Origin of the sequence: Pseudomonas mercuritolerans, assembly GCF_025706525.1 — a bacterium.
Taxonomy (GTDB): domain Bacteria; phylum Pseudomonadota; class Gammaproteobacteria; order Pseudomonadales; family Pseudomonadaceae; genus Aquipseudomonas; species Aquipseudomonas mercuritolerans.
Map to the genome: position 1 here is coordinate 227694 of NZ_JAMSHA010000009.1, position 57139 is coordinate 284832.

General features: G+C 61.7%; 53 protein-coding genes (2 of these 53 only partly in view). 27 read left to right on the forward strand and 26 right to left on the reverse strand.

Features of this window, described 5'->3' with window-relative positions; genetic code table 11:
- The 4 genes in view from ND528_RS23990 to ND528_RS24005 are tightly spaced (at most 35 nt apart) and all read right to left on the reverse strand, a layout consistent with a single transcriptional unit that may run on beyond the window.
- Positions 1 to 3546 carry the 5' portion of an alpha-2-macroglobulin family protein gene (locus ND528_RS23990; protein ID WP_263471365.1) on the reverse strand. The gene continues 1029 nt to the left of window position 1, outside the view, so the window shows 3546 of its 4575 coding nt (coding positions 1-3546); its start codon is at positions 3544 to 3546; its stop codon lies off the left edge, out of view.
- Positions 3543 to 4193 (reverse strand): DUF1175 domain-containing protein, encoded by a 651-nt coding sequence (locus tag ND528_RS23995; protein WP_263471389.1) that lies wholly within the window; start codon positions 4191 to 4193, stop codon positions 3543 to 3545. The genes ND528_RS23990 and ND528_RS23995 overlap by 4 nt, the downstream gene beginning before the upstream one ends.
- Positions 4178 to 5890 carry a DUF2138 domain-containing protein gene (locus tag ND528_RS24000; RefSeq protein WP_263471366.1) on the reverse strand — a complete coding sequence of 571 codons (1713 nt, stop codon included), beginning with the start codon at positions 5888 to 5890 and terminating at the stop codon, positions 4178 to 4180. The genes ND528_RS23995 and ND528_RS24000 overlap by 16 nt, the downstream gene beginning before the upstream one ends.
- 35 nt (positions 5891 to 5925) lie before the next feature.
- Complete coding sequence (locus ND528_RS24005) at positions 5926 to 6717, reverse strand: YfaP family protein (protein ID WP_263471367.1); 792 nt, start codon at positions 6715 to 6717, stop codon at positions 5926 to 5928.
- A 278-nt stretch (positions 6718 to 6995) separates the two neighbouring features.
- Here ND528_RS24005 and ND528_RS24010 point away from each other — a divergent pair, with 278 nt between their 5' ends.
- The 5 genes from ND528_RS24010 (at position 6996) to ND528_RS24030 (ending at position 13377) form a co-directional block, all read left to right on the forward strand.
- Positions 6996 to 8129 carry a Fic family protein gene (locus ND528_RS24010; protein ID WP_263471368.1) on the forward strand — a complete coding sequence of 378 codons (1134 nt, stop codon included), beginning with the start codon at positions 6996 to 6998 and terminating at the stop codon, positions 8127 to 8129.
- A gap of 105 nt (positions 8130 to 8234) precedes the next feature.
- Positions 8235 to 8477: an exodeoxyribonuclease VII small subunit gene (locus tag ND528_RS24015; protein ID WP_016772991.1), complete on the forward strand. Its 243-nt coding sequence runs from the start codon at positions 8235 to 8237 to the stop codon at positions 8475 to 8477.
- Positions 8474 to 9361, forward strand: a complete 888-nt coding sequence (gene ispA / locus ND528_RS24020) for a (2E,6E)-farnesyl diphosphate synthase (protein WP_122705939.1) — start codon at positions 8474 to 8476, stop codon at positions 9359 to 9361. Before ND528_RS24015 ends, ispA begins: the two co-directional genes overlap by 4 nt.
- Before the next feature lie 91 nt (positions 9362 to 9452).
- Entirely contained in the window at positions 9453 to 11351 is a 1899-nt protein-coding gene (gene dxs, locus ND528_RS24025; protein WP_263471369.1) for a 1-deoxy-D-xylulose-5-phosphate synthase, read from the forward strand.
- 139 nt (positions 11352 to 11490) lie between these two features.
- Positions 11491 to 13377, forward strand: a complete 1887-nt coding sequence (locus ND528_RS24030; RefSeq protein ID WP_263471370.1) for a TonB-dependent receptor domain-containing protein — start codon at positions 11491 to 11493, stop codon at positions 13375 to 13377.
- Between the two features lie 114 nt (positions 13378 to 13491).
- On the opposite strand, the gene ND528_RS24035 is transcribed toward ND528_RS24030, so the two are convergent.
- The 12 genes from ND528_RS24035 to nrdR all read right to left on the reverse strand — a co-directional run bounded on the left by ND528_RS24035 (position 13492) and on the right by nrdR (position 22305).
- Complete coding sequence (locus tag ND528_RS24035) at positions 13492 to 14292, reverse strand: cobalamin-binding protein (RefSeq protein WP_263471371.1); 801 nt, start codon at positions 14290 to 14292, stop codon at positions 13492 to 13494.
- Entirely contained in the window at positions 14292 to 14711 is a 420-nt protein-coding gene (locus ND528_RS24040; RefSeq protein WP_212617235.1) for an MFS transporter, read from the reverse strand. The genes ND528_RS24035 and ND528_RS24040 overlap by 1 nt, the downstream gene beginning before the upstream one ends.
- Positions 14708 to 15325: a GTP cyclohydrolase II gene (ribA, locus tag ND528_RS24045; protein WP_024014485.1), complete on the reverse strand. Its 618-nt coding sequence runs from the start codon at positions 15323 to 15325 to the stop codon at positions 14708 to 14710. Before ribA ends, ND528_RS24040 begins: the two co-directional genes overlap by 4 nt.
- A 242-nt stretch (positions 15326 to 15567) precedes the next feature.
- The gene (locus ND528_RS24050) at positions 15568 to 16305 is read right to left on the reverse strand and encodes a substrate-binding periplasmic protein (RefSeq protein WP_263471372.1); all 738 of its coding nucleotides are present in this window, start codon (positions 16303 to 16305) and stop codon (positions 15568 to 15570) included.
- A 25-nt stretch (positions 16306 to 16330) separates the two neighbouring features.
- Positions 16331 to 16834 carry a phosphatidylglycerophosphatase A family protein gene (locus ND528_RS24055; protein ID WP_039761886.1) on the reverse strand — a complete coding sequence of 168 codons (504 nt, stop codon included), beginning with the start codon at positions 16832 to 16834 and terminating at the stop codon, positions 16331 to 16333.
- Positions 16831 to 17796, reverse strand: a complete 966-nt coding sequence (gene thiL / locus ND528_RS24060) for a thiamine-phosphate kinase (RefSeq protein WP_263471373.1) — start codon at positions 17794 to 17796, stop codon at positions 16831 to 16833. The genes ND528_RS24055 and thiL overlap by 4 nt, the downstream gene beginning before the upstream one ends.
- 27 nt (positions 17797 to 17823) lie before the next feature.
- Positions 17824 to 18324: a transcription antitermination factor NusB gene (gene nusB, locus ND528_RS24065; RefSeq protein ID WP_039761889.1), complete on the reverse strand. Its 501-nt coding sequence runs from the start codon at positions 18322 to 18324 to the stop codon at positions 17824 to 17826.
- Positions 18321 to 18797 carry a 6,7-dimethyl-8-ribityllumazine synthase gene (gene ribH / locus ND528_RS24070; RefSeq protein WP_003228649.1) on the reverse strand — a complete coding sequence of 159 codons (477 nt, stop codon included), beginning with the start codon at positions 18795 to 18797 and terminating at the stop codon, positions 18321 to 18323. The genes nusB and ribH overlap by 4 nt, the downstream gene beginning before the upstream one ends.
- A 90-nt stretch (positions 18798 to 18887) precedes the next feature.
- Positions 18888 to 19979: a bifunctional 3,4-dihydroxy-2-butanone-4-phosphate synthase/GTP cyclohydrolase II gene (gene ribBA, locus ND528_RS24075; RefSeq protein WP_039761895.1), complete on the reverse strand. Its 1092-nt coding sequence runs from the start codon at positions 19977 to 19979 to the stop codon at positions 18888 to 18890.
- A 21-nt stretch (positions 19980 to 20000) separates the two neighbouring features.
- Positions 20001 to 20663, reverse strand: coding sequence for a riboflavin synthase (locus ND528_RS24080; RefSeq protein WP_016772981.1), 663 nt, complete (start codon positions 20661 to 20663; stop codon positions 20001 to 20003).
- A 47-nt stretch (positions 20664 to 20710) separates the two neighbouring features.
- On the reverse strand, positions 20711 to 21844 hold the full coding sequence (ribD, locus tag ND528_RS24085) for a bifunctional diaminohydroxyphosphoribosylaminopyrimidine deaminase/5-amino-6-(5-phosphoribosylamino)uracil reductase RibD (protein ID WP_137215687.1): 1134 nt from the start codon (positions 21842 to 21844) through the stop codon (positions 20711 to 20713).
- Entirely contained in the window at positions 21841 to 22305 is a 465-nt protein-coding gene (nrdR, locus tag ND528_RS24090) for a transcriptional regulator NrdR (protein ID WP_007910946.1), read from the reverse strand. Before nrdR ends, ribD begins: the two co-directional genes overlap by 4 nt.
- Positions 22306 to 22433: 128 nt before the next feature.
- Between nrdR and ND528_RS24095 the strand changes: the two genes are divergently transcribed.
- From ND528_RS24095 to trxA, 3 genes are all read left to right on the forward strand, one after another.
- Positions 22434 to 22898 carry a YbaY family lipoprotein gene (locus ND528_RS24095; RefSeq protein WP_042610623.1) on the forward strand — a complete coding sequence of 155 codons (465 nt, stop codon included), beginning with the start codon at positions 22434 to 22436 and terminating at the stop codon, positions 22896 to 22898.
- Entirely contained in the window at positions 22895 to 23551 is a 657-nt protein-coding gene (locus tag ND528_RS24100; protein WP_263471374.1) for a class I SAM-dependent methyltransferase, read from the forward strand. The genes ND528_RS24095 and ND528_RS24100 overlap by 4 nt, the downstream gene beginning before the upstream one ends.
- A gap of 129 nt (positions 23552 to 23680) precedes the next feature.
- On the forward strand, positions 23681 to 24553 hold the full coding sequence (trxA, locus tag ND528_RS24105) for a thioredoxin (protein ID WP_016772977.1): 873 nt from the start codon (positions 23681 to 23683) through the stop codon (positions 24551 to 24553).
- Between the two features lie 113 nt (positions 24554 to 24666).
- Here the strand turns inward: trxA and ND528_RS24110 are convergent, their stop codons facing one another.
- On the reverse strand, positions 24667 to 25026 hold the full coding sequence (locus ND528_RS24110) for a hypothetical protein (protein ID WP_110603834.1): 360 nt from the start codon (positions 25024 to 25026) through the stop codon (positions 24667 to 24669).
- Positions 25027 to 25154: 128 nt separating this feature from the next.
- Here ND528_RS24110 and ND528_RS24115 point away from each other — a divergent pair, with 128 nt between their 5' ends.
- The 6 genes from ND528_RS24115 (at position 25155) to ND528_RS24140 (ending at position 30041) form a co-directional block, all read left to right on the forward strand.
- A complete protein-coding gene (locus tag ND528_RS24115) occupies positions 25155 to 25721 on the forward strand; it encodes a hypothetical protein (RefSeq protein WP_263471375.1) in 567 nt (188 codons plus the stop codon).
- Between the two features lie 155 nt (positions 25722 to 25876).
- Positions 25877 to 26470: a DUF2796 domain-containing protein gene (locus ND528_RS24120; RefSeq protein WP_263471376.1), complete on the forward strand. Its 594-nt coding sequence runs from the start codon at positions 25877 to 25879 to the stop codon at positions 26468 to 26470.
- A gap of 144 nt (positions 26471 to 26614) precedes the next feature.
- A complete protein-coding gene (locus ND528_RS24125; RefSeq protein ID WP_263471377.1) occupies positions 26615 to 27325 on the forward strand; it encodes an ABC transporter ATP-binding protein in 711 nt (236 codons plus the stop codon).
- Between the two features lies 1 nt (position 27326).
- Positions 27327 to 28592: an ABC transporter permease gene (locus ND528_RS24130; protein ID WP_212617245.1), complete on the forward strand. Its 1266-nt coding sequence runs from the start codon at positions 27327 to 27329 to the stop codon at positions 28590 to 28592.
- 11 nt (positions 28593 to 28603) lie between these two features.
- Entirely contained in the window at positions 28604 to 29122 is a 519-nt protein-coding gene (locus ND528_RS24135; RefSeq protein WP_263471378.1) for a DUF3299 domain-containing protein, read from the forward strand.
- Between the two features lie 220 nt (positions 29123 to 29342).
- A complete protein-coding gene (locus ND528_RS24140; protein WP_024014503.1) occupies positions 29343 to 30041 on the forward strand; it encodes an OmpW/AlkL family protein in 699 nt (232 codons plus the stop codon).
- A gap of 357 nt (positions 30042 to 30398) precedes the next feature.
- Here the strand turns inward: ND528_RS24140 and ND528_RS24145 are convergent, their stop codons facing one another.
- Complete coding sequence (locus ND528_RS24145) at positions 30399 to 31331, reverse strand: NAD-dependent epimerase/dehydratase family protein (protein WP_263471379.1); 933 nt, start codon at positions 31329 to 31331, stop codon at positions 30399 to 30401.
- Positions 31324 to 32208: an NAD(P)-dependent oxidoreductase gene (locus ND528_RS24150; RefSeq protein ID WP_263471380.1), complete on the reverse strand. Its 885-nt coding sequence runs from the start codon at positions 32206 to 32208 to the stop codon at positions 31324 to 31326. Before ND528_RS24150 ends, ND528_RS24145 begins: the two co-directional genes overlap by 8 nt.
- Positions 32209 to 32484: 276 nt before the next feature.
- Between ND528_RS24150 and ND528_RS24155 the strand changes: the two genes are divergently transcribed.
- Positions 32485 to 36771: a DEAD/DEAH box helicase gene (locus tag ND528_RS24155; RefSeq protein ID WP_263471381.1), complete on the forward strand. Its 4287-nt coding sequence runs from the start codon at positions 32485 to 32487 to the stop codon at positions 36769 to 36771.
- Between the two features lie 114 nt (positions 36772 to 36885).
- Here ND528_RS24155 and ND528_RS24160 read toward each other — a convergent pair whose 3' ends face one another.
- On the reverse strand, positions 36886 to 38988 hold the full coding sequence (locus ND528_RS24160) for a mechanosensitive ion channel domain-containing protein (RefSeq protein WP_263471382.1): 2103 nt from the start codon (positions 38986 to 38988) through the stop codon (positions 36886 to 36888).
- Positions 38989 to 39333: 345 nt separating this feature from the next.
- Here ND528_RS24160 and ND528_RS24165 point away from each other — a divergent pair, with 345 nt between their 5' ends.
- Genes ND528_RS24165 through ND528_RS24180 form a run of 4 tightly spaced genes read left to right on the forward strand, consistent with a single transcriptional unit; the run spans position 39334 to position 43308 of the window.
- Positions 39334 to 40260, forward strand: coding sequence for a DUF72 domain-containing protein (locus ND528_RS24165; protein ID WP_263471383.1), 927 nt, complete (start codon positions 39334 to 39336; stop codon positions 40258 to 40260).
- Positions 40257 to 41054 carry an endonuclease/exonuclease/phosphatase family protein gene (locus ND528_RS24170; RefSeq protein ID WP_263471384.1) on the forward strand — a complete coding sequence of 266 codons (798 nt, stop codon included), beginning with the start codon at positions 40257 to 40259 and terminating at the stop codon, positions 41052 to 41054. The genes ND528_RS24165 and ND528_RS24170 overlap by 4 nt, the downstream gene beginning before the upstream one ends.
- Positions 41051 to 42325 carry a cardiolipin synthase ClsB gene (clsB, locus tag ND528_RS24175; protein WP_016772961.1) on the forward strand — a complete coding sequence of 425 codons (1275 nt, stop codon included), beginning with the start codon at positions 41051 to 41053 and terminating at the stop codon, positions 42323 to 42325. Before ND528_RS24170 ends, clsB begins: the two co-directional genes overlap by 4 nt.
- Positions 42322 to 43308, forward strand: coding sequence for a lysylphosphatidylglycerol synthase domain-containing protein (locus ND528_RS24180; protein WP_263471385.1), 987 nt, complete (start codon positions 42322 to 42324; stop codon positions 43306 to 43308). The genes clsB and ND528_RS24180 overlap by 4 nt, the downstream gene beginning before the upstream one ends.
- Before the next feature lie 111 nt (positions 43309 to 43419).
- Here the strand turns inward: ND528_RS24180 and ND528_RS24185 are convergent, their stop codons facing one another.
- The 3 genes from ND528_RS24185 to ND528_RS24195 form a co-directional block, all read right to left on the reverse strand.
- Complete coding sequence (locus tag ND528_RS24185; RefSeq protein ID WP_016772959.1) at positions 43420 to 44178, reverse strand: alpha/beta hydrolase family protein; 759 nt, start codon at positions 44176 to 44178, stop codon at positions 43420 to 43422.
- Complete coding sequence (locus tag ND528_RS24190) at positions 44168 to 45277, reverse strand: DUF3182 family protein (RefSeq protein ID WP_263471386.1); 1110 nt, start codon at positions 45275 to 45277, stop codon at positions 44168 to 44170. The genes ND528_RS24185 and ND528_RS24190 overlap by 11 nt, the downstream gene beginning before the upstream one ends.
- 279 nt (positions 45278 to 45556) lie before the next feature.
- A complete protein-coding gene (locus ND528_RS24195; RefSeq protein ID WP_130912278.1) occupies positions 45557 to 46558 on the reverse strand; it encodes a GlxA family transcriptional regulator in 1002 nt (333 codons plus the stop codon).
- A 101-nt stretch (positions 46559 to 46659) separates the two neighbouring features.
- On the opposite strand from ND528_RS24195, the gene ND528_RS24200 reads away from it, so the two are divergent.
- The 7 genes from ND528_RS24200 (at position 46660) to ND528_RS24230 (ending at position 51923) form a co-directional block, all read left to right on the forward strand.
- Positions 46660 to 47214 carry a cysteine hydrolase family protein gene (locus ND528_RS24200; RefSeq protein ID WP_137215703.1) on the forward strand — a complete coding sequence of 185 codons (555 nt, stop codon included), beginning with the start codon at positions 46660 to 46662 and terminating at the stop codon, positions 47212 to 47214.
- 230 nt (positions 47215 to 47444) lie between these two features.
- Entirely contained in the window at positions 47445 to 48026 is a 582-nt protein-coding gene (locus ND528_RS24205) for a YjfI family protein (RefSeq protein ID WP_408005061.1), read from the forward strand.
- Between the two features lie 17 nt (positions 48027 to 48043).
- Positions 48044 to 48742 carry a PspA/IM30 family protein gene (locus tag ND528_RS24210; protein WP_016772954.1) on the forward strand — a complete coding sequence of 233 codons (699 nt, stop codon included), beginning with the start codon at positions 48044 to 48046 and terminating at the stop codon, positions 48740 to 48742.
- 210 nt (positions 48743 to 48952) lie between these two features.
- Positions 48953 to 49603, forward strand: a complete 651-nt coding sequence (locus tag ND528_RS24215; protein ID WP_263471387.1) for a YjfK family protein — start codon at positions 48953 to 48955, stop codon at positions 49601 to 49603.
- Between the two features lie 15 nt (positions 49604 to 49618).
- Positions 49619 to 50044, forward strand: coding sequence for a DUF350 domain-containing protein (locus tag ND528_RS24220; RefSeq protein ID WP_016772952.1), 426 nt, complete (start codon positions 49619 to 49621; stop codon positions 50042 to 50044).
- Between the two features lie 18 nt (positions 50045 to 50062).
- Entirely contained in the window at positions 50063 to 50764 is a 702-nt protein-coding gene (locus ND528_RS24225) for a DUF1190 domain-containing protein (protein WP_110646974.1), read from the forward strand.
- A 1-nt stretch (position 50765) separates the two neighbouring features.
- Complete coding sequence (locus tag ND528_RS24230; RefSeq protein WP_130912282.1) at positions 50766 to 51923, forward strand: glutathionylspermidine synthase family protein; 1158 nt, start codon at positions 50766 to 50768, stop codon at positions 51921 to 51923.
- 194 nt (positions 51924 to 52117) lie between these two features.
- Here ND528_RS24230 and ND528_RS24235 read toward each other — a convergent pair whose 3' ends face one another.
- Positions 52118 to 52636, reverse strand: coding sequence for a single-stranded DNA-binding protein (locus ND528_RS24235; RefSeq protein WP_003228709.1), 519 nt, complete (start codon positions 52634 to 52636; stop codon positions 52118 to 52120).
- Between the two features lie 9 nt (positions 52637 to 52645).
- Entirely contained in the window at positions 52646 to 54043 is a 1398-nt protein-coding gene (locus ND528_RS24240) for an MFS transporter (protein ID WP_263471388.1), read from the reverse strand.
- A gap of 191 nt (positions 54044 to 54234) precedes the next feature.
- Between ND528_RS24240 and uvrA the strand changes: the two genes are divergently transcribed.
- Positions 54235 to 57069, forward strand: coding sequence for an excinuclease ABC subunit UvrA (gene uvrA, locus ND528_RS24245; RefSeq protein ID WP_039761937.1), 2835 nt, complete (start codon positions 54235 to 54237; stop codon positions 57067 to 57069).
- A gap of 67 nt (positions 57070 to 57136) precedes the next feature.
- Here uvrA and bfr read toward each other — a convergent pair whose 3' ends face one another.
- A protein-coding gene (gene bfr, locus ND528_RS24250) for a bacterioferritin (protein WP_130912285.1) crosses the window boundary here: on the reverse strand, positions 57137 to 57139 show its end. The gene runs 465 nt beyond the window's last position; 3 of the gene's 468 nt are visible here — the last part of the coding sequence; its start codon lies off the right edge, out of view — the gene reads right to left on this strand; the stop codon is at positions 57137 to 57139.

A 57139-nucleotide genomic window follows, 5' to 3' on the forward strand; every position in this document is an offset into this window, starting at 1 on the left:
TGGCAGCTGCATCTGTTTGGCGAACGACAGAATCAGCGCCCGCTGCAGCAATGGCGTATTCGGTGCTTGCTTGGCGTACACCTCGAGTACGCGCTGCCAGTGCTCCGGCGGCAGGGTCAGGTCGAGTACGCGGCTGGCATTCCAGTCAGCGTAATAGGCATAGGCGGTGAGAAATGCATCCGGCTCACCGTCGTAACCCCACCAAGTGAAACTCGCCGACGGCCCGGCCATTTGCACCAGACGCAGCCGGCTGTTCTGCATGATCAGGCGCAAGCGATCGCGAATCTGCGGGTTCGAGGCCAGCGATGGATAAGCGATGCTTAGCGGCAGCAAGCGACTGGCCGTCTGCTCGACGCCGCCGTACGGGTAGCTGAGCAGATCATCGAGGGCGGAACGGAACAGCGCTTGCGGACTGTCATCCAGACGCAGGCGAATATCCGTGGCATCCGCCGGCAAACTCAAGGGTGTATCGCCGCTGACCACATCGAGACTTTGCGTTTGCGTGACCTGCCAGCCTTCACCGGTGGCACTCAAGCGCACAGCCAGAGCATCGGCGACTTTGCCATCCTGCACCAGCTCCGCCGTCCACTCGCCAGAGGCCAAAGCGAACGCCGGCAGTGGCAGGTAATTGATGCCGCTGTTCAAAGTCACCGGCAGACGTTGTTCGTTACCGGCATAGTGAGTCACCAGTTCCGCCTTGACCGGTTTCTCCGCCTGACTGAAAGCGAACACGCCCAGTTGCGGCTGATCGCCCTTGCGGAATTTGCTCGGCCCGCTCCACTTCAGGTACAGCGGTTTTTCCGAACGCACAAACTGCTTCTTCTGCCCGACCTGACCGTCATCGGCAATCGCCCGCGCGGTGATGCGCCAGCGGGTCAGCGAGTCGGGCATCTTGAAGGTGAAACGGGTTTTGCCGTCGGCGCCGGTCAACAACTCCGGCTGCCACGCAGCGGTGTCGACGTCTTCACGGCGCGGACGCTCAAGCACTTTCACGCCGCGTTCGCTGCGATTGGCCTTGCCCGGTGCGCCGGGGCTGCCCGGCAATGCCACGTCGTAGCTGATGAATGACAGGCTGGCACTGGTGCGCACGTTGTTGCGCCGCGGATGATAGAAGAACTGGTCGATGCTCGGCGCGACTTCCGGTTGCAGCGCATAGACCATTTCGTCGACCACGCTGACCGTCAGATGCGCCGGAACCGCTTTACCGGCGAACTGAGTGGTCAGGTCGACCGTGACCGTATCGCCCGGCAGATACACCGCTTTGTCGGTGCTGATCGCCACGTCGATTTGCGGCGCGACCACTTTGATCCCGGCGTTCTGGAAGCTGTACTGACCGCCCTTGGTGTAGAGCACGGAGAAGGTCAGGTTCGGCGCGAAGTTATCCTTCACCGCAATGCGCGCGCGGTATTGGGTGTCGCTGAGTTTTTCCAGCTTCAACCAGTCAGCGCCCTTGGCCAGCAGCGCAGTGGCCTCGACCTTGTCGCGCTCCAGCGACAGCAATGCATCGCTGACCGGCTCAGGGAAGGTGATCAGCGCCAGCGCTTCTTCGCCCGCCTTGTACTCGGGCTTGTCGAGGACGATTTCCACGGTACCCGGCACCGCTTTCACACCGTCGCCGGTGACCGAGTGGCCGGTGGCGCCGAGGACGCGACCGTGTTGATCCTTCAGCGTCAGGTTGTAGGTGCCCGGACGTTCGAAGGCGAGGCTGAAGCCTTTGTCCGTTGCGGCGAGTTTGCCTTCGCCGGTGCTCTGATCTTCCAGGCGCACCCAGGCGTAGCTGCTCGGCGTTACGGCTTTGCTTTGTTCGGTGCCACCCTCATTGGCGTAGCTGAAGGCAACCTTGTCACCGACCGCGCTGAACCGCTGCGGCGCGCTCAAGCGGAAACTCGCCGCACCACGGTCGATGAGGATTTCCTTGGTGGTCTTGACCCGATAAGCCGCGCCGTCGCTGGCGAACACGGTGAGCATGTAGCGGCTCGGTTTTTCCGCCGCTGGCAGATCCAGTGTCGCGTTGCCCTTGCTGTCGGTGGTCAGTTCGGTGCTGGTCAGCTCCACCGGGAATAGCCCGAGGTATTGCAGCTCGTTGTCGACCATCGACAGTTGCTGGGCGCGCAGGCTCAGGCTTAATTTGGCGTTGGCCACCGGTTTGCCGTCGGGGTAGAGCAGCACCAGACTGCCTTTCACCGGCTCACCGGTGCGGTAATCCTGCTTGGCCAGATTGAGCGAAATTTCGAAGTGCGGCTTGATGTATTCGGCAACGCGGAAAGCACTGCTGTAGGCCTGATCCTTGTAGTTGAAACGGATCTCGTAACCACCGGCCACGGCGTTATCCGGCAACTGGAAACGGCCCTGGGTACCTGCTTTCGAATCCAGTTTCAGATCGAGGGTTTGCAGTTCGGTCCCCGTGGCATCAAGCACGCTGACACTGACATCCGCCGCGCCCGGCAGCACCGAATCACGGGCATTCTTGAACTCGCGACCGACGATTTTCAACGACACCCAATCGCCCGGACGATACAGCGGCCGGTCGGTGAAGGCGTAAAGTTTGGTGTCGTAGATTTCGCTGTCGTAGTAGAAGTTTTCCGAGACGAACACGCCGCCCTCTTCGTCCTCGCCGATGACGAACGAGCGCTCCGGGCTGACGTGTTTCAGGCGCAGCAAACCGTCGGCATCGGTAGCACCGCTGCTCATCACGCCGAGGCCATCGGTCCACAGCACATTGACCTTCGGCACCGAACTGCCTTCGTGCTTGCGCGCGGCCCAGACCAGCAGTTCATCACCGGCAATCTTGCTCACTGCGACGGTGTTGGAGACGAAAACCATGGTGGTCGCGCGGTACTTGCCGATCAGCGCTTCAACCAGATACAGCCCCGGCTTCAGGTTACCCAACGGGATGTAAACGTTGCCCGGCGCGACGCTGACGAAGTCACTGGACGAGCCGGCCAGATTGACCCCGGTCGGTGGCTGGATCGGCTTGGCCTGCCACAGTGGATAACGGAACTGGCTGACCACCGGCAGACCCGGGATCAGCGCGAATTGCGGCTGCGCGTCGTACGGCGTCGGCGCCACCATGGCCTCGCCCATTTTCAGCTCCGGCACTTCTTCTGTGACCTGCTTGCGCGACTCGTAGGAGAACGCACGCTGCATCACCCGCCGGGATTTGCGATACCAGTTGTCCCACAGATAGGCGAGAGTGTTGGACAGACCTTCGCCCTTGAACTGGCCGTCGCTGACGACGCGATGCAGGTTCTTCTGGCGCTTGAGGAAATCCAGCGGCTTGTCGATGCGATATACGCGAATGTCGGCGCCGCCGTACGGCTCCATACGAAAGCGCCGGTAGTCACGACCCGGTGCTTCAAGGCGGACCATCGCCTGCTCGTCGCTGGCAAAACTGCTGTCGGCGAGCAGGAAGAAACTCTCACCGGCGACCGGCGTGTAATTGCTCGGCTCCACCGAGTCTTCGGCGTTGACGCAGGAAAACGGCAGCAACAACGCCAACAGCAAGGAAATTCGCGAACAGATACGCAACATGCGGGCACCGGTCATTGGGAGAGAAAGTTCAGTCGATAGACGCCGATGAAGTTGGGGTTGGCTGCGTCGGGTATCCATCGGGTGTCCTTCCATGTCATGAGTTGCTGCAGGCTTGCCGAACGCATGCCGTTATCAGTGGGGGTGGTGGTGCCGGTGTGATAGGCGATGTAGCGGCCCATCCAGATCATCAGGTGCTGGTCGTCGCCCTGATCGAAAAACATCAGGTCACCGGGCCGCGCCTGCGACACATCGCGGCCGACCAGATGGCTGTTGAACTGAATAAGTTTGATCGCGTTGACGTACGGCCCGACCTTGCCGCCGCCCTGCTGCCACTGTTGCGCGAGCTTGCGTTGCTCGTCGCTCAGCGTCAGTTCCGGCGGCAGATAGCGATTGGACAGACCATTGCTGCGCAGCCATTTGTCGTCGTGGACTTTCAGCGCTTCGTTGGCGGCAAAGCGCACCAGCCCGGCGCAGTCCTGCTGATACCAGCGCGGGCTCGGGCCCTGGCTCAATTGCTCTTGAGCAATACGCACAAACCAGGCGCGAAACACCTGGGATTGCGCCGGGTCGAGCGCCGGCGCTTCAACCGCGCGGGCGCCTGCGCTGAGCAACAGCGCGAGCAGGCCGAGGCTGCGGATCAGTGCGGTCACAGCGCTTTCCATTCCAGCGGCAGCCATTGCCAGTGGCCATCCGGCTCACTGCCTTCGGGCAGGGTCAGGGCATATTTGCCGTAACCGCCAAGGGTGCGCAGTTTCGGCATCAGGTAGGTTTGCGCAGCGTTATAAAACACCGGCTCCATGTCCTGCGGCAGGCTGTCGAGGGTTTCGCGCTGCATCAGTTGCGCCATCGCGTCCGGGCCGAAGTAGATCGGCATCAGTACGTCTTTTGGCAAAACGTCGGCCATCGGCGGGAAGCGTTTGTCGAGGGTGCCGAGGGCTTTGTCGACGAGTTTGTCGTCGAGGGAAAACAGCAGCGTCGAGCCGTGACGGGCAAGGCTGACTTTCATGAACGCCTTGCCGGAAATCGCCTCCGGGTTTTCAGCGGTCTTCGCCGCGTATGGCCCGAAACTGGAACTGACCTGACGCTGCCAGACGTGGCTCTGGCCTTCCTGCTTGTCGATCACCGGGAATACGCTTTCGGCGACGTTAGCTTCGAACGCGCCGACCATCGAGCCGAACAATTTGCCCAGATCACCGTCAAGCTTGCTGCTGTCCTCGTCTTTGAGGCTGGCGACCAGCAGCGGTGTGTACAACCGCGAATCGGCGTACCAGCACAGGCCGGCCGCGCCAGCGACGTGTTCGGTCAGCGTTTGCGCAACAGCTTCATCGGCACCGAGCTTGATTAATATCGGTTTCTGCGGCTCGGCCGCCACCGGCAGGGTCACGCAAGCGCTCGCCCCCAACGGCATCGCCTGCCAGACCGGTTTGAAATCGAAGTCCGGCTGGTTTTCCAGCTCATCCATGGCCAGATAGCTGTGCCAGCCCTTGTCGTCCATGTCGAAACGCAGTCCGGCGAAATTCGGGATGAAGCGCTGATAGCCCATGGCGAGCACGCTGGAATTGACCGACAGACGCTGCTTGGTTTCCGGGTTTTTCGCTGGCAAGCCGAACGCTTCGGGGAAGAGCTTTTCACCGTTGAGCAACGCCGCCAGCGCTTGCGCGGAAACGCGGCCCGACTCTTCCGAGACGCCGCTCTCGGGGTCGTAGTACTTGGCTGGATTGGACAACACCACCAGCTTGTCGCCGCGCGACGCGAACAGCAGTGATTTGCTGGCGTTGTAGCTGAGTTGATACAGCGGCACGTCATCGCCGCCGACTTTGAGAGTGCCGAAGATGCTGAGCTGGGTGTCATCCAGCGCCACTTTCGCCAACGGCTCGAGCAGCTTGGCCAAGCCGCCGCGATCCATCACCAGCAGGAAATCCTTCAAGCGGCCATCCGCACCGCGCCACAACGCCACATCGGCCGGTTGATCAAAAAGCTGCTCGATCAGGCTGTCCTGCAATTTGAGGTCATGCTCGTAGATGATCCGGCGCAGGCTGCCGATCAGGCCGAGACGGTCAGCGTGGGTTTCGTAATAGAAAACGAAATCCTCGGTCAGTGTGGCCTTGAGGAACGGCACCGTCAGCAGGTCCTTGGGCAACTGGCTCAGTGAACGTGTTTCGAGCAAGGCGTCCGGACGGCCGAGGCCGAGCTTGTCACTGGCAAGTGCCGCCGGCGGCGCTTTGGGCTTGAGCAGCAGCCAGCCGAAACCGCCCGCCACACCGGCCACCAGGCACAGGCCGAGCACGACCAGCGGCCAGCGCCGCGAAGGTTTGGCCGCCGGTGTCGCGGCAGCTGGAGTCACAGTGTTATCGCTCATGTTCACAACATCCGAGTTCATCCGTGGCGGGATGCTTAATAGTTGAAAGTCTTGACCAGCAGCAGATCACCGATCGCCCGCAGGGGCACGATGAAGGTTTCGCGTTTTTCGTCGACGGTGTTTTCGTTGAGCACCAGGGTGATCTGCGAGGTGATCACCTCGTTCTGGTTGCTGGTTTCCTCGAAGTTATAGCCACCATCGCCGTAGTTGCCCCAATAGTTGACGTAGACCAGATACGTGCCGTGCAGCGGCGCGGTCATGGTGAACATTTCCGGGCCGGGGCCGTCGACGCCATCCGGGTCGAGGCCGCCGCCATTGCTCAACGCCGGCCGTGCCCAAAAGGCATGCTGACCGTCGGGGGTGACAATATGCAGATCCAGCTCGGCTTTCGGGTCGTCCCATCCCAAGACAAGACGAATCTTCGCCGGCGTGCGCAGATTATTTGCTTCATAAAATTGCACGCGCTTGAGCGACTGCCCTTCGGCGCTGATCACTTCAACGCTGTTGGAACCGGCGCCGAAGGCGTAAGGCCGGGCGAAACGCCCATCGTCGTCGGTGTACAGATTCAATGGATTGCCGTTGACGGCGAGGCTGTGCGGCGGACGCATGTGCCCCAGAGCCTTGAGCTGGCCCTGGATCATCGTGCGATTGCGCTGGATGCCGCGATCGATCGGCGGCGTCGGGTAGGCGACCTGCGGATTTTCCGAGCGATCGAGCAGGCCGTGATAACGCCAGCCGCCGACCGGCTCGGACAACTGCGCAGTCGGCGCGGCCCACAGCGCAGGCGCGCAGGCGAGGCCGATCAGCAGCAAAAGAAATGAACGCATGTGACGCCTCCTGCCATGCCTTGAACGAAACCTTGCACCCGATCCTCGGTACTTCACAGCGGTGAACTGCGTTTCGTCTGAATGCCCCGCAACTGTCGGAGCCGTAGAAGCGGCGAAGAGTAGCGATTCGGCAGTTTTTTAACAATCGGATACATGTGTGAGTGCTGTAGGAATCTCGCCATCCGGGTAGACGATGAGCCGAATAGTCGGCATATTCGGCTCACCAAATGAGCCGAATAGCGTTTTTATTCGGCTCACGCTTCTACGACAGGTGATCAATGACCGCACATTGGATCTGGCAACAACCGGATTGGCCCGACTTCAATTGGCAAGCCGAGCGCCTCGCCCCGCTGCTGCGCGAGTGCGTGCAGACGCAGGGCCGACTCTTGGGAATGGCCGGCTCAGTGGGCGATTCGATGAGCGCACAGAGCGAGCTCGATGCGTTGCTTCAGAACATCGTCACCTCCTCCGCCATCGAAGGTGAGCAACTGAATGTCGGCTCCGTGCGTTCCTCTCTGGCCCGGCGCCTGGGTCTGGAATGGACTGATCGCGATAGCGTCAGCCAGCGTAGCGAGGGCTTGGCGCAATTGATGCTCGATGCCACCCATGGCTTCGACGAGCCGCTGACTCTGGCCCGATTGCTGGAATGGCACAGCTGGCTTTTCCCCGCTGAGGAAGCGATGTTCAGCGCGCGGTCAATACTCGTCGGTACCTTGCGCGGCGACGAACCGATGCAGGTGGTGTCCGGACGACTCGACCGGCCAACGGTTCACTTTGAGGCGCCACCGCGCCAAGGGCTGGAACAGCAAATTGAGCGTTTTTTGAGCTGGTTCGAAGCCAGCCGCGATCAGGTTTCGCTGGATCCGCTGTTACGTGCTGGCATCGCGCATTTCTGGTTTGTCACTCTGCACCCTTTCGACGACGGCAACGGTCGTCTGGCCCGCACCATCACCGATCTGGCGCTGGCTCAAGGCGAAGCGCAGGCGATCCGCTTCTACGCGATGTCCGCAAGCATTCTCGAGGATCGCGCCGGTTATTACCGGATTCTGGAGTCGAGCCAAAAGGCCACGCTCGATATCACCGAATGGCTGACCTGGTTTTTGCAGACACTGCTGCGTAGCCTGCAGCAAGCCATCACCCGGATAGATTCGGTGTTGGGCAAGACCCGCTTCTGGCAGACGCACCGCGAGTCCGACCTTTCAGCGGAGCAGATCAAAGTGCTCAAGCGCTTGCTCGATGGCGGTGAGCGCGGTTTCGAACAGGGCCTCAGCGCAGGGCAATATCAAGCGGTTGCGAAAGTTTCCAAAGCCACCGCGACGCGGCATCTGGCGGAGTTGCTGGAGAAGGGCTGCCTGCAACGCCTGCCGGGCGGCGGACGCAGTACGCGTTACAAAATCAACTATCCGGATTGAATCGCCGACCGTTATGGAGAGGCTTGGCGACGGCCCGCTCATTTGCCCATACCCCCCCTATCTGCTAGTGTCGCGCCGGTTTAACGTCTACCGGAAATTGCCGCCATGGCCCGCAAAAAAGCTGCACTGGATTTCGAACAATCCCTCGCCGACCTGCAAACACTGGTCGAGCGTCTGGAGAACGGTGAGTTGTCGCTGGAAGACTCGCTGACCGCTTTCGAGCAGGGCATCGGCCTGACCCGTGACTGCCAGGCGGCGCTGGCCCAGGCCGAGCAGAAAGTGCAGGTGCTGCTGGAGCGCGATGGCGAGCTCGCCGAGGAACCCTTCGACGCGGATGAGCCAGAATGATCGCGGCGTATTCGGCGAGCAGTCAGGCCCGGGTCAACGCGGCGCTGGAGACGCTGTTCAATGCGCCGCTGCCGGAACTGGCGCGGCTCTACGAAGCAATGCGCTACAGCGTGATGAACGGCGGCAAACGCGTGCGCCCGTTGCTGGCTTACGCCGCGTGCGAGGCCCTCGGTGGCCAGGCCGAACAGGCCAGCGGCGCGGCGTGTGCGGTCGAACTGATCCACGCCTACTCGCTGGTGCATGACGATTTGCCGGCCATGGACGACGACGATCTGCGTCGCGGCCAGCCGACCACTCACAAGAAATTCGACGAAGCCTGCGCGATCCTCGCCGGTGACGGTTTGCAGAGCCTGGCCTTCAGCGCCCTGCTCGACCCGCGCCTGAGCGATTGCAGCAGCGACATCCGTCTGCAGATGGTCACGGCGCTGGCCCATGCAGCCGGTCCGGCGGGCATGGTCGGTGGTCAGGCCATCGATCTGGGTTCGGTCGGCCTCAAGCTCGATCAACAAGCCCTCGAACAGATGCACCGGCACAAGACCGGTGCGCTGATTGAAGTCAGCGTCAGGCTCGGCGCCCTGGCCAGCGGCCGCGCTCAGCCGGATCAGCTTCAGGCGTTGCAGACTTATGCACAGGCCATTGGTCTGGCCTTTCAGGTGCAGGACGACATCCTCGACGTGGAAAGCGATACCGCCACCCTCGGCAAACGCCAGGGCGCCGACATTGCCCGCGACAAGCCGACCTACCCGGCCCTGCTCGGCCTCGACGCGGCCAAGGCCTACGCTCTGGAACTGCGCGATCAGGCCCTGCAGGCGCTGCGACCGTTTGACGCGGCAGCCGAGCCGTTGCGCGAGCTGGCGCGGTATATCGTCGAGCGACGCAACTGACGGCGTATCGGCCAAAAAAGACCAACGCGTGGGCAGGGGGCGATGCATCAGGTAAACTGCCGCATCTTTTATACCTATAACGATTCGCCTGATGCCCACGACGTTTCATGAGATTCCCCGCAAGCGCCCGACCACGCCCCTGCTCGACCGCGCGAACACGCCGGACGGCCTGCGCCGGTTAGGCGAAGCCGAGCTGGAAACCCTGGCCGATGAGTTGCGCCTGGAATTGCTCTACACGGTCGGCCAGACCGGTGGGCATTTCGGTGCCGGCCTGGGCGTGATCGAGCTGACCATCGCGCTGCATTACGTTTTCGACACCCCGGACGACCGTCTGCTGTGGGATGTCGGGCATCAGGCGTATCCGCACAAGATCCTCACCGGTCGCCGCGAGCGCATGGCCAGCCTGCGTCAAAAGGACGGCATTGCCGCGTTCCCGCGCCGCTCCGAGAGCGAGTACGACACCTTCGGCGTCGGCCACTCCAGCACCTCGATCAGCGCTGCGCTGGGCATGGCCATTGCCGCCCGTCTGCAGGACAGCGATCGCAAGGCTATCGCCGTGATCGGCGACGGCGCGCTGACCGCCGGCATGGCTTTCGAGGCGCTGAACCATGCGCCGGAAGTCAACGCCAACATGCTGGTGATCCTCAACGACAACGATATGTCGATCTCGCGCAACGTCGGCGGGTTGTCGAATTATCTGGCGAAGATCCTGTCCAGCCGCACCTACGCGAGCATGCGCGAGGGCAGCAAGAAAGTTCTATCGCGCCTGCCCGGCGCCTGGGAAATCGCCCGTCGCACCGAAGAATATGCCAAGGGCATGCTGGTCCCCGGCACCCTCTTCGAAGAGCTGGGCTGGAACTACATCGGCCCGATCGACGGCCATGACTTGCCGACATTGATCGCGACGCTGCGCAACATGCGCGACCTCAAAGGCCCGCAGTTCCTGCACATCGTCACCAAGAAAGGCAAAGGCTTCGCCCCGGCGGAAGTCGACCCGATCGGTTACCACGCGATCACCAAACTCGAACCACTGGACGCCCCGGCCGCCGCGCCAAAAGCCGCCAGCGGGCCGAAGTATTCGGCGGTATTCGGTGAATGGCTGTGCGATATGGCGGCGGCTGACGCGCGTCTGGTCGGGATCACCCCAGCGATGAAGGAAGGCTCGGATCTGGTGGCGTTCAGCGAGCGCTTCCCCGAGCGTTATTTCGACGTGGCGATTGCCGAGCAGCACGCGGTCACTTTCGCCGCCGGCATGGCCTGCGAAGGCGCGAAACCGGTGGTGGCGATCTACTCGACATTCCTGCAACGCGGTTACGACCAACTGGTGCACGATGTCGCGGTGCAGAACCTCGACGTGCTGTTCGCCATCGACCGCGCCGGCCTGGTGGGCGAAGACGGCCCGACCCACGCCGGCAGCTTCGACCTGTCGTACCTGCGCTGCATCCCGGGCATGCTCATCATGGCCCCGAGCGATGAAAACGAATTGCGCAAGATGCTCACCACCGGCCACCTCTACAACGGTCCTGCGGCGGTGCGTTACCCGCGTGGCAGCGGCCCGAATGCAGTCATCGAAAAAGATCTCGAAGCGATCGAAATCGGCAAGGGCATCGTCCGTCGTCAGGGCAGCAAGGTCGCCATGCTGGTGTTCGGCGTGCAACTGAGCGAAGCCTTGAAAGTCGCCGAGAAACTCGACGCCACCGTGGTCGACATGCGTTTCGTCAAACCGCTGGATGAAGCCTTGGTGCGCGAGATCGCCGGCAACCACGAGTTGTTGGTGACCATCGAAGAGAACGCAATCATGGGCGGCGCCGGCGGCGCGGTCAGCGAATTCCTCGCCCGCGAGAACATTCTCAAGTCGATGCTGCATCTGGGCTTGCCGGATATCTATGTCGAGCATGCGAAACCGGCGCAGATGCTTGCCGAGTGCGGGCTGGATGAGGCCGGGATCGAAGCGTCGATTCGCCAGCGGCTGGCATTGCTCAACAGCTGACGCAAACCCGTGTAGGAGCTGCCGAAGGCTGCGATCTTTTGATCCTGCTCTTCGGCAGCTTCGGAACTTTGAAAAGCAAAATCAAAAGATCGCAGCCTTCGGCAGCTCCTACATGGTTTTGCACAGACCATAGATTGCCATGAACCTCTCCCGCCTCGCCCTGCCCTTCCTCCTGCTGCCAACCGCCAGCGCCCTTGCCGATACATTCGAACGCGATCAGGCGCTGAAGCTGCCGGACATGCTGATCAGCGCCAACCGTCAGGTCGAGGCGCGCAACGACAGCAGCGCCGCCAACACCGTGTTCACCCGCGAAGACATCGATCGCCTGCAACCAAGCGACGTGCCCGATCTGCTGCGGCGCGTGCCCGGCGTGCAAGTGGCGCAGACTGGCGGGCGCGGCAGTCTGCCGGGGATCTACATTCGCGGCACGCAATCGGCGCAGAGCCTGGTGCTGGTCGATGGCCAGCGCATCGGTAACTCGACTTCCGGCGACAGCAACCTGCAACATCTGAACATCGAGCAGATCGAGCGCGTCGAAGTGCTGCGCGGTTCACGCTCGGTGATCTACGGCAGCGACGCGATTGGCGGGGTGATCCAGATCTTCACCCGACGCGGCACCGAGCAAGGCTTGCAGCCACGCCTGCATCTGGGCTTCGGCAGTCAGCAGACCTGGGAACGCAGCCTCGGCTTATCCGGCGGCGACGAGAAAACCCGCTTCAACCTCGGCGCCAGCCTCGACGAAACGACCGGGCTCGACCGTACCCACGAGTCGTATCCAAGCGACAGCGACCATGACGCCTACCGCAACAAATCCCTGAGCCTGAGCCTCAGCCACGCGCTGACCGATGACGTCGAAGTCGGCGCCAATCTGCTGGATAACCGTGGCAGGAGCGAATTCGACAACCCGTTCGGCCGCTTCGACATGGACACTTTCGAGTCGGTGCAACAGCAGCCATACAGTGATTTCAATGTCAGTAGCATCAGCAGTTATGTCGATGCGCGGGTCAACGAAACCTGGAAAACCCGCATTGAATTCGGCCACAGCGAAAACCGCGAAAAGACCTTCGACAAGCTCAGCGACGAGCGCACGGTGTTCAACACCTATCGCGACTCGGTGAACTGGCAGAACGACCTGACGCTGGACGCGCGCAACAGCCTTATCCTCGGCGGCGACTGGTACGAAGACCGGGTCAACAGCAGCACTGCGTTTGACGAGGACAGCCGCTGGAATCGCGCAGCGTTCATCCAGCATCGTTATCAGGCCGACAGTTTCTCCACCGAGATCGGCCTGCGCCACGACGACAACCAGCAGTTCGGCAGCCAGAACACCTGGAGCGGCACTTTCACCCTGCCGCTGAACCCGGACAACGACGTGCTGCTGAGCTACAGCGAAGGTTTCCGCGCGCCGACCTTCAACGACCTGTACTACCCGGATTTCAGCAATCCCGGCCTCAAACCGGAAACCTCGAAAAGCTACGAACTGCAATGGCGCAGCCAGTTGAGCGACAGCGCGCGCCTGGAAGCCTCGATTTACCGCACCGACCTGGAAGACGCGATCATCTTCGGCAGCAACTCACGCCCGCAGAACGTTGCGTCAGCCCGGATCAATGGCTTTGAAGCGGCACTGAAGCAGGAGCTGTTTGGCTGGCAGAGCAATCTTGGCGTGGCGATCATTGATCCGCGAGATCGCGATACCGGGCACACACTGGCACGGCGTGCGCGGCGCACGGCCAGCTGGGATGTGGATCGGCAGTTCGATCGCTTGGGAGTGGGCGCCAGTTGGCAACTGGTCAGCGGCAGTTACGACGACCTGAACAATACCCAGGCGCTGAGCGGCTACGGCACGCTCGGGCTGCGCAGCAGTTGGGCGCTGAACCGTGAGATCAAGCTGGATCTGAAGGTGGATAACTTGCTGGACAAGGGCTACAGCCGAGCGAACTACAGCTATGACGGCGCGCAGTATGGCTATCGTGAGGAAGGTCGGGCGTGGATGTTCGGGGTCACCTGGACCCCGGAAATTCGCTGAGATCCAATGTAGGAGCTGCCGAAGGCTGCGATCTTTTGATCCTGATTTTCGGCGGCTCCGACACCGCCAAAACCAAAGTCAAAAGATCGCAGCCTTCGGCAGCTCCTACAAGGGTCACCTGTCCGGCGCGATCAATTGGCAGAGTTTGGCGGTCGCACTGATCATCTGACCACTGGGCCTTTCCAGACCTTTGTCACTGACCAATAGCAGTCTCCCCTGCCTGACTGCTGCCACCTGCGGCCAGGTCTTCCACGCCCCTAGCTGCGCCTGATCACCGGCGACAATCGCTTCCGGATCACGCTGCAATACCGCCTCGATACTCACCTGCGGTGCCGGCAGATTCAGCTCGGCGAAGACATTGCGCGCGCCGCACACCTCAAGCGCATCGCTGATGATCTGCCCGCCACCCACGGTGTAAAGCGGCTTGTCCCAGACTTGATAAAACACCCGCAGCGGCACATCACGACGATAACGCTGACGAAGGTCATCCAGTTGTTTACGCAATTCGGCCGCTCGTTGCGCCCCGCGTTCAGGACGCCCGAGCTGTTCGGCAATGGCTTCGATCTGCGCCGCAAGTTGCGTCAACGTATGCGGCTCGGCGACAAACGTGGGAATGTTCAGGCGCTTGAGCTGATCACGCTGCCCGGCGCCGACGCTGCCGGGCCAGAGCAGCAGCAAATCCGGTTTCAGGCTGAGCAAGCGCTCCATGTCGAGCTGGCCGTAGCGGCCCACTGATGGAACATCCGCTATCGCCGCCGGCCGCTTGCCCGCATCCAGCACGCCGACCAGCAGGTCGGCGGAATCCAGCTCAACGACGATTTCAGACAGCGAGGGGGCGAGGCTGACCACCCGCAGTGCGGCCAGCGCCGGGCTGCTCAGGCCGAGCAGCAGAACCGCCAGCCACAGGCGACGCATCAGCCGAGTTGACGCGGAATACGGTAGAGGTAGAACAGCACGGCGGTGGACAGCGCCAGCAGCATCAATGGCACGGCTTCGAGGCCAACGAATACCGCCAGTGCGCCAATCCAGGCCGGCAAAGACGCCACCAGCAACGCCGCACGCCGACGCGCCGCGAGGGCAATCCAGGCAGCGGGTTCTTCGGCGCTATCGAGGGCTTTTTGCGTAGCGATCAGGGCGTGTTTGTAGCGGGCGAAATACTTCAGGCTGACAAACATCGAGGCGACGCCGGCGATGAACAAAGGCATCGCCAGCACTGGCAACAGGCCCTGGCCTTCACCGAACAGCGCGTTGAGCATGAACAGCGGCAACAGCGCCAACGCCAGGTATTGCCACCAGGCCACCGCCAACCGCCGCCGCACCTGGCCGCGGGTCACGCGCGGTCGACCTCGCCCTGATGCTCGTTGCCCATCATGTGATCGAGCTTGCTGGCCTTGGTCGCCAGGTAGAGTTTGTTGTGCGGATTGTGGCCGGTGTGCAGCGGCACGCGCTCGGCGACGACAATGCCCATGTCGGTCAGCGCTTTGACCTTGCGCGGGTTGTTGGTCATCAGGCGCAGGGATTTCACACCCAAGTGTTCGAGCATCGGCAGGCACATGGCGTAGTCGCGCTGATCGGCAGCAAAGCCCAGACGCTCGTTGGCTTCCACGGTATCGGCGCCGCCGTCCTGCAATTCATAGGCGCGGATCTTGTTCAGCAGCCCGATGCCGCGACCTTCCTGACGCAGATACAGCAGCACGCCACGGCCTTCGCGGGCGATCGCCTGCAACGCCGCTTCCAGTTGCGAGCCGCAGTCGCAACGCTGGCTGAACAAGGCATCGCCGGTCAGGCATTCGGAATGCAGACGACCGAGTACCGGGGCGCCATCGGCAATTTCACCGAGGCTCAGCACGACGTGCTCACGCCCGGTGCTCTCATCGAGAAAGCCGTGCATGGTGAATTGCGCAAAAGGCGTTGGCAGCTTGGAAGCGGCGACGAAGACGACAGGCACCGATGTGCTCCTGATCTAGAAGACTGAAAATTCGCAGGCGGGCATTGTAACAGCAGGTTCCTACAGACGCTTAGGCTGAATTATCGGGCATAACGATCAAAAAGTTTGATGACACTCCCGCTCCCTGTAGGAGCTGTCGAGTGCAACGAGGCTGCGATCTTTTGATCTTGATCTACAGGCAGCAGATCAAAAGATCGCAGCCTCGTTGCACTCGTCAGCTCCTACAGAGATTTGAGTCGGCTTCAGTTCGGGTTGAACGGATACGGCTGCTGCCACTTCTCGAAGATCGGCTTCAACTCCCCGCTCTTGACCAGTTCCGCCATGCGCCGGTCATACAGCGCCATCAACGCCCGGGCCTGTGGCGTATCGGCGAAACCGAGAAACAGCGGCAACTCAGCCAGATGCGAATAGCGATACTGCGCTGGATCCGCGGCATCGCGCACGACGGCTTCAATTTCGGTCAGCGCATCGATGTAGTAATCCGCCCGCCCCTGCTTGAGCATCAGCAGAATGCCGGTGCGCCGTTCGATCTGGTTGAAGCGCTTGATGTTCGGCAGATAGTTTTCGTAGCGGTAGCCGCGCACCCAGGCCAAGCGGTATTTGCCCAGCGTCGCCTGTGTCGGCGGCGGGCTGCTCGCCAGGCCCAGCGCGTAGATGTGATCGGAGTCGAATTTCCACTGCGGGTACAGCACGCGCTCGGCCTCGTCGCGGTAGGAGCCGACCAGCGCGTCGACTTCCTTCAACTGCACCAGCCCGATCGAACGGGTATACGGCACCGTGCGGATATCCACCTTGACCCCGGCCGGCTCGAAGACTTTGCGCAACACGTCCCAGGCCAGGCCGTGGCCATCGGCGGCGGTGTAGTCTTGCCAGTCTTCGCTGGCCAGATGGATCACCGCAGGCACAGGCGCGGCGGCCTGCGCATGGGCGAACGTGCCCAGCAGAGCCAGAAGCAGCAGCGCCAACCCGCGTCGCAGCATTGCGTGTTTCCTCACGTGAGTCGAATCAGGCGAATACCCAGACCAGCCCTTGCATCGCCAGCCAGGCGAACACACCGGCCAGCACGTCGTCGAGCATGATGCCGACGCCGCCATGCACGTGCTTGTCGATCCAGCGGATCGGCCACGGCTTGAGAATATCGAAGAAGCGGAACACCAGAAAACCCGCGAGCAACCAGTACCAGCCTTCCGGCACCAGCCACAGGGTGATCCACATGCCGACCATTTCATCCCAGACGATGCCTTCGTGGTCGTGCACGCGCAAATCGTCAGCGACTTTGCCGCACAGCCAGAAGCCGAACAGCATGGTGATGCCAAGCATCAGCCAGTAGCCCCAGTCGGGCAGCATCTGCCATAGCGGAATGAACGGCAGCGCCACCAGCGAGCCCCACGTGCCCGGCGCTTTTGGCAAGGTGCCGGAGCCGAAGCCGAACGCGAGGAAATGCCACGGATTGCGCCAGACCGAGGGAGGCACGAATTCGGCAGGGACCTGTTTCGGGTGATCTGTCACGGTGTCTCCTGAAAATGTTGGTAGCCGCGAATCTGCGGAGTGATGTCGTGCCCGTCGCGGTCCAGCAGCAGCACGCCCTGGCCCGGCAGCACACGGCCGATCACATGAATCGGCCAACCGTCGGCCAGCAGTGCCGGCAACTCGGCGGTCGGCAAGGTGAAGGCCAGTACGTAATCATCACCACCGCTCAATGCCGCGCGCTCGGCACCGCGCTGGCCGAGAAACGCGACTAAAGCATCCGACAACGGTACACGCTCGCGTTCAATCTCAAGTCGCACCTTCGACGCCAGCGCGATATGCCCGCAATCGGCGAGCAGGCCATCGGAGATGTCCAGCGCCGCCGTAGCCTTGCCGCGCAGGGCCTGACCGAGCGCCAGTTGCGGTTGTGGCGACCAGTAATGCTCGAGCAGCGGCTGGGCGATATGCGCTTCGGCATCACGTTGAGCCAATACCAGCGGCAAGGCGCCGGCGGCATTGCCCAGTTCGCCGCCGACGCAGAGCAGATCACCGGCCTGCGCACCGCTGCGGGTCAAGGCCTGGCCAGCGGGTACGCGGCCGAACACGGTGACCGTCAGGCTCAACGGTCCGCGCGTGGTGTCGCCGCCGACCAGTGCGACGCCGCAGCTTTGCGCCATGCGGTTCAAACCCCGGGCATAGGCTTGCAGCCAATCGGCGGTTACCGTCGGTAAGGTCAGGGCAAGGGTGAACGCAACGGGCGCGGCGCCCATGGCGGCCAGGTCACTGACCGCGACGGCCAGCGAGCGCTGACCGAGCAGAAACGGATCGCAGGGGTCGGCGAAATGCACACCGGCCACCAGCGTATCGGTAGAAACCGCCAGCTGTTCCCCAGCGGGAACCGCCAGCAAGGCGCAGTCGTCACCGATCCCCAAAGCAACGCCTTCGCCGCCCTGCGCACAAGGCGCGGCGGCGAAGAAATTGCGGATCAGCTCAAACTCGCCCATGGCCGAGAAAAAGTATTCAAGCGCCGATCAGCGCTTGAACGCCTTCACTTCAGCTTCACGCAGGCGCGGGGCCAGCTTGTCGAGCACGCCGTTGACGAACTTGTGGCCGTCGGTCGAACCGAACACCTTGGCCAGCTCGATACCTTCGTTGATCACAACGCGGTACGGCACGTCGACGCGCTTGAGCAGTTCCCAGGTCGACAGGCGCAGAACCGCCAGTTCAACCGGGTCGAGCTCTTCGATCGCCAGATCCAGGCAAGGCGTCAGGGCAGTGTCGATTTCGGTCTTGAACTGCGGAACCCCGTGAAGGATTTCGCGGAAGTAGGCACCGTCGACATCGGTGAAATCGTTATCAACGCGAAACTGCGCTTCGATCTCGTTCAGCGATTGCTTGGCCATGTGCCACTGGTACAGCGCCTGAGTCGCGAGCTGACGGGCTTCGCGACGCTTGACGCTTTTCGAGGGTTTGCCGGCATCCGCAGGTTTCGGATCGCGCGGGTTGAAACGATCGCTTTCGTCGCTAATCACTTGGCCTCCAACTGCGCCAGCAGGCTGACCATTTCCAGAGCGGACAGGGCAGCTTCGGCACCTTTGTTACCGGCCTTGGTGCCGGAACGTTCGATGGCTTGCTCGATGGAGTCGACGGTCAGCACGCCGAACGCAACCGGAACGCCGAATTCCATGGAGACCTGGGCCAGGCCTTTGGTGCACTCGCCAGCCACGTATTCGAAGTGCGGAGTACCGCCACGAATGACCGCGCCAAGGGCGATGATCGCTGCGAACTCGCCTTTCTGGGCGACTTTCTGCGCAACCAGCGGGATTTCGAAGGCGCCCGGTGCGCGGATGATGGTGATGTCGCTTTCGCTCACGCCGTGGCGAACCAGGGCATCAACGGCACCGCTGACCAGGCTTTCAACCACGAAGCTGTTGAAGCGGCCCACTACCAGAGCGTAGCGGCCTTTGGGGGCGATGAAGGTACCTTCGATGGTCTTCAGGGTCATTCGTCAGTTCTCTTAAAGAGCCGGGACGCGTCTGCTACGCGTCCCTCAGTGATTATTTGCCGCGAATCGGAGTCCGGAAACAGCCGGTCATTATTCGGAGGGCACGTATTCTACAACTTCCAGATCGAAACCGGATATCGCATTGAACTTCATTGGTGCCGACATCAAGCGCATTTTGCGCACGCCGAGGTCACGCAGGATCTGCGAACCGGCACCGACAATGCTGTAGGTGGTCGGTTTTTTCGGCGCTGCCTGCTCACCGGTTTCACGGATATGCGCCAGCAGCACGTCGCCATCGAGCGGGTGACCGAGCAGCAGCACCACACCGCTGCCGGCCTCGGCGACCGCAGCCATGGCGGCGCGCAGGCTCCAGCGGCCCGGTTGCTTGACCATCAGCAGATCGCGCAGCGGGTCCATGTTGTGCACGCGAACCAGCGTCGGTTCTTCAGCGCAGACAGTGCCCAGCGTCAGGGCCATGTGCACGTCGCCTTCCACCGAATCACGATAGGTCACCAGGTTGAATTGGCCCAGTTCGCTGTCCAGCGGCTGCTCGGCAATCCGCTGAACGGTACGTTCGTGGATCATTCGGTAGTGGATCAGGTCGGCGATGGTGCCGATCTTGATGTTGTGTTCGGCGGCAAAGGCTTCGAGTTCAGCGCGACGGGACATGGTGCCGTCGTCGTTCATCACTTCGCAGATCACTCCGCTCGGCTCGAAACCGGCCATGCGCGCCAGGTCGCAAGCGGCTTCGGTGTGGCCGGCGCGAGCGAGGGTGCCGCCGGCCTGGGCCATCAGCGGGAAAATGTGGCCCGGGCTGACGATGTCTTCAGCCTTGGCGTCCTTGGCCGCAGCGGCCTGCACGGTGCGCGCGCGATCGGCGGCGGAGATGCCGGTGGTCACGCCTTCGGCAGCTTCGATCGATACGGTGAACTTGGTGCCGAAACCGGAACCGTTGCGCGGCGCCATCAGCGGCAGCTTCAACAGTTCGCAGCGCTCGCGGCTCATCGGCATGCAGATCAGGCCACGGGCGTGCTTGGCCATGAAGTTGATGTGTTCGGCTTGGCAGCATTCGGCGGCCATTATCAGATCGCCTTCATTCTCGCGGTCTTCGTCATCCATGAGGATGACCATCTTGCCTTGGCGGATGTCTTCAACCAGTTCTTCGATGCTATTGAGCGCCACAAGGCACCCCCTTCTTTTGAATTATTTGAGGTAGCCGTTTTGGGCCAGAAAGCTTTCGGTGATGGTGCTGCCGGCGGTCTTCTCGGCGGCCTTGTCGCCCAGCAGCAGACGCTCCAGATAACGCGCCAGCAGGTCGACTTCCAGATTCACCCGGCGGCCCGGCTTATATGAAGCCATGATGGTTTCGCTGAGGGTGTGCGGAATGATCGTCAGCATGAATTCGGCGCCATCGACTTCGTTCACGGTCAGGCTGGTGCCGTCGACGGTGATCGAGCCTTTGTGGGCGATGTACTTGGCCAGTTCTTTCGGCGCGCGGATGCGAAATTCCACGGCGCGGGCATTGTCGCTGCGCGATACCACTTCACCGACGCCGTCGACGTGTCCGCTGACCAGATGCCCGCCGAGGCGAGTGGTCGGGGTCAGGGCTTTTTCCAGATTGACCGGGCTGCCGCTTTTCAAGTCATTCATGGCGGTGCAATCGAGGGTTTCGCGGCTGACGTCGGCGGCGAAACCGTCGCCCGGCAGCTCGACGGCGGTCAGGCAAACGCCGTTGACCGCGATGCTGTCGCCGAGTTTGACGTCACTCAGATCGAGCTTGCCGGTTGCGACGTGCACCCGCACATCACCGCCCTTTGGGGTCAGTGCGCGGATACTGCCGATGGATTCGATGATGCCGGTGAACATGGGGTTCTCCTTGAGAACGAGGCCAGCGCTAACGCGATGGCCGGGAATTATACGCGGGCTGCAGGGACAGGGATCGCAGTGACTCGCCAGTCATCGCCCACCGCGCGGATTTCAGTGATTTTCAGCTCCGGCGCATCTTTCATCTGCGCCAGCGGCCAGTCGAGCAGCGGACGGGCCGTGGAGCCGAGGAACTTGCCGGCAATGAAGATCACGAATTCGTCGACCAGCCCCAGTTGCGCAAAGGCGCCGGCCAGACGCGGACCGGCCTCGACCAGCACCTCGTTGGTGCCACGATTGGCCAGTTCGATAAGCAACTGATGCAGATCGACCTGGCCGTCATCACCCGGCACGATCAGGCATTCCGGGCCATTGGCATATTGCTCCTCGACCGCGACACAGGTGGCCACCAGCGCCGGCCCGGCCTTGAAGAACGGCGCCTCCAGCGGCACTCGCAGGCGGCCATCGATCAATACGCGCAATGGCGGGCGACTCATGGCCAGCGCGGTTTGCTCGCTGTCCAGACCGAGTTCGTCTGCGCGTACGGTCAAGCGTGCGCCATCGGCCAGCACCGTGTCGGCGCCGGTCAGCACCACAGCCGCCTCAGCGCGCAAACGCTGTACCGCTGAACGCGCCGCCGGGCCGGTGATCCATTGGCTCTCGCCGCTTTCCATCGCTGTGCGCCCGTCGAGGCTCATGGCCAGCTTGACCCGCACGAACGGCAAGCCATGCTCCATGCGTTTCAGAAAACCTTGATTGAGCTTGCGTGCTTCGCCCTCCAGCACACCGCTTTCAGTGGCAATACCGGCATCAGCCAAGCGCTGCAAACCGCGGCCGGCGACCTGCGGATTGGGATCACGCATCGCCGCCACGACCCGGGCAACGCCAGCGGTCACCAAGGCATCGGCACACGGCGGCGTGCGCCCGTGGTGGCTGCAAGGCTCGAGGGTGACATACGCCGTCGCGCCCCGGGCCTGCTCGCCAGCGGCGCGCAGGGCGTGGACTTCGGCATGGGGTTCGCCGGCGCGCTCATGCCAGCCTTCGCCGACAATCTGCCCGTCACGCACCACCACGCAACCGACTCGCGGATTGGGATGGGTGGTGTAGTGGCCCTTGCGCGCCAGTTCCAGCGCGCGGGCCATGAAATGGGCGTCGAGGATCGCCTGCTCGGCGGCGGTGGTCATTCTTTCACCGGTTCGCGGGCGAGGCGGTCGATCTCTTCGCGGAATTCATTGAGGTCCTGGAAGCGCTTGTACACCGAGGCAAAACGGATATAAGCGACTTCATCAAGCTTTTGCAGCTCGGCCATCACCAGCTCGCCGACCACGAGGGATTTGACCTCGCGTTCGCCGGTGGCGCGCAGCTTGTGCTTGATATGGACCAGAGAGGATTCGAGGCGCTCGACGCTGACCGGACGTTTCTCCAGCGCGCGTTGCATGCCGGCGCGGAGTTTTTCTTCGTCGAACGGTTGGCGGCTGCCGTCGGTTTTGATCAGGCGCGGCAACACCAGTTCGGCCGTCTCGAACGTCGTGAAACGTTCGCCGCAGGCCAGGCATTCACGCCGGCGGCGCACCTGTTCGCCCTCGGCGACCAGACGCGAGTCGATGACCTTGGTGTCGTTGGCACCGCAGAAGGGACAGTGCATGGTGGCTGGCAACAAAAAATGGGAGGGCCATGGTAGCGCATCCCCGTGGCAAGACAAGCCATAGGCTTTGCGGTATACAGAACGGCATGATCGTCTGATCCATGGAATTCATTCTGCCGGAGCCTCCAATGCCGTTACGTCCGCTCGTTCTGCTCAGTCTTTTCAGCCTGCTGGTGGCCTGTGGCAGCGACGCACCCAAGCCGCAACCGCCGACGCCGGGCCCCGCGCCGCAACAGGCGCAGAAAAAAGCCAAAGAGGCCGCCGAACTCGGCCCGCTGCCAGCCCATCAGCGCGAATTGAGCGGCACCCTGCAAGGCGTGCCGGCCGGCGCTGAGGTCGAACTGGCGCTACTGGTGATCGACGAAAAGGATCGCCCGCAACAATTGCTCGCCAGTTCCAGCCTGATCGGCAACAACCAGATCCTGCCGTTTCATCTGCGCTTCAACCCCGAGGCATTTCCGGCCGGCGCACGGGTTGAGCTGCGCGGTCGCGCGAGCCAGTCCGGACAACTGATCCTGCACCTGCCGTCGCAGACCATCACCCAACCGACCACTCAGGCGTTGGGCCAGCTGCAATTCGTCAAAGCGCCATGACAGCACCGCTCGACCTGCAACAGGCCTTGGGGGAATTGCTCGGCGACGCCAGACTGAAAGCCTGTGCGTTGCCGGGCACTGATTTGCAGCTGTGGTTGATCGATGGCGACAACATGGCCCGCGAATTCAGCCAGGAAGAAACCCAGCGGATCCTGCATGAACCGCCCTATTGGAGTTTTTGCTGGGCCAGCGGCTTGGCCGTGGCGCGTTATCTGGCACAGTTTCCCGACTGGGTGCGCGGCAAACGCGTGCTGGATTTCGGCGCCGGTTCCGGAATTGCCGGCATCGCGGCGGTGAAGGCCGGAGCGCTGGAAGTGGTGGCCTGCGATCTCGATCCGCTGGCGATCGCCGCGTGCCGGGCGAATGCCGAGCTCAATGATGTGCAGATGAATTATTCGACGGATTTCTTTGCCGAGGCCGATCGCTTCGATCTGATTCTGGTCGCCGACGTGTTGTATGACCGGGCGAACTTGCCGCTGCTCGACGCGTTTCTCAGTCGCGGCCGTGAGGCGCTGGTGGCGGATTCGCGGGTGCGGGATTTTCGTCATCCGTTATATGAGCGAATTGAAATGCTCGAAGCGATGACCTTGCCGGATCTGGCCGAGCCTGAGGAATTCAGGCATGTCAGCCTTTACCATGCGCGGCGTGATTGACGCCGCCAAAAGATCGCAGCCTTCGGCAGCTCCTACAGTGCAACGCATTCCAAAGTAGGAGCTGCCGAAGGCTGCGATCTTTTGCGTCACCCCTTATAGTGCGGTCATTGACGCTTAGAGAGATTCCCCATGAGTCAGCAAACGCCGTACATCTTCGACGCCACGACTGCCGATTTCGACCAGTCGGTGATCGAAGCCTCCTTCAACAAACCGGTGCTGGTGGACTTCTGGGCCGAGTGGTGTGCGCCGTGCAAGGCGCTGATGCCGATGCTGCAGGGCATTGCCGAGAGCTATCAGGGCGAGCTGCTGCTGGCCAAGGTCAACTGCGACATCGAGCAGGACATCGTCGCCCGCTTCGGCATCCGCAGCCTGCCGACCGTGGTGCTGTTCAAGGACGGTCAGCCGGTCGATGGCTTTGCCGGGGCACAACCGGAATCCGCCGTGCGCGCCCTGCTCGAACCGCATGTGCAGATGCCGCCACCGGCCGCTGCTGACCCGTTCGAACAGGCTCAGGCGATGTTCGACGAAGGTCACTTCGCCGAGGCGGAAGCGGTGCTGGTGACCATTCTCAATGAAGACAATACCAACGCCAAAGCGCTGATCCTTTACGCACGCTGCCTGACCGAACGCGGTGAGCTGGGCGAAGCGCAAACCGTGCTCGACGCGGTCAAGAGCGATGAGCACAAAGCCGCACTCGCCGGGGCCAAGGCGCAGATCCAGTTCCTCGGCCTCGCCCGCGACCTGCCGGACGCCGCCGACCTGAAAAGCCGCCTGGCGCAAAATCCGCAGGATGATGAAGCGGTGTATCAACTGGCGATCCAGCAACTGGCGCGCCAGCAATACGAAGCGGCGCTGGACGCCTTGCTCAAACTGTTCATCCGCAACCGCAGCTACGGGGAAGGCTTGCCGCACAAGACCTTGCTGCAGGTGTTCGAGCTGTTGGGCAATGATCATCCGTTGGTGACGGCTTACCGTCGCAAGGTATTCGCTGCGCTTTATTGAGAGCAAAAGATCGCAGCGTGCCGCAGCTCCTACATCGGATCGTGCTCATCGCGGCTTTTTGCGGATGAAGACTGATTCTGTAGGAGCTGCCGAAGGCTGCGATCTTTTAAGGCTTACCCGATCCAGCTGTAGAGCGGCGTATCCCCGCCGCTCGCCACTTTCACATCGGAACTGTGGCGCAGACGCACCAGCAAACGCTTGCCCGCTGCCGCACTGCCGGTGAGCGCTTCCAGTTGATCGAGCAGATCCGGTCCACTGAGTTGCCCGGCCTTGCGCAGCAAGTCTTTGGCCACCTGCCACAGCGCATCATCCTGATTCACCGGCTTCGCCGCCGGAGCGGGCGCAACCGCCTCAGACTGCGCAATCGGCGCCTGCCCGCTTAGCGCGGAACCCAGCCTCGCCCAATCGCTGTCATCCAGCTCCACCGTCAAATCCACCGGCACCTCGCCGACCGTTCCGCGTATCCGCAACATCAAGTTCGCTCCTGCATTTTTCTGACCTGCATGCTCCCATGGGACTTGTGCAACGCCAAGCGACGTTGTCCAGTGTGGCGGTTATCGAGCATTCATCTACAGTGTCCTTTTTCTCACAGCACCCTGTAATGAAACGAAGTTACTACGCCCTATTGATGACCCCACTCTTGCTCATCGTGGCATGGCGCATCTGGTTGCCTGCCGATCTTTCGGCTTGTCCCGCTGACGGGGAAACTGCAGGTCCACTGACCCTTGTTATTCGTGATTACTTTGAGCGCAATAGCCGGACCGACTGGCGAGACATGGATGATCGTTTCGACATACTTTCAACCCCCGAAGGCCAGAGCATAGCGAGTCAACCGAATTCACACACTTGCGAAGCATTGCGGGTACTCCAGAGTCCGGCGTTCAGTCAGAGTGAAAAAATCTTCACCATGGCACTTATGTTCAGACTGCCAATCGACCAGTACATGGCCCTGATGGATCGCAGTCATCAACTCTACACGCAGGGCAAAATGGATAAGGAGGTGCTGACTCTGGTGGTATTTCCGCGCGGAACAGCCATCAACTACTGGTGGCTTCCGGCTTGGCGACAGCGTTTCAGTCGCGATGCCCCGAGCGTGCTCGACACAAATCTGATCAACGATGTTCTTTCGGGACACTATTGGTTCGACTATCCCGGCGCAGGCTTCTGATTCTGCAAGCATGACATCCAATCCCAGCACCGCCCGCGAACTCATCCCGGGCGGTGCTTAGCCATGTCTTGCGCAATCTCAAGCGCACGGGCACACTCTGCGCACTTTCGTTATAAGATTACATAACAAACTTTTCATTTTTCTCGGAGTCCGTCATGCGTCGTCTGTTGCTCGCTTTGCCGTTTGCCCTGTTGCCGCTGGCCGCTGCCCATGCGGTTGATGAGCACGATCATGATCATGAGCACGGCAGCCTCGGCGCTCACGAACATGGTGTGGGTCGCCTGAACGCCGCGCTCGATGGTCAGACCCTGGAGCTGGAGCTGGAAAGCCCGGCGATGAATCTGGTGGGTTTTGAACACACCGCCACGTCGGATGCCGACAAGGCCAAAGTCGCTGCCGCTCGTGCGCAGCTGGAAAAACCATTGGCTCTGTTCAGCCTGCCCGCTGCGGCCGGTTGCAAGGTGGTCAGCCAGGAATTGGAAAGCCCGCTGTTCGGCGACAAGCCGGACGCCGATGATCACGACGAAGATGAAGCGGACAAGGACGGTCACGAGCATCACCACGACCACAGCGAAATCCATGCGCATTACCAATTCAGCTGCGCCACACCGGGCGCGCTGAGCACGCTGAACCTGACGAACATCTTCAAGACCTTCCCGGCGACGCAGAAGATTCAGGTACAACTGATCAGCGCGACTGGCCAGCAAGGTACCGAAGTGACGGCGAAATCGGCTGCGCTGAAATTCTGAAGCGAATGAAGATCCCCTGTAGGAGCTGACGAGTGCAACGAGGCTGCGATCTTTTGATCCTGGTTTTTTACAACCAAAAGATCGCAGCCTCGTTGCACTCGTCAGCTCCTACAGGGGTCCGTGTCCAACCATGAAATCGGTGCCATGACCCAAGCACTCATCGAACTTTCCGACCTTGGCTTCAACTGGCCCGGTCACCCGCCGCTGCTGGACATCCCGGCGTTTCGTCTGGAAGCCGGCGAAACCCTGTTTCTCAAAGGTCCCAGCGGCAGCGGCAAGACCACCCTGCTCGGCCTGCTTGGCGGGGTGCAGAAGCCCGGTCGCGGCAGCATTCGCCTGCTCGGCCAGGAGCTGACCGAACTGTCTGCCGGCAAGCGCGATACGTTTCGTGTCGATCACACCGGCTACATTTTCCAGCAATTCAACCTGTTGCCGTTTCTCTCGGTGCGCGAGAACGTTGAGTTGCCGTGTCACTTCTCGAAACTGCGCGCGCAACGGGCGAAACAGCGCCACGGCAGCGTCGATCAGGCCGCCGCCACCCTGCTCGCGCACTTGGGTCTGAAAGACGAAAGCATCCTCAGCCGCCGCGCCGACTCGCTGTCCATCGGCCAGCAACAACGGGTCGCTGCCGCCCGCGCGTTGATCGGCCAACCGGAACTGGTGATCGCCGACGAACCGACCTCGGCACTGGATTACGACGCCCGCGAGAACTTCATTCGCCTGCTGTTTGCCGAGTGCCGCGAGGCCGGATCGAGTCTGTTGTTCGTCAGCCACGACCAGAGCCTGGCGCCGCTGTTCGACCGTCATCTGTCCCTGGCCCAACTCAATCGCGCCGCCACGTCCGCCGAGGTCTGAGATGTATCTGTTTCGTCTGGCCATGGCCAGCTTGGCCAACCGCCGTTTCACCGCATTGCTCACCGCCTTCGCCATCGCCCTGTCGGTGTGCCTGCTGCTCGCCGTCGAGCGTGTGCGCACCGAAGCCAAGGCCAGTTTCGCCAGCACCATCAGCGGTACTGACCTGATCGTCGGCGCTCGTTCGGGGTCGGTGAACCTGCTGCTGTATTCGGTGTTCCGCATCGGCAACGCTACCAACAACATCCGTTGGGACAGCTTTGAACACTTCGCCAACAATCCGAAAGTGAAGTGGGCAATCCCCATGTCCCTCGGCGATTCCCATCGCGGCTATCGAGTGATGGGCACCACCGAAGCCTACTTCGAGCACTACCAGTACGGGCGCCAGCAACACCTGGCGCTGGCCGACGGTCGCGCGTTTGCCACCGATCCTTTCGAAGTGGTGCTCGGCGCCGAAGTCGCCGAAGCGCTGCACTACAAGCTCGGCGACAAACTGGTACTGGCCCACGGCGTGGCGGCGATCAGCCTGGTCAAGCACGACGACAAACCCTTCACCGTGGTCGGCATCCTCCAGCGTACCGGCACCCCGGTGGACCGCACGTTGCACATCAGCCTCGGCGGCATGGAGGCGATCCACATTGACTGGCACAACGGCGTGCCGGCGCGCGGCAACGGGCGGATCAGCGCTGATCAGGCGCGCAACATGGACCTGACCCCGCAAGCGATCACCGCGTTCATGCTCGGCCTCAACAGCAAGATTTCCACCTTCGCCTTGCAGCGCGAGATCAACGAATACCGTGGCGAACCGATGCTGGCGATCCTGCCGGGCGTGGCCTTGCAGGAATTGTGGAGCCTGATGGGTACGGCCGAGAAAGCCTTGTTCGTGGTCTCGCTGTTTGTGGTGCTGACGGGGCTGATCGGCATGCTCACGGCGATTCTCACCAGCCTCAACGAACGTCGCCGCGAGATGGCGATTCTGCGTTCGGTGGGGGCGCGGCCGTGGCACATCGCAAGCCTGCTGGTGCTGGAAGCCTTTGCGTTGGCGCTGGCCGGAGTCATCGCCGGACTGGCATTGCTATACATCGGCATCGCCGCTGCGCAGGGTTACGTGCAGGCCAATTACGGTTTGTACCTGCCGCTGGCATGGCCGAGCGAGTATGAATGGACGCTGCTCGGTGGCATTCTGGCGGCCGCGCTGCTGATGGGCAGCGTGCCGGCCTGGCGCGCGTATCGCCAATCATTGGCCGATGGCCTGTCGATCCGTTTATGAGGATGTTCACCATGCCCCGCGCCCTGCTTGCGCTGCTGATGCTGGTCGCCCTGCCCGTGTGGGCGGCGGCGCCGAAAGACCTGACCTGGTCGGAAATGATCCCGCCGGACGCCGCGCCGGAAGTGCCGAACATGACCCCGTTGCACGACCTGTCGAAGATGGGCGACGCACTTTCCGCCGAGTCCGCACCAGCGGCCAAGCAGGACATGCCCAATGCACCGGTCGTGAAGAACCTCGACGGACAGAACATTCGCTTGCCGGGCTATATCGTGCCGCTGGAAGTCAGCGAAGAGGGGCGCACCACCGACTTTTTGCTGGTGCCGTACTTCGGCGCCTGCATCCACGTACCGCCACCGCCGTCGAACCAGATCGTCCATGTGAAAAGCGAACTGGGCGTGAAGCTCGATGAGCTGTATCAGCCGTATTGGGTTGAGGGACCGTTGCAGGTGAAAGCCTCGAGCAGTGAACTGGCCGATGCCGGGTATCAGATGGAGGCGGAGAAGATTTATGCGTATGAGCTGCCGGAGTAATTCCCGGTAGTTTTGTATTGGCTGGTCTATCGTCTTCGCGAGCAGGCTCGCTCCCACAGGTGATCACATTCCAAGGTGGGAGCGAGCCTGCTCGCGAATAGGCCCTCAAGGGTTCCACAAAACCCCGCCCCTTCACTGTTTCATTGAGCTGAGTCAAAACACCGTATCAGACGGCTTCGTACCCTAGGACATCGAATTTTTATGTCCTTTCGGAGCCCCCATGAACAAGTCCTTGCTCAGCGCCCCGCTGTTTGCCCTAGCGCTCGCAGCCCCGCTCGCCCATGCCCACGAAGCCGGTGACATTCTCGTGCGCGCTGGCGCGATCACCGTCAACCCGAAGGCCGACAGTTCCAGCGTCAAGGTCGATCAGGGTCCGCTGAGCGGCACTAATCTGGGCGGCAAGGCGACCATGAGCAGCGACACCCAACTGGGTCTGAACTTCGCCTACATGCTCACCAACAACATCGGTATCGAGCTGCTGGCAGCCACGCCGTTCGAGCATGACGTCAAGCTCAAGGGCACCGCCCTGCCCGCCGCCAACGGCAAGCTCGGCACGCTGAAACACCTGCCGCCGACCCTCAGCGTCGTCTACTACCCGCTGGATTCGAAATCGGCCTTCCAGCCGTATGTGGGTGGTGGCATCAACTACACCTGGATCTACGACGAACACGTCGGCAGCGAAGCCAGCGCCAACGGCTTCAGCAACTTCAAGGCGAAAAACTCCTGGGGCCTGGCCTGGCAGGTCGGCGCCGACTACATGATCACCGACAACATCATGCTCAACGCCCAGGTGCGCTACATCGATATCGACACCCGCGCGACCGTCGAGAACAACGCCGTCGCCCCCGGCACCCGTGCACGGGTAAATGTGGACGTCGATCCGTTCATCTACATGGTCGGTCTGGGCTATAAGTTCTAGGCTGATTTTTACCGAACGTTCACGTGGTGGTGAATGAGGCTTGGTGGCGGGCAGGCACAGACCTGACGACGACCGTACGCAGTCGACCGGGGGACAACGTTCCCTCGCCACAGGAGTAGCGATATTCCGGCCGTGAAAAAGGCGCCTGATGAAGGGCGCCTTTTTCATTTGCTGCTGAGTCATGTGGGGCGTTGGAGGCCCGGCGCCCTCACCCCACCCCTCTCCCGGGGGAGAGGGAGCCGATTTGTGTGTTGTTCAAAACCTGAGTTCGACTGGGTATCGCAAGTCGGCGTACTTCTCACAAACACCTCAGTCAGTTCCCTCTCCCCCTGGGAGAGGGCTAGGGTGAGGGGCTTCTCAGGAGCGCCCGAGCAAGCGCGCCAAGCCCACACTCATCGGCGTCTGCGGGGGCATTTCAAAGCGCTGCAGCAAGCGTCGGTTATCCGCTCGCGAATGACGGATATCACCCGAACGCGCAGGCCCGTAGCTCACGGGCGGCAACTCACCGACTACCGATTTCAACGCTTCGAGCATCTGCTTCAGGCTCATCGCCTGATTCCAGCCAACATTGACCGCGCCTTCCTGTACATCAGGCTTTTCCAGCGCCTGCACCAGCAAATCCACCAGATCCCCGACAAAGAGGAAATCCCGAGTCTGCTCGCCATCGCCAAACACGGTGATCGGTAAACCTTTCGACGCGCGCTCGCTGAAGATGCTGATCACCCCGGAATACGGCGAGGAAGGATCCTGGCGTGGGCCGAAGATGTTGAAGAAGCGAAAGATTGCCGGCTCCAGGCCATGCTGGCGGCGGTAGAAATCGAAGTAATGTTCACCGGCCAATTTGTCCGAGGCATACGGTGTCAGCGGCGCCTTCGGCGTGTCTTCATCAATCGACTCGCCCTCGCCATTGTTGCCGTACACCGCCGCGCTGGAGGCATACACCACGCGCTTGACCCCGGCCAGACGCATGGCTTCGCAGACATTCAGGGTGCCGATGAAATTGCTCTGATGGGTTTTCACCGGATCGTCCACCGAGGCCTGCACCGAGGCCACGGCCGCCAGATGCGCGACAGCGTTGCAACCTTGCATGGCGCGGGCGACCAAAGCGGCATCGGCGACATCGCCGACCACCAGTTCAACCTTGGGATTGTCCAGCGGCAAATTGCTGCGCTTGCCGGTCGACAGGTCGTCGAGCACGCGCACTGCGTAGCCCTTGGCGAGCAGCGCGTCGCTCAGGTGCGAGCCGATGAATCCGGCTCCGCCAGTGATCAGAACCGTTGCTTCAGCCATGTCGGTAAAACCTGTCCAGTAGACCCGGGAGTGCGGCACGCCAGGCGCGCGGCTTGATCCCGAAAGTGTGGAGAATTTTCTTGCAGGCCAGTACCGCGTGTTGCGGTTCTTCGGCGGCGTCCGGGCGCGCGGCGTGGGCCTGCGCGGTCGGTGCTTCGATCGCCAGCGGATGCAGGCTGCGTGCTTCGGTGAGAATCGCCTGGCCCAGCGCCAGCGGTGTGGTCGCTTCGTGGCCGGCGTAATGGTAAGTGCCCCACAGCGGCGCGGCGCAGTCGAGTTGCTTGAGCACGGAAATGATCACTCGCGCGGCGTCATCGACCGGAGTCGGATTGCCGCGACGATCATCGGCCAGCAGCAATTCTTCGGGTTTTTCCGCGCGGGCGAGGAAGCGTCCGAGGGTGCCGTCCAGACTGTCGTCGAGCAGCCAGCCAAACCGCAGCAATACATGTTGCGGGCAGGTCGCGCGAACGCTTTGCTCGATGCGCCACAAGGCCTGACCACGCAGGCCCAGCGGTACCGGTTCGTCTTTCTCGCTGTAGGCTGTGGCCCGCGAGCCGTCGAACACGCGATAGCTCGACGGCTGCACGAGGACAATGTTGTGGTGCTGGCACAGTTCGGCCAGACGCTCGATGGCGCGTTCCTGGCCGGTCATGCGGCTTTCGCTGACGCTCTCGGCCTGGAACCAGTCGAAATAGTAGGCGAGGTTGATCAACGCATCGGGACGGGTGTCGTCGAGCAGTTGCGTGAGGCTCGCGGCATCCCAGCCGTTTTCGGGCGGGCGGGGGGCGAGGAAACCGATGTCTTCTTCCGCACCGAGGCGAATCAGCGCCTGCCCAAGGGCATTTCCGCCGCCCAGTAACATAAGGCGCATTCGCATAGAGTCAGCAGGCCCAGTCTGATTGGAACGATGGCTTTGGCGACGGTTCTCGTGGAACCGTCGTCGATAATTGCCGGAATCGTTGCATTTTGCGGGTTTAGTGCGCAACCGTCATCCGTAAAGTGTAGATCCGCGAATTTGCGGCGTCCCGACCGGCCCCTTCGCGAGCAGGCTCGCTCCCACAGGGGACCGGGTTCCAAGGTGGGAGCGAGCCTGCTCGCGAAGGCGTCCGAACGGTACTTGCATCTTCCCGCCCCCGCCCGCATAACTTCAGTCATGAATCTGCCCCTCCCCGCCAACAGTGCGCTGGCCGGTTTTCACCCCGCCGTCAGTGCCTGGTTCAACAAGACTTTCCCGGCGGTCACCGCCGCTCAGGCCCGTGCGTGGCCGTTGATTCGCCAGCGCCGGTCGACGCTGATTGCCGCGCCTACCGGCTCGGGCAAAACCCTGACCGCGTTCCTCGCCGTGCTCGATGAGCTTGTCCATCGAGGTCTGGAACAGCCCGATGGCCTGCCCGCCGAAACCCTGGTGATCTATGTCTCGCCGCTGAAGGCACTGTCCAACGACATCCAGATCAATCTGCAGAACCCGCTCGCTGGCATTACCGCGCAATTGCGCGAAATGGGCCTGCCGGAGCTGACCATCACTACCGCCGTACGAACCGGCGACACGCCGCAGAAAGACCGCGCCGCCATGCGCAAGATCGCACCGCACATTCTGGTCACCACCCCGGAATCGCTGTACGTGCTGCTTGGCTCGGAATCCGGGCGCAGGATGCTCGGCACCACGCGCACGGTGATCATTGACGAAATCCACGCCATGGCCGCCGGCAAGCGCGGCAGTCATCTGTCCTTGAGCCTCGAGCGTTTGCAAGCACTCTGCGCCGAACCGCTGACCCGCATCGGCCTGTCCGCCACCCAGAAGCCGGTAGAAGCCGTGGCGCGGTTTCTGGTCGGTCATGCCCGCCCCTGCGAAATCGTCGACATAGGCCACGCCCGCCCACGAGACCTGGGTATCGAAGTGCCGCCGGTGCCGCTGTCGGCGGTGATGGCCAATGATGTCTGGGAACTGGTGTACGAGCGCCTCGCCGAACTCGCCCGCGAGCATCGCACCACACTGATTTTCGTCAATACCCGACGCCTTGCCGAGCGCCTCAGCCGGCATCTGAGCGAGCGCCTCGGCAAGCAGGCCGTGGCCGCGCACCACGGCAGCCTGGCCAAAGAGTTTCGCCTCGATGCGGAACAGCGCCTCAAGCGCGGCGAGTTGCAGGTGCTGATCGCCACGGCGTCGCTGGAGCTGGGCATCGATATCGGTGAAGTCGACCTGGTCTGCCAGATCAGTTCACCGCGTTCGATCGCCGCGTTTCTGCAACGAGTCGGTCGCTCCGGACACCAGGTCGGCGGCACGCCCAAGGGGCGTTTGTTCGCCACCACCCGCGACGATCTGATCGAGTGCGCCGCCCTGCTCGACTGCGTGCGCCGGGGCGAGCTGGATACGCTGCACATTCCGGAAAAACCGCTGGACGTGCTGGCGCAGCAGATCATTGCCGAGGTCAGTTGCCAGGAATGGTCGGAGGACGCGTTGCTGGCGATGTTCCGCCGAGCGTGGCCGTATCGCGATCTCGACGAAAAACACTATCAGGCCCTGCTGAGCATGCTCGCCGAGGGTTACAACGGCCGTCAGGGCATTCGCAGCGCCTACCTGCACCGCGATGCCGTCAGTCGCACCTTGCGTGGCCGGCGTGGCGCGCAACTGACCGCCGTGACCAGCGGCGGCACCATCCCGGACAACGCCGACTACAGCGTATTGCTAGAACCCCAGGGCTTGAACATCGGCAGCGTCAACGAAGATTTCGCCGTGGAAAGTATCGCCGGCGACGTGTTCCAGCTCGGCAATACCTCGTACCGCATCCTGCGGGTGGAAAGCGGCAAAGTGCGCGTCGAGGATGCGCAGGGCATGCCGCCGACCATTCCGTTCTGGCTCGGCGAAGCGCCGGGGCGCAGTGATGAACTGTCGGCGGCCGTCGCGCGCCTGCAAGCGCAGTTGGACGAATTGCTCAGCGCCAGCCCCGGTAATCTGCAACCGGCGCTCGACTGGCTGACCACCATACTCGGCCTCAACCTCGCCAGCGCCGAGCAATTGGTCGAATATCTGGCGCGCGCACGGCAAACCCTTGGCGCCCTGCCCTCGCAGGACACGCTGTTGATGGAGCGGTTTTTCGACGAGTCCGGCGGCACCCAACTGATCATTCACACGCCGTTCGGCAGCCGCATCAACCGCGCCTGGGGCCTGGCCCTGCGCAAGCGTTTCTGCCGCACCTTCAACTTCGAGTTGCAGGCCGCCGCCAGCGAAGACGCGATCGTGCTGTCGCTGTCCACCAGTCACAGCTTCGAGCTCGACGAAGTCTGGCGTTACCTGCACAGCAACAGCGCCGAACACACGCTCATTCAAGCGGTGCTTGATGCGCCGTTGTTCGGCGTGCGCTGGCGCTGGAATGCCGGAGTGGCGCTGGCATTGCCGCGTTTTACCGGCGGGCGCAAAGTCGCTCCGCAACTGCAACGGATGAAAAGCGAAGACCTGATCGCCAGTGTGTTTCCCGACCAGATCGCCTGCCTGGAAAACCTCGCCGGCGAGCGTGAAGTCCCCGAGCATCCGTTGGTGGAACAGACCCTCGACGATTGCCTGCACGAAGCGATGGACAGCGAAGGCTGGCTGACCCTGCTGCGGCGCATGGAGCGTGGCGAGGTGCGCCTGATCGCCCGTGATCTGCCTGCGCCGTCGCCACTGGCGGCAGAAATTCTCAGCGCCCGACCCTACACGTTTCTCGACGACGCGCCGCTGGAGGAACGCCGCACGCAAGCGGTGATCAACCGGCGCTGGAGCGATCCGCAATCGACCGATGACCTTGGCGCGCTCGATGCCGATGCGATCACCGCAGTGCGCGAAGAAGCCTGGCCGTCGCCCAATTCCATGGATGAGATGCACGAAGCGCTGATGAGCCTCGCCTGCATCGGCGACGCCGAAGCCCAAGCCAACGCGGGCTGGCAGGACTGGCTGCAAACGCTGATGGCCAGCGGCCGCGCCTGCCTGTTGCAGATCGACGCCGAGCATCAGTTATGGCTGGCTCGTGAACGCTTGAGTTGCCTGCAAGCACTTTATCCACAGGCCACGTTGCTGACTGAGGCGGTGGTGCTGCCCGGCTTCGACGACACGTGGGCATTCGATGAGGCGTTGGTCGAAGTGATCCGCGCCCGCCTCGGCGCCTTTGGGCCGATCCCGTTGCCCGCCATCGCCGAACCGCTCGCCCTGCCAGCCGCGCAAGTCAATCAGGCCCTCGCGCAACTGGAGCGTGAAGGTTACGTCTTGCGCGGCCAGTTCACGCCGAACAGCGTGATTGAAGAATGGTGCGAACGCCATCTGCTGGCGCGCATCCATCGCTACACAGTCAAGCGCCTGCGCCGGGAAATCGAACCGGTGGCATTGCAGGATTTCATGCGTTTTCTGTTCGACTGGCAGCATCTGACGCCGGCCACCCAAGGTCAGGGCAGCGCGGTGTTGCCGGCGATTATCGGCCAGTTCGAAGGCTACCCGGCGGCAGCTTCGGCGTGGGACAGCGACATCCTGCCGGCGCGCCTCAAGGACTACTCGCCGAGCTGGCTGGACGACCTGTGCCGCAACGGCAAACTGGTGTGGACGCGCATCAATGCGCGGCAGAAGGTCAGCGGCTCGGCATTGCGCAGTACACCGATTGTGTTGCTGCCGCGTAGCCAGGTGGGTTTGTGGAGTGCGTTGGCGGAACAGACGCCAGTGAGTGAGTTATCGCCGAAAACACAGAAAGTCTTCGAGGCGCTGAGTCAGCATGGCGCGCTGTTTTTCGATGAGCTGATTCATGAAGCGCGCCTGCTGCGCAGCGAACTGGAAATCGCCTTGCAGGAACTGGTCGCCGCAGGTTTGGTCAACGCCGACAGCTTCGCCGGCCTGCGTGCACTGATCACTCCTGCAAGCAAGCGCCAGCAGCGCAGCAGTCGACGCGGACGCGGGGCGTTTATCGGCGGCATGGACGATGCCGGGCGCTGGGCATTGCTGCGCCGTGGATCAACCGTGGATTCGGCCGAAACGCTCGAACATGTCGCCATGACCCTGCTGCGCCGCTACGGCGTGGTGTTCTGGCGTTTGCTGGAACGCGAGGCGGACTGGCTGCCGAGCTGGCGGGAATTGCTGCGCACCTTTCATCGTCTGGAAGCGCGGGGCGAGATTCGCGGCGGTCGGTTTGTCAGTGGTCTGGCTGGCGAGCAGTTTGCCTTGCCCGAAGCCATTCCCTTGCTGCGCGAAGTCCGTCGACGCCCGCAGGACGGCAGCCTGGTGGCGGTGTGCGGGGTTGATCCATTGAATCTCGCCGGGACGTTGTTGCCCGGGGTGAAAGTGCCGGCGCTGGTGAGCAATCGGCTGGTGTATCGCGATGGGGTGCCGGTGGCGGCGGTGATTGCCGGCAAGCAGCAGGTTTGGGTAGAGCTGGATCCGATAGCCATGGGGCAACTGCATGCCAAGCTGATCCGGCATTGAGAGTGTTCGCACCGGCGTCTTCGCGAGAAGGCTCGCTCCCACAGTCCAATCCCGTTTCCCCTGTGGGAGCGAGCCTGCTCGCGAATGGCCGGCCCTCCACCCCAAAATCATGCTTCAGGTCCGCGACTCCTGCGGCACATCACCCGCAACCACCGCCCCTTCCTCCTGCCGCTTCGGCAACAACACCTGCTGTGGATAAGTCTGCGCAAAATGCACATTCGCTGTGTTATCCACAAGCTTCTTCAAGCGCTGATTGAACGCGCGGCTCACCGCATATTGGCCACCGGACACTGTGCGGAATTGCGCCGTCAACACCACGCCGTTCAAGTCCATTTTGTCCACGCCAAACACATCCAGCGGCCCTTGCAGGTTGTACTTGAGGAACGGGTCTTCGCGGATCGAATCGCCGGCCTCGCGGATCAGCTCGATGGCCTTGTCGACGTCGGTGTCGTAGGTGAACTGCACCGAGAAAAATGCGAAGGCGAACTGGCGTGATTGGTTGGTCACAGCCTTGATCTGGCCGAACGGCACCGAGTGCACAAAACCCTTGCCGTCACGCAGGCGCAAGGTGCGAATGGTCAGGCCTTCCACGGTGCCGGCGTGGCCGGAATCGAGCACCACCCAGTCGCCGATCGACAGGGTGTCTTCGATGATGATGAACAACCCGGTGATGACGTCCTGCACCAGTTGCTGCGAACCGAAACCGATGGCCAGGCCGACCACGCCGGCACCGGCCAATAGCGGCGCGACATTGATGCCAAGGTTGGCCATGGTGGTAATCGCGCAGATCACCACGAGGATGATTTTGATCGCGTTGCGCAGCAGCGGCAGGATGGTTTTCACCCGCGTGCTCGGCTGACGTGCCGCGCGTTTGCTCAGCGGCGGTTTCAGCGCTTCCTGAATCGCCGTGTCGAGCACCACCCACAGCAGCCACGTCACCAGGAAGATCAGGCCGATACTGCTCAAGGCATTGCTGATCGCCCGGCCGACGGTGCTGCTCTGGGCGAAATCGAGCAGCGACACGCCCCAGATCCGCCCGAGAATATCGATGAACACAATCGCCATGACGATGCGCAGCAAAGCATGCAACAGGCTGAGAAAACGTTCCTTGTAGGCACTGCTGCGCTGGATCGCCTCGGCTTTGCGCGACTTGAACAGGTGCTGCAATACCGTGCTGAGAAACACCGTGGCGATCAGCAGCACGGTGGTGAACAAGGCGCAGCGCAGAGCTTTCTGATTGTCCTCGCCGATGCCGATCAGACTGACTGCCGAGACCAGCACCATCAGCACGATCGGCCAGTACCACAGCCCGGAAAATATCCGCAGCGACTCTTGCAGCGACGGTTGTTTCAAACGCTGACTGAGCGGGCGATTGCGGATCAGATGCGCGACCGGCCGGCGCAGGCGAATCACCAGCAAACCGAAGATGACCGAGGCGATCAGCCCGGTGAAGACGGCGATGCTGCTGGTGATATTGCCGCCCAGTTGCCGGGCGATCTGCGGGCTGGTCAGGGCATCGCTGAGGGCGGCGAGAAAGCCGATCAGGAACAGCGGGCGCGGGCAGTATTCACGGATGATTCGCGCGGCGGCGCGCTTGTGGCCGACGTTGAACATCACCACCACGCACAACAACATCGACGTGGAAAAGATGCCGCTGCTGGTGGCGTAGGCCAGACACAGCGCCAGCGCGCGGCCCACCGAAGCTTGCAGAAAATGGCTGACATACAGCGTCAGCGGCAGGCAGATCAGCGCCGGCACGGTGTAAGGCAGCACATAACCGAGGAGATCCTGACTGCGCTGGCGGGTGCGCAACCAACGGCCTTCACGCAGACGCTTGGCCAGCAAACTGCCGAGCACGGTGAGCAGGGCGAAACTGCCCAGCCAGACTCCCGACAGCGTGAGGAAATCCCCTGCCACGCTCCAGCCCGAGCGGTTCGACGGTTGCTTGACCAGCCGATCGACCTCATCCGCCGCACGGTCGGCGCGCAGCCGCCAGGCATCGACCAGGTGTTCGTTGAGATCGAGTTTTTCCTGCACATCGTCGATACTCGTACTGATCGCCCCGAGCAGACCTCCCTGCACCAGCGGTTCGGGTTCGGCAGGTTTTTCCGCCGTATCGGCGGCAGCCGGAACGCCCGGTAGCGCGGCGGCTTGCGATGCGTTGACGCCGAAGCACAGCAGCGCTCCCAGCAGAATGGCGATCCTGAAATTGCGCAAAGCTCCGATCTCCCGTGGCTGACCCTGGTAAGGAACTGATCGGTAATTGCGCGGCAAGTTCAAGAGCCCCCTCACCCCAGCCCTCTCCCCCAGGAGAGGGAGCCGACCGAGTTGCCTGACCAAAATCACCAACTGCACGTCTTGAGTCGAACTCAAGTCCTGAAGACCATGCAGATCTGCTCCCTTTCCCCTTCGCCCCCTTTGGGGGAGAGGGTTGGGGTGAGGGGGAAAGCTCTTGATCTTCGCTTCACCCGCGACCGCCCGTAACACCACCGAAACTTTCCCGCGCCCGCCGCAGTCATCACAGAACAACGGCAACACGAGGACTTTCTACGGGAGGATGGGATGGCGACGATTCACATCGGTATTTCAGGCTGGCGCTACGCCCCGTGGCGCGGGGATTTCTACCCGAAGGGACTGGCGCAGAAGCGCGAATTGCAGTTCGCCTCCCGGGCGGTCAACAGCATCGAAATCAATGGATCGTTCTACGCCCTGCAACGCCCTGAACGTTACGCCCAGTGGTACGCCGAAACCCCTGATGACTTCGTGTTCAGCGTCAAGGCACCGCGCTTCATCACTCACGTGCGCCGCTTGCGCGAAATCGAAAAACCGCTGGCGAATTTCTTTGCCTCGGGTGTGCTGGAGCTGAAGGAAAAACTCGGGCCGATCCTCTGGCAGTTTCCGCCAAACTTCAAATTCGACGCCGAGCGTTTCGACCATTTTCTCGCGCAACTGCCCCACGACACCCAAGCCGCAGCCGCCCTCGCCCGCCAACATGATTCACATTTGCCCGGCCACGCCAGCGTCAAAGCCTGGCGCAAGAAGCCGTTGCGCCATGCCGTGGAAATCCGTCACGAGAGCTTTATCGACCCGGAGTTCGTGCGCCTGCTCAAGCGCCACAACGTGGCTCTGGTGGTCGCTGACACCGCCGGCAAATGGCCGTACCGCGAAGACCTCACCAGCGACTTCGTCTATCTGCGCCTGCACGGCGCCGAAGAGCTCTACGCCAGCGGTTATTCCGAACAAGCGCTCAAGCGCTGGGCCGAGCGCATCGACGCCTGGCATCACGGTAAACAGCCAGAGGACGCCCACCTGATAGCGCCACGCCTGAAACCCCGCGCGCGCAAATCCCGCGAAGTGTTCTGCTACTTCGACAACGACATAAAAGTCCGCGCGCCCTACGACGCACGCAACCTCTTGCAGCGCTTCGACCTCGATAAAGAGCTGGCCACGACTCCCGGGCAAGTTGCCGCAGAAGGAGTTCTGTCATGAGTATTCCCGAACCGGTCGGTTTCACCGACGAAGGCTCCGTGGTCGCGCCCTCGGTGCGCACCTTCACCGTACTGACCGTCAACACCCACAAGGGCTTCACCGCGCTGAACCGGCGTTTCATTCTGCCGGAGCTGCGTGAAGCGGTGCGCAGCGTCGCCGCCGACGTGGTGTTTCTGCAGGAAGTGCACGGCACGCACGAGCAGCATCCGAAACGCTACGACAACTGGCCGACGATGCCGCAATACGAATTCCTCGCCGACAGCCTCTGGCCGCAATTCGCTTACGGGCGCAACGCGGTGTATCCGGCGGGCGATCACGGCAATGCGCTGCTGTCGAAATTCCAGATCATCCGCCACGACAACCTCGACGTGTCGATCAGCGGCCATGAAAACCGTGGCCTGTTGCATTGCGTGCTGCGCCTGCCTGGCGACGGCACCGAAGTGCACGCGATCTGCGTGCATCTGGGCCTGCGCGAAAGCCATCGCAACGCACAGCTGGATCTGCTGCTGCAACGCCTCGCCGAACTGCCCGCCGATGCCCCGGTGATCGTCGCCGGTGATTTCAATGACTGGCGCCAGCGCGCCGATGCACAGCTCAAGCCCTGTGGCCTGCGCGAAGTGTTCGCCGAACTCCACGGCAAACCGGCTCGCAGCTTCCCGGCGCGACTGCCAGCGCTGCGGCTCGACCGCATCTACGTGCGCAACCTCAAGGCCAGCCGGCCGAAAGTTTTGACCAACCGGCCCTGGTCGCACCTTTCCGACCACGCACCGTTATCGGTGGAGATTGAACTATGAACAGTGCGCCACTGGAAAAATCCGCCGTCGACCCGGTCCCGCTGAACCCGCCGGTGCGCGAGCCCGGCCACGTTGACGTCGAGTATCAATGGCACAGCAACAACCGCGTAGAGCTGCTGGAGAACGGCGAGGAGTATTTCCCCCGCGTATTCGAAGCGATGCGCGCAGCCAAGAGCGAGATCCTGCTGGAGACCTTCATCGTTTTCGAAGACAAGGTCGGCGCCGAGTTGCAGCAGATCCTCATCGAAGCCGCCCAGCGTGGCGTGCGCACCACGGTCAGCCTCGACGGCTTCGGCTGTGGCGAGCTGAGCACCGGCTATCTGTCGGCCTTGAGCGATGCCGGCGTGCATCTGCAAATCTTCGATCCGGCGCCAAAGCACCTCGGCATCCGCACCAACTGGTTCCGCCGCTTGCACCGCAAGATCGTAGTGGTCGATGGCTTGATCGCGTTCATTGGCGGGATCAACTTTTCCGGCGATCACTTGGCCGACTTCGGCCCCGAAGCCAAGCAGGATTACTCGGTGGAGATCCAGGGCCCGGTGGTCGCCGATATCCATCACTTCGCCCTCCTGCAAAGCGGTCGTCCCGGACGCGCGCGGTTCTGGTGGCAGCGCCGGCGCCAGCGTCTGGAGGAAATGGCCTTCACCGACCACGACGGCCAGGTGCGCCTGGTGTTCCGCGATAACGATCAACACAACACCGATATCGAAGACGTGTATTTGCAGGTGCTGCGCAAGGCCAAGCGCCGAGTGATCATCGCCAACGCCTACTTCTTTCCCGGCTACCGTTTGCTGCGCGAAATCCGCAACGCCGCCCGCCGTGGCGTCGAGGTGCGGCTGATCCTGCAAGGCCAGCCGGACATGCTCGTAGCCAAACTGGCGGCGCGCATGACCTACGATTATCTGCTGCGTGCCGGCGTGCAGATTCACGAATACTGTCAGCGCCCGCTGCACGGCAAGGTCGCGCTGGTCGACGATGACTGGAGCACCGTGGGCTCGAGCAATCTCGACCCGCTGAGCCTGTCGCTGAATCTGGAAGCCAACGTGCTGATCCGCGATCGCGCGTTCAATCAGCACTTGTACGAACGCCTCGAAGACCTCAGCCAGAACCACTGCAAAGCCATGGATGCCAAGCTGTTGCCACGTGGGCGCATCTGGCACATGACCGTGGGTTTTCTGGTGTTCCACTTCCTGCGGCACTTCCCGGCCATGGCCGGTTGGCTGCCGGCGCATAAACCGCGTCTGAAGCCTTTCCGAGGTGCGCGTCCATGAGTCATTCCGAAGTCCATTCTGATACCCATTCGACACAAGCGACGCCGTCGAAATGGAGCCGCTGGAAACGTCCGCTGACCATCCTGTTTTTCCTTGCGCTGATCGTCCTGCTGACGATGTTCGCCACGCGCATCGAATGGGCCGAGGTGTTGGAGACCCTTGCCGATTTCAAGGTGCGCACGCTGATCATCGCCGCCAGCCTGACCCTGCTGAGCTTTCTGGTGTACGCCAGTTTCGACCTGATCGGCCGCACCTACATTCGTCAGGACCTGACCTGGAAGCAGATCCTGCCGGTGGGCATCATCAGTTACGCCTTCAACCTCAATCTCAGCGCCTGGGTCGGCGGCATCGCCATGCGTTATCGCCTGTATTCGCGGCTGGGCGTAAGCAAAGGCAACATTGCCAAGATTCTTGGCCTGAGCCTGGCGACCAACTGGTTCGGCTACATGACCATCGCTGGCGTAGTGTTCAGCAGCGGTCTGGTGAGTATGCCGCCGGGGTGGAAACTCAGCAGTTCGGCCTTGCAACTGGTCGGTGTGTTATTGCTGCTGGTCAGCGCCGGCTATCTGGCGGCGTGTCAGTTTTCCAAGCGCCGCGAGTGGTCGATTCGCGGCGTGGAAATCAACCTGCCGTCGCTGCGCATGGCGGTGCTGCAATTGCTTTTGGGCGCGTTGAACTGGTCGCTGATGGCGGCGGTGATTTTCACTCTGCTGCCAAGCAAACTGGATTATCCGCTGGTGCTCGGCGTGCTGTTGATCAGCGCGATTGCCGGGGTCATCACGCACATTCCGGCGGGGCTGGGGGTGCTGGAAGCTGTGTTTGTGGCGCTGCTGCAGCACGAGGCATCGCGCGGCAGTCTGGTGGCGGGATTGCTGGCGTATCGGGCGATTTATTTTCTGCTGCCGCTGTTGATTACGGTGGTGATGTATCTGGTGGTGGAGGCCAAGGCCAAGGCGTTGCGGATCGAAAAGAAACCCTCCTGACCATGCCTTGCTGCTGATGGCCCTTTCGCGAGCAGGCTCGCTCCCACATTTGAAATGCGTTCAACCTGTGGGAGCGAGCCTGCTCGCGAAGGGGCCGGTACACGCGACACATCATCTGGACTGGATAATGCTCAACCGCTCCCCCACCACCATCTCGGTAATCCAGTCCACCAGAATTGACGTATACGCCTGCTGCGACACCGGATCACTCAATGCGTGATCCGCGCCATCGATGATCCGGTGGGTCAACGAGTGGGTCTGCTGACACGCGGCGCGGTAACTCATGATCGTCGCGTGGGGCACGAAATCGTCGGTTTCCGATTCCACCAACAGCACGTCACCCGTGAATTGCGAGCAGGCATGCAGGGCGCGATTGCTGTCGGCGCGCACCAGCGTGCCGCGATAATCGCGCAGGTCGGCCTTGTCCAGATCGCGCTTGGGCGTGTGCCATTGCTCGTCGCGGTACAGCGCCGGCACGCGCAGCGCCAGCCAGCGCACCGGGCGCAATGACGTCAGGATCGAGGCCAGATAACCGCCATAACTGGTGCCGACCACGGCGATCGCCGAGGTATCCAGCGCCGGGTGCGCCAACAGGCGATCATAGGCCGCCAGCAAGTCACGCAGATTGTCTTCACGGGTCACCCGGGTCAGCGGAATTCCGGTGCCGCCGGTGTGCCCGCGCAGGTCGAAGGTCAGGCAAACGCAACCCAGGCCGGCGATGCCTTTGGCCCGTTCCAGATCACGTTCCTGACTGCCGCCCCAACCGTGAACAAACAACACCCCCGGGACTTTCGATTTGGGACTGAGAAAAGTCCCGCTCATCTGTTCGTCATCAATGTCGATTTGAATGCTTTCGCTTCTAGCCGTCATAGGATTGGACCGTCACATATTTGAGAAGAAACGCGCTGTTTTCAGCCGGACCGCGATAGACCTCGATGGCGTCGGCCGGCAGCGCCTGATCGGTGTAGGTTTCCACCGACGACACGCGAATCGCGCGCATCTGTGGATCGTTGACGAAGCTTTGCAGCGCGGCCACTTCAGCACTGCTGGCGCCGCCCATGCGCCAGGATTGTTCGAGCACGCCGCTGCGCGGGTTGCCGCTGGCGTCGAGGCCCTGGGCGATATCGTAATTGCGCCGCGAGGCGAAGAAGCGCGGGTAGGCTTCGTTGGCGGCGCTGTCGAAGACCTGTGCCTGTTCGATGGCCAGACGCACATCGTCAGGCAGATCCAGCGCGAGCAATTGGTCATAGCCGCCCTGCACCACCAGCAGATTCGAACCGCCGTAGACCTCTTCGCCCTGGCCGTCCTCGGTCAAGTATTGCTCACCGCAGTAGCTCAACACTTTGCCGCCGATGAACGACTGGCCGACGCTGTGGGTGACGACGTTGCTCAAGTCCTGCTCCAGCACTACGCCGTCCTTGAACAGATTTTGCGCCTCGGGCCGCGCGAGGACCTCATCGAACGCGTCGAGGCTTTTGATCACTTCCTGACCGCGACCGGCGCAAGCGTGAACCGGCTTCAAGCGAATCGGCCCGGCGTACAGCAAATGTTCGGCGGCGGGCCGAGCATCTTCCAGGGCAAATACGCTGAGACCGTCGAGCACGACGTTGCGCACCCGCTCCGAGAACAGCGGCGACCAGCCCTGCGGCGCGTGCGCCAGATGGCTGCGCAAGCCGTGGCTGATGGCTTTGGTGCAGATGAAATCGTATTCGACGTAACCGCCCCACAAGTCATCGGGGCCGTTGATGCCGAGCGCTTGCGCGTGGGCGGCGCCGACGATGGTCTGTGTCGGCAGCAGATACAGATCACGGTCTTGATGCTTGGCCGGATCGTAGCTGCCGCCGAATTTGCAACCAAGAATCTGCGCCAGCCAGCGCGCCAGGGCCTTATTGGTCTCGACTTCATGTTGCGGCGCCTCGGCACGCACCGAATGGGCAACGACAATTTTCTTGCTGGGTGTCGGGGTCATGCGTTCCCCTTTTATCAGTCGATGGGTTCTCAAAGGAAATTGCAGAGATCAGGCCAATCAACGATCTCTCCGAACCGCCCGATAATCGGGAGTTTGCCGTGACTGTGCTGGCATGAAGCCTGTTTCAAACTGCACGACGGCGCGCAAAATTCCGGCAAATTGCACGATCTCTCATCCTCGCCGCGATCATTGTGGGAGCGAGCCTGCTCGCGAAAGCGTAGTGTCAGCCGTCTACAATTCTGTAGATCCAGCGCCTTCGCGAGCAGGCTCGCTCCCACATTAGTTCATCGTCGTTCTGGGAGCGGGGTTCACACCAAACCGCCCCCGGTACTCACTCGGCCCCAGCCCGGTAATCTTCTTGAAAATCGCGCGAAACGCTCCCGGATCCTGATAGCCCACCGTCCAGGCAATGTGGTCGATCGTGCCATTGGTGAACTCGAGCATTTCTCGCGCTTTGCCAACCCGCAGGTGCTGGCAATATTCGGTCGGTTTCAAGCCTGTCGCGGCGCGGAATCGGCGCAGGAAAGTGCGTTCTTCAAGGCCCGCGCGCTCGGCCATCGCGTTCAGCGAAACATCCGTCGCCCCGGTGCTTTGCAGCCAGTGCTGGACCTTGAGAATCGCCGCGTCGCCATGGCTGAGGATCGGCGCAAAATTGCTCCCGCATTCACTGGCGCTGTCGCTGTGTTCCATCACCAGAAAACGCGCGGTCGCGGTGGCGATGCTCGGGCCGAGCAAGCGATCGACCAAGCGCAGTCCCAGTTCCGACCAGGCCATCAGCCCGGCCGTGGTGATCAGGTCACCGTCGTCGACAATCGGCGTGTCGGCCTTCAGTCTGATCTTCGGGTAACGCTCGGCAAACGCCTGGGCCGAGGTCCAGTGGGTGGTGGCGCTGCGACCGTCGAGCAAGCCGCTTTCTGCGAGCATCAACGAGCCCACACAAACACCACCAAGGGTTGCGCCGCGCGCATGCTGATCGCGCAGCCATTGCGCAAGACTCGCGGTCATCTGCGCCGCATCGAACCCGCCGAGGGACGGTGGAATCAGTACGGCGAGCAAAGCGTCTTCGGCACCCGGATGACTGTCATAGACCCGCGTCGGCAGCTGCTCGCCCTCGACCTGCCAGTGACTGACCCGCAGCAAGGGCAATTGCACAGCCTGATACTCGACGGCGATGCGGTTGGCCACGGCGAACAGATCGGTCAGACCGTGCACCGCCGCCAGTTGCGCGCCGGGATAAATCAGCACGCCCAGTTCAGCGGTGGCGGCTCTTTGTGCAGCCATTGTCAGTTTTCCCCCGTCTATTGTCGGTGCGGCCAATCCTCGAATCCTCGGCCAGCGTCAATACTGAGGCCACACCCAATCACCGTCTCGAGGACAATCCCATGACCAAGCAAGCGCTCATCGTAGTCGATATCCAGAACGACTACTTCCCCCAAGGCAAGTGGCCGCTGGTCGGCGCCGACGCCGCTGCGGACAACGCCGCACGGCTGATCGCAGCCTTTCGCGAAACGGGCGATCCGGTGGTGCACATTCGGCATGAATTCACCTCCGACGATGCGCCGTTTTTCACTCCCGGCTCCGAAGGCGCGAAACTGCATCCGAAAGTGCTCAACCGCGCCGACGAGCCGGTGGTGCTCAAGCATTTCGTCAACTCGTTCCGTGAAACCGAACTGCAAGCGGTGCTAGACGAACACGGCATCACCGACCTGGTGGTGGTCGGCAGCATGAGCCATATGTGCGTCGATGGCATCACCCGCGCGGCGGCGGACATGGGGTATGTCGTCACGGTGATTCACGATGCCTGCGCCAGCCGTGACCTTGAATTCAACGGTCTGACGGTGCCGGCCGCCCATGTGCACGCAGCATTCATGTCGGCGCTGGGTTTTGCCTACGCCAGCGTGGTATCCACTGACGAGTTCCTGAGCAGCAACGCCTAGCAACAACTGCGCAATCCCTTGGCCCGCCACGTTGCGGGCCTTTTTGCGTCTGTCATGAAAATCTCACGCGTGAGTCATTGATGGCACTTTGCATTAGTTGTAGTGTGGCCCACGCGTGAGACGCTCATAACCGGATTCCAGCCATGACAAGCCGCACCCGAACGACCGCCGCAGCCAGCCCCAAGGGCGAGCGTGCCAAGGCGTCGGCGAAAAAACCGTCGAGCTTCTACATGAAGCAGATGCGCGCAGGCCTGGCCGCCGCCGGTTATGTGAAACACGAAACTTGGGTGCTTCCGGAAAACCGAAGCTTGCTCAAGCAAATGGAGCAACAGCTACGCCAACCGATTCTGGCTGGCTCTTTCATGTCGGAGAATTACATGAGCGCAGGCAACAACTGGACCATCGACAGCCTCTTCAATGCCCTCAAGGCGCTGGACGAGGTGGCTTCCCAAGAGATTTCGCTGTCCCTGATCCAGAGCTCCGAACCGAGCATCAAGCTGGAAATGAACGAATTCGGCGGCCTGCCGATTCACATCGCCCTGGCCGGCCAGCAGATCATCGTCGACACCGTGCTGGTGGACATCGATTCGATCAGCAACGTCCAGGCGTTCAACGATGCCGTGCTGCGCAGCCGCGAGATGTTCCCGCTGTCGTCGATCGGAATCGAGTCGATGCCCAACGGGCAGACCGTCTACAACATGTTCGGCGCCCTCAGCGCCGATTCGAGCCTGACCAACGTCGTTACCGAGGTGAAAACCCTGGTCGACAATGTGCAGCGCGCCAGCGAAGCCTTCGAACACTTCTTCAAGTAATCAACAGGGAATATCCAATGACTCAGTCTATCTGGAGCAAGTTGTTCACCGCACTGCGCGGCGGCGCCAATGAAGTCGGCGAAGCCATCGCCGATCAGCAGGCCCTGCGCATCCTCGATCAGGAAATCCGCGACGCCGACACCGCGCTGTCCAATGCCCGCCGCGAGCTGGTAACGATCATGGCCAAGCACAAACTGGCCGCCGACCGCGTCAGCGAGTACGACGCCAAGATCAAGGACCTCGAAGCCAAGGCTGTTGCTGCACTGAATGCCGGCCGCGAAGACCTGGCACTGGAAGTGGCCGAAGCGATTTCGACCCTGACCAACGACCTCGCTGCCGAGAAGAAACTCAGCGATGAATTCGGCGCCTACGCCGACAACATGCGCAAAGACATCAGCAAAGCCGAGTCGCGGATCAAGAGCCTGCGCCAGCAAGTGGACATGGCCAAGGCCCGCGACAGCGTGCAGAAAGCCCAGGTCAGCGCCTCGATCGCCAGCGGCGGCGCCAACGGCAAACTCGAGACCGCCGTCGGCACCCTGAACCGCCTGCAAGCCAAGCAGCAGCAACGCGCTGCCGAACTGAACGCCGCAGACGAACTGGCCGACGCCTCTACCGGCAACGACCTGGAACGCAAACTGCGCGACGCCGGCATCACGCCGAACGAAGGCAGCGCCAATGCAATCCTTGAGCGGCTGAAGCAGAAGTCCGCGCAGTAATCACTGAACGGTAACTTGTGGGAGCGAGCCTGCTCGCGAAAGCGTCGTGACAGTCAAATAATCGAGTGACTGACACAACCCATTCGCGAGCAGGCTCGCTCCCACATGGTTTCACGGCGTAATTGCCTCTGCTCGTTCACCGCTTCGCCCGGTACACTACCGCCACTTTTTCACCCCCGAACACCTCCACCCGCTTCAAGGAACGTACCCATGGGATGGTTTAAAGACTTGCTCGGCACCAGCAATTGGCAGGCCACTGCGCCAACGAGCACTGGCGCCAGCGGCCCGCTGGGCATGGCTCAAGGCAAAGGCGTGCGCTTCGACACGACCTTGGCATTGCTGCTGGAAGGTTCGACCTCGGTGCGAGTGCCGTTCGATCAAGCGGTGTGGAGCGCCGGCTGGGTCGACCTCGGCCAGTCCAACAAACTGCACCGCTACTACATGAACGACGAGGATTTCTGGGTGCAGATCCACGTCACCGGTGAAGACCAGATCGAGTCGGTCACCCTGTTCAATTACCTCAGCTACGTGACGGTCAACAGTGACGCCGAACTGCAGCGTCTGGCCGGCCCCAACAGCCTGATCGGTCTGCCGACCTACCACCACGACGGTGTTGAATACACCCGCGAATGGGGCACCGAGTTGCATCAGACCGAACTGGTGCCAATGACCGAACAGGTGGTCAACCCGGACGAGTCCTACACCATCAAGCACCACGCCATGCTGTATGCCCGCGACACCGGCCTCACCGATCGTCGCGAACTGCTGCTGTTCTCCGTCGAACAGGACGAAGAAGGCACCGTCAGCCTGAGCACCTCGCTGGGCATCTCGCTGTACACGACTGATTTGAGCGCCATCTAAAAAAGGAAGTTTTTCATGCTGGAAGTCTTGGCCGTTTCCCTGAACAAAACCGCGCTGGTCGGTTTTGTCGTCTACCTGATCGGCGCCGTGTTGCTGTTCATGCTGTTTCAATTCGTCTACACGCGCATTACCGCGCACAAGGAATTCGAACTGATCCGTGCCGGCAACACTGCCGCCGCCATTGCCCTGTCCGGGGCGATCATCGGTTTCGCCATTCCGGCGAGCAACGTGATCGCCTACTCGGTCAACGTGCTCGACTTCGTCCTCTGGGCAGTCATCGCTGCAGTCGTGCAGCTGTTGGCGTTCGTTGCGACCGGGCTGGTGCTCAAGGGCACTTCCCAGCGCATCGCCAACGGCGAAGTGGCGGCCGGCATCTATGTGGCGGCCGTGGCGATCAGCGTCGGCATGCTCAATGCCGCGTGCATGACCCCGTCCCACTGACCGGCAGGAAGCCTCTCGATGAAACGCAGCAAATACGTGCAGTTGTCCCTCGCCGCGTCGGTGGCGATGGCGATTTCCGGTGAAGCAGCGGCGCTGGATCAGCCGCGCAACTTCCAAAGCGTTGAACAGTGTGTCGACGCCGAATTGGCCGCCGATCTCTGCTCCAGCGCCTACGTCGCCGCCCTGAACGAACACCGACGCATCGCCCCGGCCTACACCGACAAGGCCAAGTGCGACGCAGACTTTGCCGCTGGCTGGTGTCAGAAAAATTCCGATGGCCGTTTCGTGCCGAAACTCGGCGGCTTCAAAGTGCCGGGCAATGCCGAGACGCCGCAAGATCTCGATGCCATCGCCAATTCGCAAATGCCAGCGGGCGACACCACCACCAGCAGCAGCGCAAGCCACGGCGGCTCGCACTATTCCGGTGGCTCAGGTGGCGGCGGCAATGGCTGGCTGACCGGATGGCTGATCGGCAACGCAATGAGCAACAACGCCGAACGCACTGTTTACCGTGATCGCGAAACGCGCCAGCCGTACAACACCTCAACGCAGTACCGCCGAGCTGACACAACCTCGCGCAGCCAGTCGGATTACGAGAGCAGCAAGAGCAAACCGGTGAACGTTGCCTCGTCGACTTCGCGCGGCGGCTTCGGTAGTCAGTCCAGCGCCCGCAGCGGTTGGGGTGGCTGGGGAAGCAGTTCCGGACGCTCGAGCAGCTGACATGAAAAAGATCCACTGCGCCGAGCGCCCCGACTGGAAACACACCGCCGAAAGCCTCGGTTTCCTGTTCCACACCATCGACGACGAACCGTACTGGGACGAAAGCGCCTACTACCAGTTCAGCCTCGCGCAGATCGAAAACGATCTCGAAGACCCGACCACCGAACTGCACGAGATGTGCATGGATCTGGTTGATCGCGTGGTCAACAGCGAGGAGTTGCTCGATCGCCTGAGTATCCCGGCGGCGTACTACGACATGATCCGCACCTCCTGGCGCGAAGGTCATCCGCATCTGTACGGTCGCATGGACTTTTCCTACAGCGGCAACGGGCCGGCGAAACTGCTGGAGCTCAACTACGACACGCCGACCAGCCTCTATGAAGCGGCGGCGTTTCAGTGGGGCTGGCTGGAACAATGCATCGAGCGTGGCACGCTGCCGCCGCATGCCGACCAGTTCAACAGCATCGACACCAAGCTGCATCAGGCCTTCGCCGAGTTGCAGTTGAAGCGGCCGTTCTACTTTGCGTCGATGAAGGACTCGGTCGAGGACAAAGGCACCACCGACTATCTGCGGCTGATCGCGGAAAAGGTCGGCATCGAATCACGCCACATCGATATCGAAGACATCGGCCTGACGGCTGAGGGTCGTTTCGTCGATCTGCAGGATCGCTGGATTCCGCACCTGTTCAAGCTGCACGCTTGGGAATTCATCTTCCACGAACCGTTCGGCGCCGCGATCGCCGAGTGCGATACGCAGTTTTTCGAACCGGCGTGGAAGGCGATCCTGTCCAACAAAGGTGCGCTGCCGTTGCTGTGGGAATTGCACAAGGGACATCCGAATCTGCTCGCTGCGCACCTTGATCCGAATCCGCAAAGTGGCGTGCCGAAGGGCTGGGTGCGCAAGCCGTACTTCTCCCGCGAAGGCGCCAACATCGAACTGCAAACGGCGGAAGGTCTGATCGTCAAAGAGGACGGCCCCTACACCGATGCGCCATTCATCCTGCAGGAGTTCGCGCCGCTGCCGAAGTTTGGCGACAGCTACACGCTGATTGGCTCGTGGGTGATTGGAGATGAGGCGGCAGGGATTGGTGTGCGCGAGGACAATAGTCTGATCACCAAGGACTCCAGCCGCTTCCTGCCGCACCTGATCCTGGATTAAGACGAAGTTACCTTGTGTGAGCGAGCCTGCTCGCGAAAGCGTCCTGTCAGTTACAGATTCATCGACTGATCTGACGCATTCGCGAGCAGGCTCGCTCCCACAGGAAATTGCGAGTCGCTAGGAATTTCCTGAACAAAAAAGGCCCGTCGTTTAAGCGACGGGCCTTTTTCATTCAAAGCGGTTACAGCGACAAATCAGAACGGAATATCGTCATCGAAGCTGTCGAAATCCGGAGCCGGTTGCGGTGCGGCCTGCTGAGGCGCCGGAGCCGAACGCTGCTGTGGAGCCGACTGCTGCGGGCGTGGAGCCTGCTGACGTGGCGCCTGCTGCTGGTAGTTGTTGCCGCCGCCTTGCTGATCGCCCTGTTGTGGACGGCCGCCGAGCAGTTGCATGGTGCCTTGCATGTCGACCACGATTTCAGTGGTGTAACGCTTGATGCCGTCCTTTTCCCACTCGCGGGTCTGCAGCTTGCCTTCGATGTACACCTGCGAACCCTTGCGCAGGTATTCGCCGGCGATCTCGGCAACCTTGCCGAACATCGACACACGGTGCCACTCGGTCTTCTCGACCTTCTGACCGGTCTGCTTGTCGGTCCATTGTTCGCTGGTGGCCAGACTCAGGTTGGTCACGGCGTTACCGTTAGGCAGGTAGCGAACTTCGGGATCCTGGCCGCAAGTGCCGACCAATATGACTTTGTTAACCCCACGGGCCATAACGTTCTCCTAAGCGTCGCACGCAGCCCCGGCCGGGTTGTTGACCAGGCGTTCGAGGGTGGTGCGATCCACTAATTCTTTGTCCAGTTTGATGTAAACAGCCGCCTCTTCGGCGACTATCACTGCATCTGTTACCCCTACCAGGGCCTTGAGGCGCTCGACCAGACCCGCTTCGCGGATCGCTTCGGGCGACAACGGCAAGCGCAGGCTCGTCACGTAGGGAGGTTCGCGCATGGTAACAGCAAAGGCCAGCCAAAGTGCAGCCAGCGCGGCGCATCCGAGGAACACAACCGACAGACCGCCATGCTGGAACAACCAGCCGCCGAGTATCCCGCCGAGTGCCGAACCGAGGAACTGGCTGGTGGAGTACACGCCCATGGCCGTGCCCTTGCCGCCTGCCGGTGAAACCTTGCTGATCAGCGACGGCAACGATGCCTCGAGCAGATTGAACGCGGTGAAAAACACCACCGTACCAATCACCAGAGCGCGCAGGCTGTCGCCGAACTGCCAGAAGAATAGTTCAGTCAGCATCAATGTCATGACGGCGCCGAGCAAAACTCGTTTCATTTTGCGTTTCTTCTCGCCGTAGATAATGAACGGGATCATGGCGAAGAACGAAATCAGCAGCGCGGTGAGGTAGACCCACCAGTGCTGTTCCTTGGGCAGCCCGGCTTTTGTCACCAGTGCCAAGGGCAAGGCAACGAAGCTCGACATCAACATGGCATGTAACACAAAGATGCCCAGATCCAGGCGCAGCAGGTCCGGGTGCTTGAGCGTCGGCATCAGCGCCTGCCGCGCCACGCCGGATTCCCGGTGCTGCAACGGCCCGGTGGATTGCGGCACCATGAACATGATGATCAAAATGCCGACCAGCGCCATGGCGCCAGTGGCAAGGAACAGCCCGGACAGCCCGAACGCACTGGTCAACAACGGGCCGACAACCATGGCCACGGCGAACGACAGGCCGATGGTCATGCCGATCATCGCCATGGCTTTGGTCCGATGCTGCTCGCGAGTCAGGTCGGAAAGCAGCGCCATGACCGCTGCGGAAATCGCCCCGGCGCCTTGCAGGATCCGCCCGGCGATCACGCCCCAGATCGAATCGGCCTGCGAAGCCAGCACACTGCCGAGGGCGAAGACGATCAGGCCGAGGTAGATCACCGGTCGACGGCCGATGCGGTCGGAAATGATCCCGAACGGGATCTGGAAAATCGCCTGGGTCAGACCGTAAGCGCCAATCGCCAGCCCGATCAGGGCCGGGGTCGCTCCCGCCAGATCCATGCCATAGGTCGCCAGCACCGGCAACACCATGAACATGCCAAGCATACGGAAGGCGAACACCAGGGCCAGACCGCTCGCCGCGCGGGTCTCGCTGCCACTCATGCGTTCGCTGTGGGGATCGTGCATGGAAAAACCTCGTGTGAACCGGCGGCGATTCTACCAGTCCCATCGGAAGACGGGGTATATCGCGACGCTATGACGCGTATAGATGAAACTCTCTTCATGAACGGCAAAACGCCCTTCGTTTGATAGTGTGCATCCATCCAGTATTTGCCCGTATACTCCTACGTTTTCGACGCCCGCCAAGCGAGGCCACTTTGGACAAGATCCTGATACGTGGGGCCCGTACCCACAACCTGAAGAACATCGACCTGACCCTGCCACGGGACAAACTGATCGTCATCACCGGCCTGTCCGGATCCGGCAAGTCGTCCCTGGCGTTCGACACGCTGTATGCCGAAGGTCAGCGCCGCTATGTCGAATCGCTGTCGGCCTACGCCCGGCAGTTCCTGTCGATGATGGAAAAACCCGACGTCGACACCATCGAAGGCCTGTCGCCGGCGATCTCCATCGAACAGAAGTCGACCTCGCACAACCCGCGCTCCACGGTCGGCACCATCACCGAAATCTACGACTACCTGCGTTTGCTCTATGCCCGCGTGGGTACGCCGCGTTGCCCGGATCACGACATTCCACTGGAGGCGCAGACTGTCAGCCAGATGGTCGACCTGGTGCTGGCACAGCCGGAAGGCAGCAAACTCATGCTGCTGGCACCGGTGATCCGCGAGCGCAAGGGCGAACACCTTTCGGTCTTCGAAGAATTGCGTGCGCAGGGTTTCGTCCGCGCCCGGGTCAACGGACGCATTTGCGAACTCGACGAGCTGCCGAAGCTGGATAAACAGAAGAAGCATTCGATCGATGTGATCGTCGACCGCTTCAAGGTTCGCGCCGATCTGCAGCAACGTCTGGCCGAATCTTTCGAAACCGCGCTGAAACTGGCCGACGGCATTGCCCTGGTCGCGCCGATGGACGACGAGCCGGGCGAAGAAATGATCTTCTCCGCACGCTTCGCCTGCCCGATCTGCGGCCATGCGATCAGCGAGCTGGAACCCAAGCTGTTTTCCTTCAACAACCCGGCCGGCGCCTGCCCGACCTGCGATGGCCTGGGTGTGAAGCAGTTCTTCGACATCAAGCGTCTGGTCAATGGCGAGCTGACCCTGGCCGAAGGTGCAATACGCGGCTGGGACCGGCGCAACGTTTATTACTTCCAGATGCTCGGCTCACTCGCCTCGCACTACAAGTTCAGCCTGGACAAGCCCTTCAACGACCTGAGCGCCGAGCAGCAGAAGTTCATCCTGCACGGCAGTGGCTCGCAAAACGTCGACTTCAAATACCTCAACGACCGTGGCGATATCGTCAAACGCTCGCACCCTTTCGAGGGCATCGTGCCGAATCTTGAGCGTCGTTACCGCGAAACCGAATCGGCGAGCGTGCGCGAAGAGCTGGCCAAGTTCCTCAGCCATCAGGCCTGCCCGGATTGCCGTGGCACGCGTCTGCGCCGTGAAGCCCGGCACGTCTGGGTCGGCGAGAAAACCTTGCCGGCAGTGACCAACCTGCCGATTGGCGATGCCTGCGAATATTTCGGCGCGCTGAAGATGACCGGTCGCCGCGGCGAGATTGCCGACAAGATCCTCAAGGAAATCCGCGAGCGCCTGCAATTTCTGGTCAACGTCGGCCTCGACTATCTGTCGCTGGATCGCAGTGCCGACACATTGTCCGGTGGCGAAGCGCAACGGATTCGTCTGGCCAGCCAGATTGGCGCCGGTCTGGTCGGCGTTCTGTATATCCTCGATGAACCGTCCATTGGCCTGCATCAGCGCGACAACGATCGGCTGCTCGGTACGCTCAAGCATTTGCGCGATATCGGCAACACGGTGATCGTGGTCGAGCACGATGAAGACGCGATTCGTCTGGCTGACTATGTCGTCGATATCGGCCCTGGCGCCGGTGTGCACGGCGGACAGATCGTTGCCGAAGGCACGCCTGACGAAGTCATGGCGCACCCGGATTCGCTGACCGGCAAATACCTGTCCGGCCGGGTGAAGATCGAAGTGCCGGCCAAACGCACGCCGCGCAACAAGAAGCTCAACCTGTCGCTCAAAGGTGCGCGTGGCAACAACCTGCGCAACGTCGATCTGGACATCCCGATCGGCCTGCTGACTTGCGTGACTGGCGTATCCGGTTCGGGCAAGTCGACACTGATCAACAACACGCTGTTCCCGCTCAGCGCCACTGCACTGAATGGCGCGACCACGCTGGAAGCGGCTGCGCATGACAGCATCAAAGGCCTGGAACATCTCGACAAAGTCGTCGACATCGACCAGAGCCCGATCGGCCGTACTCCGCGCTCCAACCCGGCGACCTACACCGGGCTGTTCACGCCGATCCGCGAACTGTTTGCCGGCGTGCCCGAGTCGCGCTCCCGGGGTTACGGCCCAGGGCGTTTCTCGTTCAACGTCAAGGGCGGTCGCTGCGAAGCGTGCCAGGGCGATGGCCTGATCAAGGTGGAAATGCACTTCCTGCCGGACATCTACGTGCCCTGCGATGTGTGCAAGAGCAAGCGCTACAACCGCGAAACCCTTGAAATCAAGTACAAGGGCAAGAGCATCCATGAAACCCTCGAAATGACCATTGAGGAAGCACGGGAATTCTTCGACGCGGTTCCGGCACTGGCGCGCAAGCTGCAAACGCTGATGGATGTCGGCCTGTCCTACATCAAGCTCGGGCAGTCGGCAACGACCCTGTCCGGCGGTGAAGCGCAGCGGGTCAAGTTGTCGCGCGAGCTGTCCAAACGCGATACGGGCAAAACCCTGTACATCCTCGACGAGCCAACCACCGGTCTGCACTTCGCCGATATCCAGCAGTTGCTCGACGTTCTCCATCGTCTGCGCGACCACGGCAACACTGTGGTGGTCATCGAGCACAATCTCGATGTGATCAAGACCGCTGACTGGCTGGTGGACCTCGGTCCTGAAGGCGGTTCCAAAGGCGGGCAGATCATTGCCACCGGTACGCCGGAGGAAGTGGCCGAGATGAAGCAATCTCACACCGGCCATTACCTCAAGCCGCTGCTGATCCGCGATCGGGCTTAAGTGCCAGGCATGAAAAAGCCCCTGTCACTGATGAAGTGACAGGGGCTTTTTTTTATAGCAGTTGCAATCA

What these genes read in the sequence shown, in the direction of transcription:
- ND528_RS24235 (WP_003228709.1), bottom strand. Translation starts at nt 52,636, where the DNA reads ATGGCCCGTGGGGTTAACAAAGTCATATTGGTCGGCACTTGCGGCCAG.
- ND528_RS24195 (WP_130912278.1), bottom strand. Translation starts at nt 46,558, where the DNA reads ATGGCTGCACAAAGAGCCGCCACCGCTGAACTGGGCGTGCTGATTTAT.
- ND528_RS24150 (WP_263471380.1), bottom strand. Translation starts at nt 32,208, where the DNA reads ATGCGAATGCGCCTTATGTTACTGGGCGGCGGAAATGCCCTTGGGCAG.
- ND528_RS24125 (WP_263471377.1), top strand. Translation starts at nt 26,615, where the DNA reads ATGACCCAAGCACTCATCGAACTTTCCGACCTTGGCTTCAACTGGCCC.
- ND528_RS24100 (WP_263471374.1), top strand. Translation starts at nt 22,895, where the DNA reads ATGACAGCACCGCTCGACCTGCAACAGGCCTTGGGGGAATTGCTCGGC.
- ND528_RS24120 (WP_263471376.1), top strand. Translation starts at nt 25,877, where the DNA reads ATGCGTCGTCTGTTGCTCGCTTTGCCGTTTGCCCTGTTGCCGCTGGCC.
- ND528_RS24135 (WP_263471378.1), top strand. Translation starts at nt 28,604, where the DNA reads ATGCCCCGCGCCCTGCTTGCGCTGCTGATGCTGGTCGCCCTGCCCGTG.
- ND528_RS24000 (WP_263471366.1), bottom strand. Translation starts at nt 5,890, where the DNA reads ATGAGCGATAACACTGTGACTCCAGCTGCCGCGACACCGGCGGCCAAA.
- ND528_RS24115 (WP_263471375.1), top strand. Translation starts at nt 25,155, where the DNA reads ATGAAACGAAGTTACTACGCCCTATTGATGACCCCACTCTTGCTCATC.
- ND528_RS24050 (WP_263471372.1), bottom strand. Translation starts at nt 16,305, where the DNA reads ATGCTGCGACGCGGGTTGGCGCTGCTGCTTCTGGCTCTGCTGGGCACG.
- ND528_RS24005 (WP_263471367.1), bottom strand. Translation starts at nt 6,717, where the DNA reads ATGCGTTCATTTCTTTTGCTGCTGATCGGCCTCGCCTGCGCGCCTGCG.
- ND528_RS24140 (WP_024014503.1), top strand. Translation starts at nt 29,343, where the DNA reads ATGAACAAGTCCTTGCTCAGCGCCCCGCTGTTTGCCCTAGCGCTCGCA.
- ND528_RS23995 (WP_263471389.1), bottom strand. Translation starts at nt 4,193, where the DNA reads ATGGAAAGCGCTGTGACCGCACTGATCCGCAGCCTCGGCCTGCTCGCG.
- ribH (WP_003228649.1), bottom strand. Translation starts at nt 18,797, where the DNA reads ATGACCCTGAAGACCATCGAAGGTACCTTCATCGCCCCCAAAGGCCGC.
- ND528_RS24080 (WP_016772981.1), bottom strand. Translation starts at nt 20,663, where the DNA reads ATGTTCACCGGCATCATCGAATCCATCGGCAGTATCCGCGCACTGACC.
- ND528_RS24230 (WP_130912282.1), top strand. Translation starts at nt 50,766, where the DNA reads ATGAAAAAGATCCACTGCGCCGAGCGCCCCGACTGGAAACACACCGCC.
- trxA (WP_016772977.1), top strand. Translation starts at nt 23,681, where the DNA reads ATGAGTCAGCAAACGCCGTACATCTTCGACGCCACGACTGCCGATTTC.
- ND528_RS24225 (WP_110646974.1), top strand. Translation starts at nt 50,063, where the DNA reads ATGAAACGCAGCAAATACGTGCAGTTGTCCCTCGCCGCGTCGGTGGCG.
- thiL (WP_263471373.1), bottom strand. Translation starts at nt 17,796, where the DNA reads ATGGGCGAGTTTGAGCTGATCCGCAATTTCTTCGCCGCCGCGCCTTGT.
- ND528_RS24170 (WP_263471384.1), top strand. Translation starts at nt 40,257, where the DNA reads ATGAGTATTCCCGAACCGGTCGGTTTCACCGACGAAGGCTCCGTGGTC.
- nrdR (WP_007910946.1), bottom strand. Translation starts at nt 22,305, where the DNA reads ATGCACTGTCCCTTCTGCGGTGCCAACGACACCAAGGTCATCGACTCG.
- ND528_RS24035 (WP_263471371.1), bottom strand. Translation starts at nt 14,292, where the DNA reads ATGCGTCGCCTGTGGCTGGCGGTTCTGCTGCTCGGCCTGAGCAGCCCG.
- ND528_RS24015 (WP_016772991.1), top strand. Translation starts at nt 8,235, where the DNA reads ATGGCCCGCAAAAAAGCTGCACTGGATTTCGAACAATCCCTCGCCGAC.
- ND528_RS24110 (WP_110603834.1), bottom strand. Translation starts at nt 25,026, where the DNA reads ATGTTGCGGATACGCGGAACGGTCGGCGAGGTGCCGGTGGATTTGACG.
- ND528_RS24185 (WP_016772959.1), bottom strand. Translation starts at nt 44,178, where the DNA reads ATGACGGCTAGAAGCGAAAGCATTCAAATCGACATTGATGACGAACAG.
- ND528_RS24240 (WP_263471388.1), bottom strand. Translation starts at nt 54,043, where the DNA reads ATGCACGATCCCCACAGCGAACGCATGAGTGGCAGCGAGACCCGCGCG.
- ND528_RS24190 (WP_263471386.1), bottom strand. Translation starts at nt 45,277, where the DNA reads ATGACCCCGACACCCAGCAAGAAAATTGTCGTTGCCCATTCGGTGCGT.
- ND528_RS24130 (WP_212617245.1), top strand. Translation starts at nt 27,327, where the DNA reads ATGTATCTGTTTCGTCTGGCCATGGCCAGCTTGGCCAACCGCCGTTTC.
- ND528_RS24205 (WP_408005061.1), top strand. Translation starts at nt 47,445, where the DNA reads ATGAAGCAGATGCGCGCAGGCCTGGCCGCCGCCGGTTATGTGAAACAC.
- ND528_RS24210 (WP_016772954.1), top strand. Translation starts at nt 48,044, where the DNA reads ATGACTCAGTCTATCTGGAGCAAGTTGTTCACCGCACTGCGCGGCGGC.
- ND528_RS24010 (WP_263471368.1), top strand. Translation starts at nt 6,996, where the DNA reads ATGACCGCACATTGGATCTGGCAACAACCGGATTGGCCCGACTTCAAT.
- ND528_RS24155 (WP_263471381.1), top strand. Translation starts at nt 32,485, where the DNA reads ATGAATCTGCCCCTCCCCGCCAACAGTGCGCTGGCCGGTTTTCACCCC.
- ND528_RS24220 (WP_016772952.1), top strand. Translation starts at nt 49,619, where the DNA reads ATGCTGGAAGTCTTGGCCGTTTCCCTGAACAAAACCGCGCTGGTCGGT.
- ND528_RS24180 (WP_263471385.1), top strand. Translation starts at nt 42,322, where the DNA reads ATGAGTCATTCCGAAGTCCATTCTGATACCCATTCGACACAAGCGACG.
- ND528_RS24030 (WP_263471370.1), top strand. Translation starts at nt 11,491, where the DNA reads ATGAACCTCTCCCGCCTCGCCCTGCCCTTCCTCCTGCTGCCAACCGCC.
- clsB (WP_016772961.1), top strand. Translation starts at nt 41,051, where the DNA reads ATGAACAGTGCGCCACTGGAAAAATCCGCCGTCGACCCGGTCCCGCTG.
- ribD (WP_137215687.1), bottom strand. Translation starts at nt 21,844, where the DNA reads ATGACCACCGCCGCCGAGCAGGCGATCCTCGACGCCCATTTCATGGCC.
- ND528_RS24200 (WP_137215703.1), top strand. Translation starts at nt 46,660, where the DNA reads ATGACCAAGCAAGCGCTCATCGTAGTCGATATCCAGAACGACTACTTC.
- ND528_RS24165 (WP_263471383.1), top strand. Translation starts at nt 39,334, where the DNA reads ATGGCGACGATTCACATCGGTATTTCAGGCTGGCGCTACGCCCCGTGG.
- ND528_RS24145 (WP_263471379.1), bottom strand. Translation starts at nt 31,331, where the DNA reads ATGGCTGAAGCAACGGTTCTGATCACTGGCGGAGCCGGATTCATCGGC.
- ND528_RS24215 (WP_263471387.1), top strand. Translation starts at nt 48,953, where the DNA reads ATGGGATGGTTTAAAGACTTGCTCGGCACCAGCAATTGGCAGGCCACT.
- ND528_RS24095 (WP_042610623.1), top strand. Translation starts at nt 22,434, where the DNA reads ATGCCGTTACGTCCGCTCGTTCTGCTCAGTCTTTTCAGCCTGCTGGTG.
- ispA (WP_122705939.1), top strand. Translation starts at nt 8,474, where the DNA reads ATGATCGCGGCGTATTCGGCGAGCAGTCAGGCCCGGGTCAACGCGGCG.
- dxs (WP_263471369.1), top strand. Translation starts at nt 9,453, where the DNA reads ATGCCCACGACGTTTCATGAGATTCCCCGCAAGCGCCCGACCACGCCC.